The organism is Acidobacteriota bacterium (assembly GCA_016196035.1).
Classification (GTDB): Bacteria; Acidobacteriota; Blastocatellia; order RBC074; family RBC074; genus JACPYM01.
On sequence record JACPYM010000053.1, the window covers coordinates 1 to 57,671 of the forward strand.

The 57,671-nt window shown below is 58.1% G+C and carries 42 protein-coding genes; 22 read left to right on the forward strand and 20 right to left on the reverse strand.

Going from position 1 to position 57,671, the window contains the following annotated elements:
- Window positions 1-190 precede the first annotated feature (190 nt).
- Window positions 191-970: a hypothetical protein gene (locus HY011_15675; protein ID MBI3424371.1), complete on the forward strand. Its 780-nt coding sequence runs from the start codon at window positions 191-193 to the stop codon at window positions 968-970.
- A gap of 70 nt (window positions 971-1,040) precedes the next feature.
- On the opposite strand, the gene HY011_15680 is transcribed toward HY011_15675, so the two are convergent.
- From HY011_15680 to HY011_15715, 8 genes are all read right to left on the reverse strand, one after another.
- The gene (locus tag HY011_15680; GenBank protein MBI3424372.1) at window positions 1,041-2,153 is read right to left on the reverse strand and encodes a DUF4062 domain-containing protein; all 1,113 of its coding nucleotides are present in this window, start codon (window positions 2,151-2,153) and stop codon (window positions 1,041-1,043) included.
- Between the two features lie 170 nt (window positions 2,154-2,323).
- The gene (gene groL, locus HY011_15685) at window positions 2,324-3,949 is read right to left on the reverse strand and encodes a chaperonin GroEL (protein ID MBI3424373.1); all 1,626 of its coding nucleotides are present in this window, start codon (window positions 3,947-3,949) and stop codon (window positions 2,324-2,326) included.
- A gap of 39 nt (window positions 3,950-3,988) precedes the next feature.
- On the reverse strand, window positions 3,989-4,303 hold the full coding sequence (gene groES / locus HY011_15690; GenBank protein ID MBI3424374.1) for a co-chaperone GroES: 315 nt from the start codon (window positions 4,301-4,303) through the stop codon (window positions 3,989-3,991).
- A gap of 235 nt (window positions 4,304-4,538) precedes the next feature.
- The gene (locus tag HY011_15695; GenBank protein ID MBI3424375.1) at window positions 4,539-4,820 is read right to left on the reverse strand and encodes a helix-turn-helix domain-containing protein; all 282 of its coding nucleotides are present in this window, start codon (window positions 4,818-4,820) and stop codon (window positions 4,539-4,541) included.
- 148 nt (window positions 4,821-4,968) lie between these two features.
- Complete coding sequence (locus HY011_15700; GenBank protein MBI3424376.1) at window positions 4,969-5,862, reverse strand: phosphoribosylaminoimidazolesuccinocarboxamide synthase; 894 nt, start codon at window positions 5,860-5,862, stop codon at window positions 4,969-4,971.
- Window positions 5,863-6,115: 253 nt separating this feature from the next.
- A complete protein-coding gene (locus HY011_15705) occupies window positions 6,116-6,469 on the reverse strand; it encodes a hypothetical protein (protein ID MBI3424377.1) in 354 nt (117 codons plus the stop codon).
- A gap of 36 nt (window positions 6,470-6,505) precedes the next feature.
- On the reverse strand, window positions 6,506-7,618 hold the full coding sequence (mqnC, locus tag HY011_15710; protein MBI3424378.1) for a dehypoxanthine futalosine cyclase: 1,113 nt from the start codon (window positions 7,616-7,618) through the stop codon (window positions 6,506-6,508).
- Window positions 7,619-8,015: 397 nt separating this feature from the next.
- Complete coding sequence (locus HY011_15715) at window positions 8,016-11,525, reverse strand: TonB-dependent receptor (protein ID MBI3424379.1); 3,510 nt, start codon at window positions 11,523-11,525, stop codon at window positions 8,016-8,018.
- A gap of 24 nt (window positions 11,526-11,549) precedes the next feature.
- Here HY011_15715 and HY011_15720 point away from each other — a divergent pair, with 24 nt between their 5' ends.
- From HY011_15720 to HY011_15740, 5 genes are all read left to right on the forward strand, one after another.
- Complete coding sequence (locus HY011_15720) at window positions 11,550-11,735, forward strand: hypothetical protein (protein MBI3424380.1); 186 nt, start codon at window positions 11,550-11,552, stop codon at window positions 11,733-11,735.
- Window positions 11,736-11,859: 124 nt separating this feature from the next.
- Complete coding sequence (locus HY011_15725) at window positions 11,860-12,354, forward strand: hypothetical protein (protein ID MBI3424381.1); 495 nt, start codon at window positions 11,860-11,862, stop codon at window positions 12,352-12,354.
- Between the two features lie 13 nt (window positions 12,355-12,367).
- Complete coding sequence (locus HY011_15730; GenBank protein MBI3424382.1) at window positions 12,368-12,826, forward strand: cytochrome c; 459 nt, start codon at window positions 12,368-12,370, stop codon at window positions 12,824-12,826.
- Between the two features lie 217 nt (window positions 12,827-13,043).
- Window positions 13,044-15,008 carry a thiamine pyrophosphate-binding protein gene (locus HY011_15735; protein MBI3424383.1) on the forward strand — a complete coding sequence of 655 codons (1,965 nt, stop codon included), beginning with the start codon at window positions 13,044-13,046 and terminating at the stop codon, window positions 15,006-15,008.
- A 364-nt stretch (window positions 15,009-15,372) separates the two neighbouring features.
- Window positions 15,373-16,686 (forward strand): aminopeptidase P N-terminal domain-containing protein, encoded by a 1,314-nt coding sequence (locus tag HY011_15740; GenBank protein MBI3424384.1) that lies wholly within the window; start codon window positions 15,373-15,375, stop codon window positions 16,684-16,686.
- A 135-nt stretch (window positions 16,687-16,821) separates the two neighbouring features.
- On the opposite strand, the gene HY011_15745 is transcribed toward HY011_15740, so the two are convergent.
- The gene (locus tag HY011_15745) at window positions 16,822-17,244 is read right to left on the reverse strand and encodes a DUF5367 family protein (GenBank protein ID MBI3424385.1); all 423 of its coding nucleotides are present in this window, start codon (window positions 17,242-17,244) and stop codon (window positions 16,822-16,824) included.
- A 174-nt stretch (window positions 17,245-17,418) separates the two neighbouring features.
- Between HY011_15745 and HY011_15750 the strand changes: the two genes are divergently transcribed.
- Entirely contained in the window at window positions 17,419-18,246 is an 828-nt protein-coding gene (locus tag HY011_15750) for a helix-turn-helix transcriptional regulator (GenBank protein MBI3424386.1), read from the forward strand.
- A 99-nt stretch (window positions 18,247-18,345) separates the two neighbouring features.
- Here HY011_15750 and HY011_15755 read toward each other — a convergent pair whose 3' ends face one another.
- On the reverse strand, window positions 18,346-19,410 hold the full coding sequence (locus HY011_15755; protein MBI3424387.1) for a fatty acid desaturase: 1,065 nt from the start codon (window positions 19,408-19,410) through the stop codon (window positions 18,346-18,348).
- A gap of 568 nt (window positions 19,411-19,978) precedes the next feature.
- On the opposite strand from HY011_15755, the gene HY011_15760 reads away from it, so the two are divergent.
- The 3 genes from HY011_15760 (at window position 19,979) to HY011_15770 (ending at window position 27,570) form a co-directional block, all read left to right on the forward strand.
- Window positions 19,979-20,974 (forward strand): SDR family NAD(P)-dependent oxidoreductase, encoded by a 996-nt coding sequence (locus HY011_15760; GenBank protein ID MBI3424388.1) that lies wholly within the window; start codon window positions 19,979-19,981, stop codon window positions 20,972-20,974.
- A 345-nt stretch (window positions 20,975-21,319) separates the two neighbouring features.
- Window positions 21,320-23,323, forward strand: coding sequence for an SUMF1/EgtB/PvdO family nonheme iron enzyme (locus HY011_15765; GenBank protein ID MBI3424389.1), 2,004 nt, complete (start codon window positions 21,320-21,322; stop codon window positions 23,321-23,323).
- A gap of 227 nt (window positions 23,324-23,550) precedes the next feature.
- Window positions 23,551-27,570 (forward strand): carboxypeptidase regulatory-like domain-containing protein, encoded by a 4,020-nt coding sequence (locus tag HY011_15770; protein MBI3424390.1) that lies wholly within the window; start codon window positions 23,551-23,553, stop codon window positions 27,568-27,570.
- 277 nt (window positions 27,571-27,847) lie between these two features.
- On the opposite strand, the gene HY011_15775 is transcribed toward HY011_15770, so the two are convergent.
- Window positions 27,848-28,870 carry a radical SAM protein gene (locus tag HY011_15775; GenBank protein ID MBI3424391.1) on the reverse strand — a complete coding sequence of 341 codons (1,023 nt, stop codon included), beginning with the start codon at window positions 28,868-28,870 and terminating at the stop codon, window positions 27,848-27,850.
- A 124-nt stretch (window positions 28,871-28,994) separates the two neighbouring features.
- On the opposite strand from HY011_15775, the gene HY011_15780 reads away from it, so the two are divergent.
- The 3 genes from HY011_15780 (at window position 28,995) to HY011_15790 (ending at window position 34,716) form a co-directional block, all read left to right on the forward strand.
- The gene (locus tag HY011_15780) at window positions 28,995-31,472 is read left to right on the forward strand and encodes a family 10 glycosylhydrolase (protein ID MBI3424392.1); all 2,478 of its coding nucleotides are present in this window, start codon (window positions 28,995-28,997) and stop codon (window positions 31,470-31,472) included.
- 218 nt (window positions 31,473-31,690) lie between these two features.
- A complete protein-coding gene (locus HY011_15785; GenBank protein MBI3424393.1) occupies window positions 31,691-33,445 on the forward strand; it encodes an N-acetylmuramoyl-L-alanine amidase in 1,755 nt (584 codons plus the stop codon).
- 5 nt (window positions 33,446-33,450) lie between these two features.
- Window positions 33,451-34,716, forward strand: coding sequence for an MFS transporter (locus HY011_15790; protein ID MBI3424394.1), 1,266 nt, complete (start codon window positions 33,451-33,453; stop codon window positions 34,714-34,716).
- A 34-nt stretch (window positions 34,717-34,750) separates the two neighbouring features.
- Here HY011_15790 and HY011_15795 read toward each other — a convergent pair whose 3' ends face one another.
- A complete protein-coding gene (locus HY011_15795) occupies window positions 34,751-35,320 on the reverse strand; it encodes a tetratricopeptide repeat protein (protein MBI3424395.1) in 570 nt (189 codons plus the stop codon).
- A gap of 25 nt (window positions 35,321-35,345) precedes the next feature.
- Between HY011_15795 and HY011_15800 the strand changes: the two genes are divergently transcribed.
- Window positions 35,346-35,819 carry a hypothetical protein gene (locus tag HY011_15800; protein MBI3424396.1) on the forward strand — a complete coding sequence of 158 codons (474 nt, stop codon included), beginning with the start codon at window positions 35,346-35,348 and terminating at the stop codon, window positions 35,817-35,819.
- Window positions 35,820-36,205: 386 nt separating this feature from the next.
- Here the strand turns inward: HY011_15800 and HY011_15805 are convergent, their stop codons facing one another.
- From HY011_15805 to ruvA, 5 genes are all read right to left on the reverse strand, one after another.
- Window positions 36,206-36,640, reverse strand: a complete 435-nt coding sequence (locus HY011_15805; GenBank protein MBI3424397.1) for a GNAT family N-acetyltransferase — start codon at window positions 36,638-36,640, stop codon at window positions 36,206-36,208.
- A 124-nt stretch (window positions 36,641-36,764) separates the two neighbouring features.
- Window positions 36,765-37,817 carry a tRNA preQ1(34) S-adenosylmethionine ribosyltransferase-isomerase QueA gene (queA, locus tag HY011_15810; protein MBI3424398.1) on the reverse strand — a complete coding sequence of 351 codons (1,053 nt, stop codon included), beginning with the start codon at window positions 37,815-37,817 and terminating at the stop codon, window positions 36,765-36,767.
- Window positions 37,818-37,822: 5 nt separating this feature from the next.
- Window positions 37,823-38,140, reverse strand: coding sequence for a hypothetical protein (locus HY011_15815; GenBank protein ID MBI3424399.1), 318 nt, complete (start codon window positions 38,138-38,140; stop codon window positions 37,823-37,825).
- Window positions 38,141-38,161: 21 nt separating this feature from the next.
- Window positions 38,162-39,223, reverse strand: coding sequence for a Holliday junction branch migration DNA helicase RuvB (gene ruvB / locus HY011_15820; GenBank protein MBI3424400.1), 1,062 nt, complete (start codon window positions 39,221-39,223; stop codon window positions 38,162-38,164).
- A 142-nt stretch (window positions 39,224-39,365) separates the two neighbouring features.
- Entirely contained in the window at window positions 39,366-39,974 is a 609-nt protein-coding gene (gene ruvA / locus HY011_15825; protein MBI3424401.1) for a Holliday junction branch migration protein RuvA, read from the reverse strand.
- A gap of 253 nt (window positions 39,975-40,227) precedes the next feature.
- On the opposite strand from ruvA, the gene HY011_15830 reads away from it, so the two are divergent.
- The 8 genes from HY011_15830 to pgsA all read left to right on the forward strand — a co-directional run bounded on the left by HY011_15830 (window position 40,228) and on the right by pgsA (window position 45,692).
- On the forward strand, window positions 40,228-40,929 hold the full coding sequence (locus HY011_15830) for a redox-sensing transcriptional repressor Rex (protein ID MBI3424402.1): 702 nt from the start codon (window positions 40,228-40,230) through the stop codon (window positions 40,927-40,929).
- Between the two features lie 14 nt (window positions 40,930-40,943).
- Complete coding sequence (locus HY011_15835) at window positions 40,944-41,750, forward strand: class II aldolase/adducin family protein (GenBank protein ID MBI3424403.1); 807 nt, start codon at window positions 40,944-40,946, stop codon at window positions 41,748-41,750.
- Between the two features lies 1 nt (window position 41,751).
- Window positions 41,752-42,039: an ethanolamine utilization microcompartment protein EutM gene (gene eutM, locus HY011_15840; protein ID MBI3424404.1), complete on the forward strand. Its 288-nt coding sequence runs from the start codon at window positions 41,752-41,754 to the stop codon at window positions 42,037-42,039.
- 104 nt (window positions 42,040-42,143) lie between these two features.
- On the forward strand, window positions 42,144-42,413 hold the full coding sequence (locus HY011_15845; protein ID MBI3424405.1) for a EutN/CcmL family microcompartment protein: 270 nt from the start codon (window positions 42,144-42,146) through the stop codon (window positions 42,411-42,413).
- A gap of 5 nt (window positions 42,414-42,418) precedes the next feature.
- Complete coding sequence (locus HY011_15850; GenBank protein ID MBI3424406.1) at window positions 42,419-42,721, forward strand: nucleotidyltransferase domain-containing protein; 303 nt, start codon at window positions 42,419-42,421, stop codon at window positions 42,719-42,721.
- Window positions 42,714-43,190 (forward strand): hypothetical protein, encoded by a 477-nt coding sequence (locus HY011_15855; protein ID MBI3424407.1) that lies wholly within the window; start codon window positions 42,714-42,716, stop codon window positions 43,188-43,190. The genes HY011_15850 and HY011_15855 overlap by 8 nt, the downstream gene beginning before the upstream one ends.
- Before the next feature lie 9 nt (window positions 43,191-43,199).
- On the forward strand, window positions 43,200-44,915 hold the full coding sequence (locus HY011_15860; protein ID MBI3424408.1) for an NAD+ synthase: 1,716 nt from the start codon (window positions 43,200-43,202) through the stop codon (window positions 44,913-44,915).
- 72 nt (window positions 44,916-44,987) lie between these two features.
- Window positions 44,988-45,692 (forward strand): CDP-diacylglycerol--glycerol-3-phosphate 3-phosphatidyltransferase, encoded by a 705-nt coding sequence (pgsA, locus tag HY011_15865; GenBank protein ID MBI3424409.1) that lies wholly within the window; start codon window positions 44,988-44,990, stop codon window positions 45,690-45,692.
- A 533-nt stretch (window positions 45,693-46,225) separates the two neighbouring features.
- Here pgsA and HY011_15870 read toward each other — a convergent pair.
- From HY011_15870 to HY011_15880, 3 genes are all read right to left on the reverse strand, one after another.
- Window positions 46,226-51,562: an HYR domain-containing protein gene (locus tag HY011_15870; protein MBI3424410.1), complete on the reverse strand. Its 5,337-nt coding sequence runs from the start codon at window positions 51,560-51,562 to the stop codon at window positions 46,226-46,228.
- Between the two features lie 485 nt (window positions 51,563-52,047).
- On the reverse strand, window positions 52,048-53,013 hold the full coding sequence (locus HY011_15875; GenBank protein MBI3424411.1) for a GDP-mannose 4,6-dehydratase: 966 nt from the start codon (window positions 53,011-53,013) through the stop codon (window positions 52,048-52,050).
- 166 nt (window positions 53,014-53,179) lie between these two features.
- Window positions 53,180-57,436: a DUF11 domain-containing protein gene (locus HY011_15880; protein MBI3424412.1), complete on the reverse strand. Its 4,257-nt coding sequence runs from the start codon at window positions 57,434-57,436 to the stop codon at window positions 53,180-53,182.
- Between the last annotated feature and the right edge of the window lie 235 nt (window positions 57,437-57,671).

Below are 57,671 nucleotides of genomic sequence, written 5' to 3' on the forward strand. Positions count from 1 at the left end.
CGCATTCTCAACAATCAATTGCTGAACCAGTTCGAGCAGTTGCTCATAACTCAATCGTGAAGGAGTGAGATTGGGATTCATTGCGGCAGGCAATCTAAATTCAATAGTTGATTTTGGCAAGAGAGGCCGCTAATCAACTACCAATATAGTATAGGACGAAACAAACTTCACTGCTCACAAGAGGTTAGCCATGAACAATTGGCTTAGGCTTGTAATGGCTGTCAGCGTATTAGCGCTTAGCAGTGCTGGCGTAGCCCCGCAGACTCACTATGTTAGGAAGTCATTGGTTTTATTACCATTGCCGGTTTCGAGCGATCACATGCTGAAAGGCGGCATCGCTCATAGCGATTTTGGCAAACAGAAGCCATTGGATTTTTTTCAGTTGCTGACTACCAGCGATCTCGTACTGATTGGCACGATCACCCAAACTGATGTTTTTGGGCGCAGGCTATCTAAAGAAGAGTTGCGGAACTTAAAGGATTTGGGCAGCACGCTCGGTGGCAGGATAAATCATCTAAAAATAGAGTCCGTCATTTGCGCCAGTTCTGATTTTAAGGAAGGGATACCAAGACCAGCAATGACGGGAAAGGTTCTTCAGATTTTCCAAAAGCGCGACCAGATGTTTACAGAGGGGCTGTACTTGGAAAATAAAAAGTATTTGGTTTGCGTAAAAAGACTGCCTAACCAAGAAGAGTTATATAAAGAATATACAGTAGTGAGTGGGAACATCTATTATGGGACATTTGATGGTAATAAGTTTGATTTGGCGGACAAACTTGAAAGCAAGCCGTTACAGTCTATCTTGCCTGTCTTACAGCAATTAAGCGATGCTCTAGCACAGGCTACAGTAAAGAAAAAAATAGACCAGCTAAATAAGCTAGCTAATGCGACCAACGATGCGAACCTCAAAGTCAGCTTAGTCAAGATCATTGAGCTAATCAAAGCCAATGCCCGGCCCAGAACTAACTAACTAACTGAATCAACAGTGTGCTTCGATTCAAAAAAAAAAGGGCGCTGACGTTGCGACGTCCGCGCTCTTTTCAGTTAGTTTCAGAAGACCGCGTGATAGAAGCCGTCAGGGCGCGGCCCTGTTGCAAGGCGTCCCACAGCGCGGCTTGCAACGCGGCGGGCGGCGCTGCGACATCGCCAAAGGGCACGGCCAGAAAGTTGCGCAGCTTCAGGTTCTTGTCTTTGGCAAAGGCGTCGGCGAAATCGGCTACGCGAAAGAAGACGGGCAGGCGCGTCTCGCCATACGCGCGGCCTTCCTTGTCGGCGACCTGCGGTTGATTGGTTTTATAGGCTTGCGCGAATTGCAGCGCCAGAAAGCGCAGCAGCGTCGTCTTGCCCGCGCCCGGATCGCCCAGCACGACGATGCGCGCGTGTTCGCGCACGGCATCGTAAAGCTCGGCTTCCTCTTTGCGCGGTTGATCGTCGAGCCGTTCCAACCCGCGCCGTCCGCCCGGCCCTTGCCAGATGTCTTCGAGATCATCGTCAAAGGGCGCGCGGCGCAACCGTTCGCGCCCGCGCAACTCGCGCTCGGCCTTGAGCGAAACGTAAACCTCATCCAACCGCAACGAAACCTGCCGCACGGTTTGCATCACGCCGCGCGGGTACAGGTCGGTGTTGCGTTCGATCAGGTGATTGAGATAGGCGGCGATGGCTTGCGCTTTCTGTTCGCGCTCGTGTTGCTTTTGCCAATTGGGGATAGCTTGGCTGATGAGGGCGGCGAGTTGTTCCGCTGTCGTGAAGCTGCCCCAGATTCGTTCGGTGGAGACGCGCTGGCGGAATTGCTGCGCCTTTTGTTTGTCGGCATCCATCAGCTTGTCAGACAGGCTGCGCGGAATGGCAAATTCATCAGAAGCGGCAAACACCAAACGCGGCTTGTTGCGCGCGACAGCCTGCTCATATTCAAGCTCGGTGTAAGACTTGTCTTCATTCGGCGGACAGCTTCCATACGTCGCGCCAAGCAGCAGCACAAACACTTCGCATTCGGCCACGAGGTCTGGGCAATACGTTTCCGCCGCTGCATCACGCGCGCCGAAGTTTTCCATCGCGATGCAGTGATAGCCATCCAGGCTATTGATCGCCTTTTCTGCGCGCTGGCGAAAAGCGCCGAGGTCTTTGGATGTCGAACTCAAGAAGACTTTGATCATTGCCACGCTCCTGGCCGGGAAGTTTGATGACGCCGGGCTTTCAAAATGTCAGGCGGCAATGGTACGGGCAGCACTGCCAGAGTCAACCAAATGGCGACGCAGGCGGCATGAAAAAAGGGCGCTGACGTTTGCGCGTCAGCGCCCTTTTATTTCGATTCAGCCGGTACGGTTTAGAAGCCGTCCATGCCGCCGCCCGGAGGCATCGCCGGCATCGCCTTCGAGGCTTCCGGAATCTCCGAGATCAGTGCCTCGGTCGTGAGCATGAGGCCCGCGATGGACGCGGCGTTTTGCAACGCCGTGCGCGAAACCTTCGCCGGATCAATGACGCCTGCTTTGACCAGGTCTTCATAGACTTCGGTCGCCGCGTTGAAGCCCACGTTCTCTTTCTCGTTCTTGACACGTTCGACGATCACTGCGCCTTCTTTGCCGGCGTTCTCGGCGATCTTGCGCAACGGCTCTTCGAGCGCGCGACGCACGATGTTGACGCCGATCTGCTCGTCTTCGTCGTCAAGCTTGAAGCCTTCCAACGCCTTGGCCGCACGCACGAGGATGACGCCGCCACCTGGGACGATGCCTTCTTCGACAGCCGCGCGGGTGGCGTGCATGGCGTCTTCGACACGAGCTTTCTTCTCTTTCAACTCGGTCTCGGTCGCTGCGCCGACTTTGATCACTGCCACGCCGCCGACCAGTTTGGCGAGGCGCTCTTGCAGTTTCTCGCGGTCGTAATCGCTGGTCGTCTCTTCAACCTGACGGCGAATGGTGGCGACGCGGCCCTGTATGTCCGCGTTCTTGCCGGAGCCTTCGACGATGGTGGTGTTGTCTTTGTCCACCGTGATCTTCTTGGCTTTGCCCAGGTCTTCGAGCTTGATGTTTTCGAGCTTGATGCCGAGGTCTTCGCTGATCATGCGGCCACCGGTCAGGATGGCGATGTCTTCGAGCATGGCTTTACGGCGGTCGCCGAAGCCCGGCGCTTTGACCGCAGCCACTTGCAACGTGCCGCGCAGCTTGTTGACGACCAGCGTCGCCAAAGCTTCGCCTTCAACGTCTTCGGCGATGATCAGCAATTGCTTGCCCGCACGCGCCACCTGCTCCAACAGCGGAAGCAGATCTTTCATCGAACTGATCTTCTTTTCGTTGAGCAGGATGAAAGCGTTTTCAAGGTTGCATTCCATACGCTCAGCATCAGTCACGAAGTAGGGTGACAGATAGCCGCGATCGAATTGCATACCTTCGACCACTTCCAACGAAGTTTCGAGCGATTTGGACTCTTCGACGGTGATGACGCCGTCTTTGCCGACCTTCTTCATCGCTTCGGCGATGATGCCACCAATGGTGTCGTCGCCGTTGGCCGAAATCGTGCCGACTTGCGCGATGGCATCGCCCTTAACGGGCTTGGCCGAAGCGCGAATCACTTCGACGGCACGCTCGACAGCCTTGTCAATGCCGCGCTTGAGCGCCATTGGGTTCGCGCCGGCGGCCACGGTCTTGACGCCTTCTTTGAAAATTGCCCGTGCCAACACGGTCGCGGTCGTGGTGCCGTCACCGGCCACGTCGCTGGTCTTGCTGGCGACTTCGCGCACCATCTGTGCGCCCATGTTTTCAAGCGGCTCTTTCAGTTCAATCTCTTTGGCCACCGTGACACCGTCTTTGGTGATAGTGGGCGAGCCGAATTTCTTATCAATGACCACGTTGCGGCCTTTCGGGCCGAGGGTGATCGCCACTGCGTCGGCGAGTTGATTGACGCCACGCAAAATCGCCTGGCGCGAATCTTCGCCGTGAATAACCTGCTTAGCCATAATTACGAATTCCTCCGTTAAATGCTGGTTGTCAATTGCCTACTTCTTGGCACTCTTGGCTGCGCCTTCGATCACGCCAAGCACGTCGTCTTCGCGCAAAATCAGGTACTCTTCGCCATCGAGTTTGACCTCGGTGCCTGAGTATTTGCCAAACAGAACCTTGTCGCCGACCTTGATGTCCATCGCGACACGCTCGCCATTGTTCAGGATTTTGCCGTTGCCGACCGCAATCACTTCACCTTCCTGCGGCTTCTCCTTCGCGGTGTCGGGGATGTATAGCCCGCCACGCATCTGTTCTTGATCTTCCACACGGCGCGCAATGATGCGATCATTAAGTGGACGAATTGTTGCCATTGGATTGACTCCTTTCGAGATGTTTAGGTTTAGGTTGATGTTCGATTTACTGACTGCTCAAACCAGGAGAGATAAACTTGAGTATTGTCCACTCAAACAAGCTCCACTGCTTGCTATCAGACTAATCACGATTAGCACTCACGGTTTGAGAGTGCCGAGTATATGGACGAGGCAATGCCCTGTCAACGGGGTTTTTTAGCAGCTTCTGACCAGCGGTGAAGAAAAGTGGCAGGTTTTATCTCAACACAATTTGGACGCGCGCTTTGTGACGAGGGGCAATTTGGCGGCGTTTGCCATTGCCATTCTTTTTCGCGCCTTTCCCTTGTTCGTAATCCTGTAGGCGTTTGGTTAGGGTATTGCGATGTATTTGAAGCTCCTCGGCGGCTTTGGAGAGATTATTGCCGTGCTGGCTGACCACACGCAGGATGAACTGTTTTTCAAACTCCTTAACAGCTTCTTCAAACAAAATACCACCAGCAATCATCTTTTCGACAAGGGCTTCGAGTTCCGATTTCATTTGGGCGACCTCACAACGATATGAATATAGGCGGTCACTCCAGCTTGAGCCAAACTCAGGGGGCAGCGAGGTAGGCGGCGTCAGCTAAAAGTGTTCAGTCCTGTGCTTTGGGACAATGAATATAAAGCTACGATTTCTCTCTGGTCAGCTACGAGCCTATTAAATCGCTACCAGTCAGCAGGCGATAGGCTTCTAAGTATTTATTGCTGGTAGCTTGCACGACCTCATTCGGCAATGCGGGAGCCGGGGGGCGCTTGTCCCAGTCCAGCGTTTCCAAATAATCGCGCACATATTGTTTATCGAATGAAGGCTGTGCTTGGCCAGCCTCGTATTGATCCAGCGGCCAAAAGCGCGACGAATCGGGCGTCAGCACTTCATCCACCAAAACGATGGCGCCGTCACGTAAACCAAATTCAAATTTCGTATCACAAATGATGATGCCGCGCGTTTCGGCATACGCCGCAGCCGCGCAATAAAGCTGCAAACTGAGGCGTTCGAGTTGGGCCGTTAAGTCCGCACCAACGGCGGCGGCCATCTCGGCGACCGACACATTGATGTCGTGGCCGGATTCCGCCTTGGTCGCGGGCGTAAAAATCGCCGCCGGCAATTTCGCCGCTTCGGTCAGCCTGGCCGGCAATAAGTGACCACAGACCGCTCCCGTTTGCTGATACTCTTTCCAGCCCGACCCGGCCAGATAACCACGCACCACGCATTCAAACGGCACGACTTCGGCTTTGCGCACCAGCATCGCGCGCTTGTCCAGATATGTTTTGCGGGCCTCAGACAAACGCGTTTGCAATTCTGCTGGGTAATCTTCAACGCGCGCGGCAACCAGATGATTCGTCACCAAGTCGGCAAAGCGTGCAAACCAGAAACGCGAGAGTTGCGTCAGCACTGCGCCTTTGTGTGGAATCACATTCGGCATGACGCAATCAAACGCCGAAATGCGATCTGACGCGACCAGCAACAAATGCTCGTCATCCACCGCATACAAGTCACGCACCTTGCCCGAACGCAGGAACTTTAACTCAGTAATGGGCACGGCAGACTCAGGTGCGGACACGCAGACTCCCCTACAGAAACAAGGCCAACACGCGCCGAAGCTTTGTTTCAAATTGGTCGCTCGAAACTTTTAAGTTGAACTATTTGCCCTTAAGAAGGCGGGGATTATTCGGCTTCACCGGCAGGTTGTCAAGCTACTTTCAAGGCAAGCGCACAAGGTGCAAAAGAGCCTGCAAAAGTACGCCTTGTGAGGAGCCAATCCAGGTAAAGCGGCGAGCAGACATCAATTGATTTCACCTTTTCACAAAGCGGCCCAAGCCCCGCACGATAGCTTGAAACAGATAGTCCTTGGCCTGCTGATCTTCCGGCAATTCCTCAAACGGTACGATGCACGGGTGCTCTTTACTCGCTGGGTTTTTGACAGGCCCATATTTCCACCCTGTCATCTCTTTTTCGCGCAACCATTCTTCGTGTGTGTGGCTGGCCGAGGCATGCGGATTAGCCAGATGAAATTTGACGCCATTGAAGGTGCTTTCCCGTTGCCACTCCGGCGCGTCCTTCCATTCCGGTTGCGAGTCATCACCCGTAGCAACGCAAAGCGCCCGATTGGCTTCGTGACAGATGAGCGCAATTTGTTCGATGGTCATAAGTTCTAAAATCCTTTCCAACGTGGGTGCCCAGGCTCACAGTCGCTTGTAATCGGCCTTGCGTTTCACCGGCGTGAAGCCTTCTTCCCGAATCACGTTGACCAGCATGTCCTCGGTCGCTTTGTGATTCGCGCCCGCTTTTGAAATCACGTTCTCCTCGATCATGGTCGAGCCAATGTCGTTCGCGCCGAAATGCAAGCCGCGCCGTCCATCGGCCAAACCGACCGTCAGCCACGATACCTGCACGTTCGGAATGTTGTGCAGATACAGTCTGCCCAGCGCCAGCCAGCGCAAATACTCTTCGGCGGGCAGCCGGTCGGGAATGATTTTGCCAATGGGTGTGTTGTCGGGCTGGAACGTCCAGGGGATGAACGAGACGAAGCCGGTTTTGCCCGCGTCCAGCGAGCGTTGCTGCAACTGAAAGAGCTTTTCCAAATGCTGGATGCGCTGTTCGAGGGTTTCGCCGTAGCCGATCATCATCGTCGCCGTCGTCGCCAGATCGGCCTGATGCGCGGCTTCCATCGCGTCCAGCCATTCCTGCGCGTTGCATTCGGTGCGACGTTTGCGGCGAATTGCATCTACCAGAATTTCGCCGCCGCCGCCGGGAATGCTGTCCAGCCCAGCTTCTTTCAATTCGGCAATCACCTCGGCGTAACTCATCCCAAACGTCTTTGCCATCCCATAAATCTCGGTCGGCGAAAAGCAGTGCAGGTGGATGCCATAGCGCGTCTTTAATTCGCGCAGCAGGTTCTTGTACCAGTCGAGTGAAAGGTCGGGATTCAAGCCGCCCTGCATCAACACGCCGCTGCCGCCGATTTCGATCATCTCTTCGACCTTCTCGTACATCTCTTCGTAACTCAGCACGTAGCCTTCCTTGTCGCCGGGCTTGCGGTAAAACGCGCAGAAGTTGCAGACCGAGAAACAGACATTCGAATAGTTGATGTTGCGATCTACGACGTAAGTCACCACGTTGTCAGGGTGATATTGGCGGCGCAAAGCATCGGCCAGCCGGCGCAACTCTTCGGTCGCGGCTTCGTTGATGACACGCAGCCATTCGTCTTGGGCCAGTGCTTCGCGGCGCGCAATGCGGTCGAGCAAACCGGTCAACGGCTGAGTTTCAGTTGCAGTAATCGTTGCAGTCGTAGTCATAGCGTTCATCTCAAAAATAGAAATACAGAATATGCTTTAAGTGACGAGCGGATGAAATTTCCTGCGCATCATAACGTGCACTTTTAGGCAGAGCAATTTGGCGAATAGGCTCACGCCAATGCCCACACGCAGATCATCAACCCAATTGAATATTGATTTAGATCGGATTTCATTTGCTTCGTTGGTAGGGCGTGCGGTGCTGGTACGGTACCGCGCGCGTCAGCAAGCGGCGCGTCAAGTAAGGCGGATTGGTACAACAGCGGCGGCCCGCTTGCTGACGCGCGCGGTACCGTACTGCTGCGCGGCTTTTGCTCCACACCGAAGCGAGGAAAGATGGCGGCTGGCGGGTGGAAGCCTTGTTTGAAGCCTTCGCCCGCCAGCCGCGCTACACCAATGCTCAAAAGATGAGACGGCCAGCGAGTTGCAAGATGCGCGGCGCGGCGGTGCCCAGCACTTGCCCAAAGGTCGGACTGTTGATGTTGGTGTCGGGGTTGCTGAACTCGGCCTTGTTGAACAGATTGAAGGCCTCGAAGCGGAGTTCCAACTTGAGGTGCTCGCCCACGAGCGGCGTCATTTTGGCGACAGCCAAGTCCAGATTGCTGCGGCCCGACCCGCGTAAGAAGTTACGCGGCAAGCTGCCATACGTCCGCAACGCCGCGTTGGTGACGGCCTGGTCAATGGTGGGGAAGCCAAACGCTTTGAGCGCGGCGGAACACACATTGCTGCTGTTCGGGTCATTCACGCAATTGGTCAGATTCGCCGGATTGAAATAATAGTTGGCATTCGTGCCGCCGAGTGTTTGCGCTGTGTGCGGGTCATAAAGCGTGACGCGCCCATTCGCCACGTTGGCGCGCACCAGCGACGCATCGCCCGCGCCCGAAACACCGGGCGAGGTGCGGCGCGTGTTGAAGCCCGCAAATACATCCAGCGGGAAGCCCGTGCGGTACGAGTAAATCGGGTACAGGCTCCAGCCCTTTGTGAGTTGTTTTGGCAACGCCGGCACCCAAAGCTGGAACGGCAAATCCCAGCCGCCGCTGAACACGAAGCGCTGGCGCGTGTCGAAATCCGAAGCCGCGCGGAATTGGCTGGCGCGATAGGCCGGCACCTGGCCGTTGCGATTGCGGAAGCCGGAGGCCGTGTCTATCGAATGCGCCAGCGTGTACGACAGTTGAAAATACGACGTGCCGAAAAACTTCGTGTCCGAGACGCGCTTCTGCAAGCTGAATTGACCGCTGTTGTAATTGGCCGAACCCAGGTTGCGGAATTCGAGCAGATAGCTGAACGAGCTATCAGTCTCGCCCGTTTGCGAATTGAACAACCGGTGCGTCGTGCCCAACAGGAACGGATTGGCATCGGCCAGCGCCGTCAGTTTGTGCGACGAACTGCCGACATAACTGGCCTCGAAAACCAGGTCTTTGGCGAGTTCGCGTTGCACGCTCAGGTTGTATTGATAGGTGTAAGGCGTGCGCAGATGCGGGTCTACGAAAAACACACCGCCGCCGCCAAAGGGCACGAAGCCGTTGTCGGCAAAGTTGATATTCTTGGCGGGCGGGCGCGAGGGGAACGGATTGTTGATGCCCGTCGCCACATATGGCGCGGAATAATAATTCGTCGGCCCATTGCTCAGCGGATCAAAGAATAAATCCGAGAAGCCGAAGAAGGGCGCCTGCCCGTTGAATTGCAGGTTGTCTTCGCCTTTCAGAATGTCATAGAAAACGCCGAAGCCGCCGCGCACGCTGGTCTTGCCGCTGCCCAAAAACTTCGGCGACCAGGCGAAGCCGAAACGCGGGGCGAAATTGTTTTTGTCGGGATAATTCGCGCCGAACGGCGCTTGCGGATCGCCGGGGAACAACAGGCCACGCGGCGCATTCGGGAAGACCGTCGAACGTTGGCCGCGATTGAGCGAGAAGGCCCGGCCCCGCGTGTCAAACTTCGGCGTGTCGTATTCGTAACGCAGCCCCAGTGTCAGCGTCAGGTTTGAACGCACATGCCATTCGTCCTGCCCGAAAAAGTGATAGGACTTCGAGCGTATGTCCGAAGGCGCTTCGCCGAATTGCAAATACTCATCGGGCGCGCCCAACAAGAAATCGGCGAAGTCGTTGCCCGTGCCAACGCCCGTGTCCGGGCCGTAAAAGAAGAAGTTGCCGTTGACATAAAAGTCATACACGGTGTTGTTCTGATAGGGCGAATAGTACGCGCCGAATTTGAGATTGTGCCGCCCGCGCGTCCACGAGAACGTGTCGGTATAAGCGAAGGTGTTGTTAATCAGCTTGGTCGGGCCGTTGGGCGAAAAGCCGATGCTCAAGCCGCTGGCGAAATCCAGGCGCGGCGGCCCGGTCGGATTGTCGGGCGTGACGCCGACACCCAGCGCGGCGGCGGTGGGCTTGACCGAATTCGGGATCGCCTGGTTGCGGTTGGCGCGCTGCGCGGTGACGCGGAATTCATTGAGCATTTCGGGCGACACGATGATCGTGTAGGAGAGGTTCGCAAACGATTGCGTGTCCTTAAACGTGTCGCCATAACCCGCCACATTCGCGCCGCCGAAGGGCCGCAACGCAGGCGCGTTGGAACGGCCCAGCGTGATGGCCAGGCGGTCGGACTTGCGCACATTGAAATCGAACTTGAGCGCCAGCTCATCCGAATTATTGCGCGCGCTGCCCTGCGAAATCAGTTCGCCGTTCGCGGCCGTGGGAATCAACGCGGCCTTGATGTAATTCTGGGCCACGGCATTGATGCGCGTGGGATCAATGATGCCGCGCGCCGCCAGTGTGGCGTTGGGTTGAAAGTACGGATTGCTTTTCAGAAACGCCGCAACGGCGGCATCCGGTTGCCCGTCGGCGCTCTTTGAAAAATCGCCGCTCAATTCGGCGGGCGTAAAGGTTCTGACCTTGCTGGTCGTGACGGTTTGCACCTGGCGTCCGCCCTGATAGCTGACAAAGAAAAAGGCGCGGTCTTTGCCGCTGTAAACCGGCGCGCCGCCCTCGCCGAAACGCGGCAGATAGAGCGGGCCGCCAAAGGTGCCGCCGAATTGATTGCGTTTCAAAATTTCACGCGGCAGTCCGTTGAGCTTGTTGAAAAAAGTATTGGCGTTGAACTTATCGTTGCGCACGTATTCAAAGGCCGAACCGTGCCATTGGTTCGAGCCGGATTTGGTGACAACACTGATCACGCCGCCGCCGTTGCGCCCGTATTCCGCCGTGTAATTGCTGGTCAAAATGCGGAACTCGGCCACGCTGTCGGGGTTCGGATTGAACACCACGCGATTGCTGAGCAGGTTGTTGTTGATGCCGCCATCCAGCAAATAGGTCACCGAATCAGAGCGCCCGCCCGCGATGTTGATCGCGCCGCTGGCGAACGAACCCGATGAGCCGCCGCCGCCGTCATCGGGGTTGGCCTCCATGACACCCGGTTGCAGCTTGGCGAGATCGAGCACGTTGCGCCCATTGAGCGGCAGGTTGATGATCGGACGGCTGGTGACCGATTGGCCCAACGTGGGATTGGCGGTTTCGATGGCCGCGCCCTGTGAACTCACTTCGACGACTTCGCTTTGCTGGCCGATGGCGAGCTTCACGTCCAGCCGCAGCGTCTGGTTGATTTGCAGCACATTGTCTGCGGCCACGTATTTGCGAAAGCCGGATTGTTCCGCCGTGACCTGATAATTGCCAATCGGCAAGGCCAGTACTTGAAAGAAACCCTCGCTGTTCGTCGTGGTTTGGCGCAGCACTTTGGTTGCCTGGCTCGTCACCGTGATGCGCGCCCCGACCACCACAGCGCCGCCCGGATCGGTGACGACGCCGACGATCTGGCCAGTGGCTTGTTGCGCCAGCGCGGGCGTTGGATAGGTTTGATAAAACAGACAACCAAGCAGGCAAAGCAGGCCTGCGCGAACTGAAACCTTGTGCAACATGGGAAAACCTCCTGGTTGAGCTTCATGTCAACCTTAGTCAAGCGCCGAACGGCAGCGCTTGGGAATGCCATAGTCATTGCCAGACATGGCTCATTTATTTATCAGTCGGGTAAAGCGGTCAGATTTGCGGTGAACGGCGTTGCCATCCCTGCAACACACAATTCACCGGGCCAATATACAGAAGTAGCTGTCTGGCTGGAAGTCATTTGAGACGAAAAAGCCCTGCTGACTGCGCTTGTGTTTTTTGCCCAAGCTAACTTGGCAAAATGGCCCGCCTCGCGTTTATACTTACCTTCCGGTAAGTAGCGGCTCCGGACAAACTGAAAGCAAACAGATGGCTCTCGCAAGCAACGCACGCATTCAACTCGTGGCTGAGACGCTCGAAAATTACGCCCAGCGCGGCGTCTTTCGCGGCTTCAGCCGGGGGCCTGTTCGTAACGGAAAGGCGGCGTTCAAAATGATCTGGCATCGCGAGCAGACTTTCGAGTTGATCTTCGATGCGCAGAAAAACACGCTGCGCTTTCCGCTCGTGCTGCCCAACATATCCGCCAATTCGGCAATGTATCAGGAACTGAAGCTGTTCATCGCCACACAACACGCGGAGGAACTGCCGGAGCATCGGCGTATTGACCGCACGCGGGCGCAAATTCAACCCAGCAACCGGGGCCGTAAGGTGGCGCTGGCCGCACAGATTGTGGATGGCGATGACGCCTACGCCACGCGCAAACTCATTCATCTGGTGCACGAAATCTTTCTGACCTTTTTATTTGATGGCAAATACTTCGACTATCTGGTCGAGACCTTTGAACTCGACCCTGACAAAATGTGAAAGGAGTAACCGCATGCCGCGACGCGCAGTCATGCTCATCATCACGGGGTTGGCGCTGGTCTTCGTATCCGGCGCTGCCCCAAATTCCGCTTCATCCCGTCAAAGCGACAAAGAGAAGCTAACCACAGAAGAGGCCAAGCTGCTCAAAAGCCCGGTGCCGTTTACCAAAAGCTCGATTGGCCGGGGCCGCACGCTCTTTGCCAACGAGTGCACGGCCTGTCACGGCCCGGACGGCCAAGCCCAAGTGGATGTCGTCGCCGATGCCACCAATCTGACCGATCCGGCGCTGTGGAAGAGCGGCGTCGCTGAAGGCGAAATCTTCCGCAGCATCCGCGACGGCGCGGGACTGACGATGCCGCCGTACAAAACGCTGATCCGCAAAGAAGAAGACATGTGGCATCTCGTCAATTTCATCCGCAGCCTGTGGCCCGAACCGCAACGGCCCAAGCTGCAAGCTGAGAAAGCAAATTGATTACTTGGCGAAGCCTTTGGAGTGCAGCGGCTCGACGCCGCTTTGGTATACCCTCGGCAGTAGACGCAAGGGAGGCCCGTGTTGCCGTGGCGTCTGTTTCTTTTATTGTTCGACACGCTGGAGGGAATACCAAAGCGGCGTCGAGCCGCCGCACTCCAAAGGCTTCGCCCGACCCATAACACCAATCCATCATCACCGCTCAGAGAGGAACTGCACCATGAAAAAAAGGACGACCGACATCAGCAATAACGTAGACAGCACCCGCCGGAAGTTTCTCTTGAACACGGCTCCGGCTGTGGGCGCGGCCCTGGCTGCCGCCGGCGCGGAGACGAAAATCTTTGCGGGTTCGGACGCCGAGATTCCTTCGATTCGCATTCCGAAAGAAATCCCGGCCTCGCTCAACGAAGCGCCCAAGCCCGGCTCGTTTGAAGGCCAGGGCATGACCGGCGCTGAGGTTTTCGCCAAGCTCTGCAAGGAAGAAGACCTCGCGGCCATGTTTTGCTGCCCCGGCAATTACACCGTCATCAACGCCATCGCGGCGGCGGGCGTGCCCGCGTATGGCGGACGCACCGAAGGCGCGATGTGCGCGGCTGCTGATGGTTTCTCGCGCGTGACTGGCGAAGCCACTGCCTGTTCCGGCACCGAAGGCCCCGGCTTCACGCACATGATCATGAACATCGCCGCCGCCGCCGCCGCACGCACGCCGTTGCTCGTACTCGCCAGCAACATGCAAATCGCCGGCGACGACCGCGAGGCTTTCATTCAAACCGCCTACCAGCAACCGACCACGACCGGGATGAAAAAGTTCGGCAAGCGCCTGATCGCGCCCGACCGCGTGTGGGAATACGGCGCGTATGCCTTTCGCAACATGAAATCGGGCGTGCCCGGCCCGGTGCATCTGGATTTCCCCGGCGAAGTCGCGCGCGCGCGTTTCACCGATCCGGCCAAGCTGAAGGATTACTACACCAAAGAGAAATACCGCTGCGAATCGCATCCGCATCCCGCGCCCAAAGAAGTCGCCAAAGCCGTCGAGCTGATCACCAAGGCCGAGCGCCCCATCCTGATCGCGGGCCACGGCGTCTTTCACGGCAAGGCTTGGGACGTGTTGAAACAGGTCGTTGAGAAACACGAGATGGCCGTCGTCACGTCCGGCCCTTCGCGTGGCCACTTCCCTGACGATCATCGCCTGTCGGCTGCCGTTTCGCCCGATGCTTTGATGAGCGCCGATCTGGCGATTTTCATCGGCCAATACTGCATGCCCAGCCCCGGCGAATACCGCTTCAATCCCGACATCAAAACCATCCGCGTGCATCCCGTGCCCGAAGACCTGGGCCGCAACTGGCCGCTTGATCTGGGCATCGTCGCCGACGAGAAAATCTTTCTCGAAGCCCTCGCCAACAATTTGCCGAACAAGAAACGCGACGCCTGGACGGCGGAGCTGGCCGCCGCACGCAAGAAATACGACGACCTGATTCACGGGCAATACGACCTGGGGTTGAAATACAGCCGCGACACCAATCACCTGCATCCGGCGGTGATCGGCAAGGAAGTCCACGACTTTTTGTACAAGGGCGACATTGATCCGAAGCAAACCGTGACGGGCCTGGGCGGCTGGACGATTGGGAATTACACCGGACGCTGGTTGCGCGCCAACCGGCCCGGTCAGGGCATTGTCTGCGCCTATCAGTACGGCGCGATTGGCCCCGACTTGGCGATGGTCATCGGCGCAGGCGCGGCGGTGCAACGCGGCGTCGGCCCGCAAGCGCCCTACAAAGGCGCGCCGGTGCTCTGCGTCACGAGCGACGCGGGCATTGCGTATAGCATGTTCGAGTTGGAAACGGCGGCGAAGTACAAGATTCCCGTCATCAATCTGGTTTACAACAACAACTCGTGGGGCATGTGGCCGAACGCCGTGACTTCGGCGCGTTCGATGCACATGTACGTCTTCCAGGAAAACCTGCGCTACGACAAGATGGCCGAAGGCCTGGGCGCGCGCGGCGAATACGTGCGCACGCCCGAAGAGTTGCGCGAAGCGTTGAAGCGCAGCTATCAGGCGGCGGCGAAAGACGGCCTCTCCACACTCATCAATTGCCAGGCGTTGAAAGAATTCACTTCGGCCAAGGATTATCCGCCGGGCAACGCGATGAATGCGGAACCGGGTTGCGGCGCGTTTGCGCATTGAAATGGCAGTACCGTCTCAGCCCGCGAACGCGGGCGTCAGCATAAAGCCCAGGGCGTCAGCCCTGGGTAGCAATCGTGTAACGTCGCAGGCCCGTGAAACGGGTGACAGACCAGTATCTGCCGCCCGCTTCACGGGCCTGTGATCTACTCAAATCACCGACCCAGGGTTCCGCGCGAAACGTGCTACACCCTGGGCTATATTCCGGCCACCCGCTTCGCGGGTTCAATTCGGAAGGCGTTTTCTTTCAAATCTATTTTTCAACCGTTCTGCAACAATCCTTGCTTGCCGCGTTGACGCCGCTCCATTTCCTCTTCAAACTTGCCCCGCATTCATTTTCACTTTTCCAAGGAGAATCCAAACCAACATGAAGCCCGCCCGTTTAACTGAATTCATGAGCAAGATGACGCCCAACAGCGTCGCCGTCTTTGCCAGCGCCCACGAAATTCGCCGCAATCAGGACACCGATTTCGAGTTCCGCCAGGACACGGATTTTTACTACCTCACGCGCCTCAACGAACCCGATTGCGTCGCCGTGCTGGCGCCAAACCATCCACAACACCAATACATTCTTTTCGTTCGCCCGCGCGTGAAAGAAGAGGAAATCTGGACAGGGCTGCGCGCCGGCGTCGAAGGCGCGATCAAAATGCACGGGGCCGATGCCGCGTATGACATCGCGCGACTGCCCGAAATCTTGCCGCAGTATTTGAACGACGCCGACACGCTGTATTACCGGCTGGGCCAGAATCAGCGGTTTGATTTGAAGTTGGTGGGGATGATCAAACGGCTGCGCGAGCGCGTGCGTTACGGCGATTACGGGCCGACCACGATCATTGATCCGGTCACCATCGTTCACGAGATGCGGCTGCGCAAAAACGCAGCGGACATCGCCGACCTGCGCCGCGCCGCCGCCATCAGCGCCGCCGGCCACGTCGCCGCGCTGAAACATTGCCAGCCCGGCATGTTTGAATACGAACTCGAAGCGCTGGTCGAATACGTCTTCCGCAAAAGCGGCGCGGCGGGCGTGGGCTATCCATCCATCGTCGGGTCGGGCTTCAACACGACGATCTTGCACTACAACACCAACAACGAGCAGATCAAAGACGGCGACATGGTGCTGATTGACGCGGGCGCCGAATACAATCTCTTCACCGGCGACATCACGCGCAGCTTCCCCGCCAACGGCAAATTCACCACGGCCCAGCGCGCGATTTACGAAGCCGTGCTCGCCGCCAACAAAGCCGTCATCGCCATGATCAAACCCGGCGTGCGCTTCACCGACTTGCACGACAAGGCCGTCGAAGTCGTCACCGATGAATTGATGGCCTTGGGGCTGCTGACCGGTGACCGCCAGGACATCATCGCCAACAAAGGCTACTTCAAGTTTTTCATGCATCGCACCGGCCACTGGCTGGGCATGGATGTGCACGATGTGGCTCGGTACAAAACCGCCGACGGTTGGCGCGTGCTCGAACCCGGCATGGTCTTCACGGTCGAACCCGGCATCTACATTGCCGAGGGCGCAGAAGGCGTCCCGGCGGAGTATTGCAACATCGGCGTGCGCATCGAAGACGATGTGGTCGTGACCGAAAACGGTTGCGAAGTGCTAACGACGGGCGTGCCGAAAGAAGTGAGCGAGATTGAAGCGTTGATGAAAGAGTCGGTGACGGTGGCGGTCTAAACAAAGCCTGGGTACGCAGCGCTTCCAGCGTGCAGTCGTGGCAAGGGACAGACAAATGCTGAAAGAAAAACCTCCGGCCTGCTTCTGTCCTTTGCCAAGCCTGCACGCTGGAAGCGCTGCGTACCCAGTAAAAAGCTATTCGTCCTGCCCGCCCCAAAGCGCGGGCAGCAAAAACAGCGCATAACTAAACAGCAACCACGCGCCCCAAGCGCCCGCGCCTGTCGCGTTCACATTCGGAAAGAACTGCGCAAAGAAATAGGTCGTCAGCACGTCCAGCAACATGCCTGGCACGGCGACGGCCAAGGCCACGGCTGCCCGTTGGGGCACGGGCACACGCCGCCACTGAAAGATCGCGCGCGCCAGCAAGGGCATCGCGATCAGCATGGCCGTGAAGTTGAACGCCATCCACGCCGCGCTATCGTGATGGAAAAAGTATTGCCCGGCCACGCGCATCGCCAATGTCGCGCCCAACCAAACCACGACGCCGATGACCAAAAACGGGGTGAGCGTGAAGCTCTGTGTCTGCTTGCCAAAAGCCAACCGTTCTGCTGATTCCATAAAAAGCCTCCTTGGGTAAATGTTGACTACCGTTGGCATTCCGCCTGAACTGCAAGCGGAGTCTGCGCCGAAGTCGGGCAACGTCGCAATTACCTGATAGGTAATGGAGCCGCCGCAACGCTGGTGTTATGCTGGGCGCGCTTTGGCTGAAACTGAGTCAGAAGGAAACCGCCGATGGCCGTCAAACAACCCAATCTTTGCGGCGAGTTGCTGCGCAACTGGCGTGAGTTGCGCCGCCTAAGCCAGTTGGAACTCGCACTCGAAGCCAACGTCTCGGCGCGCCATGTCAGCTTTATCGAAACCGGCCGCGCCCGGCCCAGTCGCGCGATGGTGCTGCGGCTGGCGAATGTGCTGGATGTGCCCTTGCGCGAACAGAATACGTTGCTGCACGCCGCCGGTTTTGCGCCCGCGTACCGCGAAACCAGCTTGGCCGATCCGCAAATGGCGCAGGTGCGGCAGGCGCTGGAATTGATCTTGAAACAACAGGAGCCGTTTGCGGCGCTGGTGTTTGATCGCCAGTGGGACTTGGTGATGGCGAATGCGGCGTATGCGCGAATGATTCAGCATTTCTCGCCCGAACTCGGGGCGCACATCGCGCCTTATGCCGTGCTCGCGCCGCCGCGCTTAAATCTGATGCGCATGCTTTTTGCAGCCAACGGCTGGCGTCCGTTGATCGCCAATTGGGAAGCCGTCGCCAAAGCCGCCCTGACGCGCTGGCGGCGCGAAATGCAGTTGGCGGGCGAGACAGAGGGCCGTCATTTGTTGCAGGAGATTTTGAGCTACCCGGGCGTGCCCGCGCGTTGGCGTGAACCGGATGTTGAAAGCGCGCAGGATTTGCTGATCCCGGTCGAGCTTCGCGCAGGCGAGCTTATGCTGAAGTTTTTCACGACGCTCACCACACTCGGCAGCCCGCAGGACATCACCTTGCAGGAATTGCATATCGAAGCGTTTCACCCGGTGGATGAGGCAACGGCGCAAATCGTGCGCGCGCTGGCAGGTTAAAAGGCAAACAGGATGAAGAGGCGTTGCGGCTTTGGCAGCGACTGCCAGGTACGCAAAAGCTTCTTCATCCTGTTGTTGTTTCCAGCTTGTTCGGCTGCTTCAGTCGCCCGAAACAAATTCCGGTGTCACTTCCGCCGCAGGAACTTCGATTGCGCGCGGCGCTTTCAAATAACTCCAACCGACCAGCCGCTGCGAATCTTCATCCCACAATTTCAACGAAGCGCATTTCAGACTCTGCCAGAATGTCAGTGTGGGCGATTGCTGAAAGAGCGGATTCTCTTCGTGACAGGCTTGCAGCTTGTAATTCGGAATCTTCGGGCTGAGATGATGAATGTGATGGAAGCCGATGTTGCCCGAAAACCATTGCAGCAGGCGTGGCAGCTTATAGAACGAACTGCCCTGCAACGCCGCCGTCGCATAATCCCAATCCTTGCCCCGCTGCCAATAGGTTTGCTCGTACTGGTGCTGCACATAAAATAGCCAGACGCCCCACGCGCCCGTGGCGATTTGCACCGGCGCCCACAACAGCAAAAAGGTCTGCCATCCCAGGCTATAGATCGCCGCGCCCCAAATCGAAAAGAGCGCCACGTTGGTCAACCAGAGGTTGTTGCGTTCGCGTGTGCCCGAATGTTTGCCGGTAAAACGCTGCCACCAGAGAAAGATGTAATGCGGCCCGATGCCGAAGGTGACCAGCGGATTGCGATAAAGCCGGTAGCGCAGGCGTTCAAATTTCGAGAGCGCCAGATATTCGTTGACCGTCAGCGTGTTGACATCGCCCACGCCGCGCCGGTTTAGATCGCCCGACGAAGCGTGATGAATCGCGTGCTCGCGCGTCCATTGATGATAGGGCGTATTGGTCAGAATGCCGCAGAGCGTGCCGACGAAGTGATTGGCGCGCGGCGCTTTGAAAAACGAACCGTGCCCGCAATCGTGCATGATGATAAAGACGCGCGTCATAAACCCGGTCGTGAGCGGCACCAATGCCAGCGTCAGCCAGTACGAAATCGCCAGGCTGCGATACATCAAGTACCACATCACGAAGAAGGGTACGAGCGTGTTGACGATTTGGAAAACGCTACGCCACACCTCTGGTGTTTGATACGGCGCAACCAATTGACGCCAAGCAGAGATTTGTTGTGGGGCTTTCGGTTGATGTTTGGACATACGTATCCTTTCCGGTGGCGAACACCGTTGCATGAAAGTTCAGACCGCCGACCTGCGAAGCCAAATGCCTGAAACCGGATGTATAAAGCGGGATGCGGTTCAGATGGGATGTAAATAACTTCTATCCAAGTGTGAGCGGGTGTGAGCGGGTGCAAAAGGATATTGCCACAGAACTGTGTGGTGAATTGTAACAGTTCCGTAATATCAAGCGATCAGTTGGAATTCGGTAAATTAGTTTGATTAAAACAGTTGCGGCATAGCCTCAGAAACACGCCTGCCGTCGCCGAAACGTTTCTGCATTGTTACCTCTTCAAGACGGCCCTGTTTCGAGCCGTTGGACAGTAGCTGGACTATGTTGAACCTCCGTTGTCAGCGTAACCCACAGACTTCCGCCAGTCCTGCACTGGTGCCGACACGCAAATTTATAAACGTGTCCTGACATCCGCCCTGCCACGCATCCTGACTGGCTTTGCTTTGTAATGATTCCCGCCAAGGCTGCACTTCACTGCGGCGAGGTGCGCGAGGACGCGGCAGATTTTTCACCGACTCAACTCAACTCAACAACAATATGAATGGCGAATGGCGCGAACGTGTCTGTTTGGTAACCGGGGGCGCGGGCTTCATCGGCGCGCATCTGTGCGAGCAGTTGCTGGCGCTGGGGGCGCGCGTCGTCGTGCTGGATCGCCATCGGCCCCGCCGGTCTTATTTCATCATGCAGGGCCTGAACGACCGCGTGGATTTCGTGTTCGGCGACGTGCGCGAATTGCAGGCCGTGCGCTGGGTGCTGGAACAACACGCGGTGGACACGATCTTTCATCTGGCGGCGCAGCCGCTGATTCCGCTGGGCAATGTCATTCCCCTTGAGACGCTCAGCGTCAACGCCCTGGGAACCTATACCGTGCTCGAAGCAGCGCGGCAGACGGCTGGGATCGAAGCTTTCGTTTACGCCTCCAGCGGCGCTTATTACGGCGACAGTTTGAACGATGCCGCGTTGGTTGAAGAGCAGTCTCCCACAGCAGCCGCGAATGTCTATGCGCCTTCGATCATCGCGGCAGATACGGCGGTGCGCGCTTATGCCAGGACGTTCAAATTGCCGACGCTGGCCTGCCGCTTTTTGAATGTGTATGGCGCGGGCGATTTGAATTTCAGCCGTCTGGTGCCGCGCGCCGTGCGCAATTTGATGCTGGAGAGTCCCTATCACTTTGGCGCGCGCGACGATGGACGCAGCAAACTGGAATTCGTCAATGTGCGTGATCTCGCGCGCGGTTTGGTGCGGGCGGCAGAGGTGCTGCATACGCGCCCCTGCACACGTGGCGAGGCCATCAATCTGGGCAGTGGCTATCCGGTTTCGTTGCAGACGCTCACGCGGCTGCTTAGCCGCAGTTACGATGGCCAGGAACGCGAACCGTGCTTTTGCGGCGAGCCAGCCGCGCAACCCTTGATCCGTTATTTGGACATACGCAAAGCCGAGCGGCTGTTAGCCTGGCGGCCAGAGATCGAATTGCAGGAAGGTCTGATGGAAACGCTGGCCTGGTATCGGCGCTTCTGGCCGCAGCTTCGCTAAAGTCGAACCACGCCAGATTGGTCTACGCGCCGACCCCTGAGCGCGCCAGGAGCGGGCGTTTAGCGTTCAAGCTTTGGCTTGTCCGGGCGCTGTGCGCCCGCAAACAAGCCAAAGCTTGAACGCTAAACGCCCGCCCGCCAGTGCGGCTTTTTCTGTTTGTGTTCCAAACCCGGTTGTTCCGCTTTAGCTGCCCGCAAATCCTTGCCATCCGCACATTAACGCAAGTACAATCCGCCCCTGATTGAAACATACAATGCATATTCACAGAGTAAGCCAAAGCGTAGATGTGATGTTCGGCAGGCTGCCTTTTCGATGGGCAAATAAGCAGCGCAGGAGTTTCTCCGCATGATCGGAACCGTCGCGGGTAATTTCAAAATCCTGGAAGAAATCGGTGAAGGCGGCATGGGCAAGGTCTATCGTGGCGTAGACACGATGCTCGACCGTGAGGTGGCGATTAAGGTCTTGCGCCCCGAACTGGTCAGCCAAACGCATCTGGTGGATCGCTTCCGGTCTGAAGCCATGACGCTGGCCAAGCTGAATCATCCCAACATCGCCATGCTCTATGCCTTCTTTCAGCAAGAGCAGCACTTTTACATGGTGATGGAATTCGTGCGCGGCGAGACGTTGGACAAACGCATTCGCCGCACCGGCTTGCTGGCCTACGATCAGGCATTAAAGGTTTTCCTCTACACGCTGGAAGCCATCGGCTATGCGCATTCGATGAACATCGTGCACCGCGACATCAAGCCCAACAACGTCATGATCACCGAGGCCGAAGAGGTCAAGGTCATGGACTTCGGCATCGCGCGCGTGGTCGGCAGCGAACGCATGACGCGCGAGGGTTCGATGATCGGCACGCCCGAATACATGGCCCCTGAGCAGATTCGCGGCCAGGACGTAGACCCGCGCACCGACATTTACGCGCTGGGCATTCTGCTCTATGAAATGCTGACCGGGCGGCTGCCCTTCATGAATCAAAACCAGTTTGAACTGATGCGCGCGCACATCGAATTCCCGCCGCCGCCGCCGCGCAAATACGCGCCGCATCTGCCCGAAAGCATGGAAACGATCATGTTGCAGGCATTGTCGAAGAAGAAAGAAGACCGCTTTGCGTCGGCCTACGAATTCCGCGATGCCATTCTGGCTTCGCCCGACCTGCCGACCGGCGCGTTGATGGGCCGCGCGACGCGCAGCGGTTCCGCGCCGATTACGCCAGCGCATTTCGGGCGGGTGAGCCAGGCGCAACAGGCGCTGCCGACCAGCCCGCAACAACGGCCCGCGCCGACTGACCGGCAAACAATGGATGTACGGCAATTCGAAGCGCAGCAACGCGCCGGTGGTCAGCAGCAACGCCCGGCCCAGGTGCCGCAACGTCAGCAGGCTGGCCCGGCTGCCCAGGCCCGCAGTGCGGATGCCAATGCCACCCAGGTTGTCAGCGCACCACTCCCATCCGCCAAAGCTGCCACCGCAAAGAAAGGCTTGCCACTTCCATTAATGATTGGCGCGGGGGTGGCGCTGGTGCTGGTCGTTGCAGTGTTACTTTGGTTTTTGAATCACGGAAAACAAACGTCCAATCCAAACGATCCGAATAAGGGCGGCACGACCGCCACCGGAAAAACGTTCAAGCCGGACTTGGTCACGCTGTCTGGCGGGTCGTACCGCATGGGCCGTCTGGACGAACCGAAAGCGGATGGCGAAGAAGATTTGGCTTGGGGTTACGCGCAATGGCCGGCCAACACCGTCACCGTGCTGCCGTTTGCGCTTGACCGCACCGAAGTCAGCAGCGAGGAATACGCGCAATTCGTCAAAGAAACCAATCACCCCGCACCCGAAGACTGGAACGGCAATGAACCGTTCACCGGCAAAGAACAATGGCCGGTGCGCTATGTTTCTTACGAAGAGGCCGAGGCCTTTGCCGCCTGGCGTTCCAAACGCGACAGCACACGCTATCGTTTGCCGACCGAAGAGGAATGGGAATTTGCCGCGCGCAATGGCGGAGATGCCGCGACCACCGTTTTCCCCTGGGGCAATCAATGGACGCCGGATTTGGCGAACATCAAATTCACCGAGCCGAAGATCGTCTCGGCCTACCCGCAAGGCGGTACCAAGCAGGGCGTGCTGAATATGATCGGCAATGTGGGCGAGTGGACTTCGACCCCGGCAGCCTATTACGCGGGCAACAACAAATTGGAATTGGACGCCGCCGCGCAAACCGCCAAAGTGGTGCGCGGTGGTTCGTACATCAGTCAACCCGATGGCCCGAAACCGATTCGCGTCACCGTGCGCGGCTTTCTCGATGCAAAGAAGAAAGACCCGACCATTGGCTTCCGGCTGGTGCGGAGCCAGTGAACCAACCGCTGCAACCGTGCAGCGCGCGCCTTCCAATTCGGTGTTGGTGCAGGCGCTAAAGTAAACAAGCTCGATTCAACTTCCCCAAAACTATCGGCTCTCGCCATGCATCCCTGACTGTTACCAAAAGAAATCCCGCCGCTTGCGCCCCGAGGCCACGGCGGTTGATCATTTTCCATTTTCACCACGGAGAAGACCCCGCAGAGGGAGATTCAGGAGAAACCGCAATGACAATAATACCCACGCTTCTGCAACGAAACTTGAAACTGTTGCTCGCAGTGACCCTTTCGTTGTTGATGATGCTGACCCCCTTGGCATCCGTTTCTGCCGCGACTTCGACCACCGCGACGAATCCGGGCCAGGACCCCGTGACCGGGGCCTTTGAAGGCACGGTCAGCAGCAGCCAGGGCGGCGCGGCCATCGCGGGCGCGGTCGTCCAATTCGTCAACACCGTGACCGAAGTCCCCGTCGCCAAACGCTCTGACACCCAGGGCCGTTTTTATCAGGGCCTCTTGCAACCGGGCGTCTATCGCATCCGCGTCAGCGCGACGGGTTTCAAAACCAAAGTCATCGAACAACGCCTGCTCGCGACGCGCGGCAACACGGTGGTGCCGCTGCCGGTCACGCTTGACCCTGACGTCGTCGCGGCGCAGCCGACGCAACCGAATCAACCCAACCAACCGGCACAACCGCCGCCGCCAGTTACGCCAGCGCCACCGACACCCGTGGTCAGCCTGCCGGAATCCGCCGAATTGAATGTCACCGACGGACGCCGGGGCGGCGCGTATACCGATGCCGAAATCGCCACGCTGCCGTTGGGCGATACGACCTTCACGCGCACCTTCGATAGCTTTGCGCTGTTGATTCCGGGTTTGGCGCTGCCGCCGCAAACGGGCCGTGTCGCGGGGCCGGGCGTGGGCGCGGGCGTAGGCTCAGCGGGCCAGTTCTCGGCCAACGGCCTGCGTTCGCGCGCCAACAACTTCCTGGTGGACGGTTCGGACAACAATGACGAAGACATCGGCGTGCGCCGCCAGGGCTTCTTTATGCTGGCGCCGCAACCGGTCGAGTCCATCAAAGAGTATCAAGTCATCAGCAACCTCGCGCCCGCGCAATTCGGACGCAACATCGGCGCGCAGGTCAACGCCATCAGCAAATCGGGCGGCTATGAAACGCACGGCGCGGTGTTCGGCTTGCTGAATACCAGCGCCCTGAACGCGCGCGACTATTTCGACACGACCAGCAGCGGGCAACCGACGCCGTTGCAGGGTTTGAATTTCAGCAATGGCGGCGCGGGTGTGCTGCGCAACGTTTTCATTTGTCCGCCCAGCGGCACGAATTGCGCACAGAAATTTGTGCGCAACCCGGCGGCGGGCCAGGACTCGCTGACCTTCGGACAAGCGGGCCTCGTACTCGGCGGCCCCTTGCTGCCGCGACCGAAGACCGATGCAACCGGCGCAACAGTTGGCTCAACCAAAAATGCGTTTTACTTCCTTTCGCTCGAAGGCTCGCTGCTGAACGCGAACAAAGAACAAAGCTTTGCGGTGCCAACCGTCGAAGAGCGCGGTTTTGCCCGCAGCGGCGGCACCGGTTTGGATGATGGCACGTCATTTGGCTTCCCCACCAGCAATCAAGGCGACGCGGTGTTTAGCTTGTATCCGTTCCCGAACAACAACGGTGGCGTGTATGGCCGCAACACCTACACGCAGATTTTGCCGGCCAGCGCGCAAGGCTACATTGCTTCGTTCAAAATGGATCACAGCCGCAAAATCTGGGGCCGCGATCAGTCGTTCACGGGCCGTTACAACCGCACGCACGATTGGCGCAACATCCCGGCCACGGGTGATGCACTCTTCGCCACGCTGCGTCCGAAAGTCGGCACGCAAAACTTCTCGTTTTTCTGGAACAGCGAACTCACGCACGAAGGTGCGACGACACCCTTCTTCAATCAATTCCGCGCCTCGTATGGCCGCACGCGGTTGAACTTTGAAGAAGAGCGCGATGTAGATCATCTGGCGCCCAGCGCCATCCTGCCCAACACGCCTTTCACGCTCAACGCGCCCTATCTGGCGAATTTCACCGTCCCCACCGATCAGCGCATCGAATATCTGCTCTATCCCAATCGCACCACCGAATTGGGCTTGCTGAGCACGCCTGGTTGCAATCCGAACAGCAATGCCACGCCCGTTTTCGGGCAGATTTGCAGCGGCGCGCTCGGCCCGATCGGACAAATCCTGATGCCGGGCTTCAGTCCGTTGGGCGTGGATGTTTATAACTTCCCACAGCGCCGTGTGAACAACACCTTCCAACTCGCCGACATCCTTTCGTTCCGCAAGGGCGAACACAGCGCGGCGCTCGGCGCTGACATTCGGCGTTCGCAGCTCAACAGCGATTTGCAACGCAATGCGCTGCCACAACTCGTGTTTGGCGGCGCGCCGGTTCTCAATTTCACCACGGCGCGCGGCTTTTTCCTGGACGGTTTTTTCCGTCCGGACAGTCTGGCGGCTTCACAAGCGGCCAGCGGTTTCTTCCAGTCGCTGGCGACGATTGACACGTCGGTGATCGGCTTGCGCAGCACACAATACAATTTCTTCATTCAGGACGAGTGGCGCGTGAAACCGAACTTCTCGCTGAGCGTCGGCATGCGTTACGAATACAACACCGTGCCGAACGAAGTGAACAGCATCATCGAGAAAACGTTCAACAGCACGAAGCTTGATCTGCCGAGCGTCGCCGGCCTGAAACAATTTCTGGCCGGGCGCGGGGACATCTACGATTCCGACCGGAACAATTTCGGGCCGCGCGCCGGTTTTGCTTACGGCAAGAATTGGGGCCTGAATAAACAGATGGTAATTCGCGGCGGCTATGGTTTGTTTTACGATCAAATCATCGGCGCAGTCACCAGCCAATCGCGCAATGTTTTTCCGAACTACCTGACGGTCAATACGGGCGGCGGGCTGCCGGGCGCCAAGATTCCCGGCACCAACGTCTCGTTTACTGACTTTCAACTCTTCAACCCGGCGCTGTCGTTGCCCGGCGCCAATTTCAGCAACGGACTCTGTTTGCAAGTCGTGCAAAACGGTTGCGCGCCGGGCCGTTTCTTTCCGTATGTCGTGCTGGGCACGCCGAACCGGTTGAATCCGAATCTGCCGTTGGACAACGTGGTCAGCGTTTATAACCGCGAGTTCCCCGGCGGTTTCGGCTTCACGTTGCCGTCGCGCGCGCTGAAAACACCCTTGGCGCATCATTACTCGCTCACGCTGGAACAACAATTGGCGCGCAACCTGACCGCCTCTGTCGGCTACGTCGGCACGCAGGGCCGCAATCTGTTGCGGCTGACGACGCCGAACCTGGGGCCGAATTTGAACATGATTTCGTCGTCAGCTTTCTATCAGATCAACCCGGACACAGGTTCGCCCATCATCAGCGGCATTGTGTTGGCGCCCGGCGTCAACATTGACAAAAATTTGAATTTCGTCGGCGGGCGTCCCATTCCCAACGCGGGCACGATCTATCTGTATCAAACGACCGCGCGCTCGCGCTACGATTCGTTGCAAGCACAACTGCGCGGTACGCTGCGCAATCAGTTCAACTTCCAGATTGGCTACGTCTGGTCACACGCATTGGATGACGCCTCGGACGTGTTCGATCTGGCGGGCGCACCGGCCTTGCCGCAAAACAGCCTGCGTCCGTCGGAATACGCTTCGGCAAACTTCGACACGCGGCATCGCCTGACCTACAACTTCCTCTGGACGCTGCCGGCGCTGGCGAATGCCCATGCCGTCAAGCGGGCAGTGCTAGGCGGGTTCGAGATTGCGGGCACGGGCCAGTATCAAACCGGCCAGCCCTTCACCGTCAACAGCATCAACGACATCAATCTCGACGGCAATTACACCGACCGCTTGCATTCGACGCGCGGCCTGGTCGTCAACGATGACCGGCGCGTGCGTCTGAGCTTTGCCAACAACGCCACCTTCAGCGAATTCTGGGGCACGATTGGCACGGACGGCGTCGTGGGCCGCAACACCTTCCGCGCCAGCAACTATCTGCTGCTCGATCTGGCCTTGGTCAAAAACTTCGCCTTCACCGAACGGCAGCGCCTGCTCTTCCGTGTGGACGCCTTCAATTTCACCGACCGCGCCAACTTCGCCATTCCGGTGCGCAATCTGGAAGCGGCGTCCTTCGGCTCGGCAGTGGACACCGTGACGCCAGGACGGCGCGTGCAGTTTGCGTTGAAGTATTTGTTCTAAACCAGGCACCCAAGCAAACTTGGCTATGACAAAAAGCCGCAGGCAGCAACCATCGAACGATGGTTGCTGCCTGCGGCTTTGTTTTTGATTCACGCTCACGACCTAGATCGGATTGCAGAGCGGTGTACGGGAAAAGGCGCGCTCCCGGTCAGTACCGCGCGCGTCAGCAAGCGGAGACTCTGGCTATACCATAAGCCGCCAGCGTTGGCGCAGCGCTTGCTCACGCGCGCGGTACTGACCCCACCGCGCCGCCCCGTACATTCAATTGCAAACTGATCTAATCGAACAAACTTTGCTGCGTTGTCGGTCGCTTGAAGGTGTTTGGGTACTCCTTTTTCACATAGCGTTCTTCGTTAAAGCCCAACCGCCGCGCGTGCACTTCAAACGATTTCTTGACCATCTCCCAATACGGCCCTTCGCCGCGCATGCGTTCGTGGAAGGCGGTTTTGTTGAGCACGCCGCCTTTGACCTCGCGCAACCGGTTGACGATTTTCTGCGCCTTGAGCGGCAGCCGTTCTTGCAGCGTTTCCAGAAAATACGGCTCGACATTACCCGGCAGGCGCAGCAGATTGATGAAGGCGCGCCGTGCGCCGCATTCACGCGCGCGTTCGAGCAGCGCCGGGATTTCGTGTTCGTTACAGCCCGGCACGATGGGCGCGAGGCTCAGGCCGACTTCGATGCCCGCGTCGGCCAAGTCTTTCATCGCGGCAAAGCGCGCCTCGGGAAAGGGCGCGCCAGGTTCCAGCGCGCGGCAAACTTCGTGATCTAAAAACGGGATGGTAAAGAAGACATCGGCGTGCGCCTGCATCGCCAGTTCAGCAATCAACTCTTTGTCACGGCGAATCAGCGCCGACTTGGTGATGATGCTGACCGGATTGCGGAATTCCAGGCAGACTTCCAGACACTTGCGCGTGAGTTGGTAATTGGCTTCGAGCGGGATGTAAGGGTCGGAGGTGAACGAGAAAACCAGCACCTCGCCTTTCCAGCTTTTCTTCATCAGTTCTTTACGCAAGAGTTCAGGCGCATGGACTTTGGCGACGATCTTGCGCTCGAAATCAGTGCCTGCGCCCCAGCCCAGAAATTCGTGGCGCGTGCGCGAGAAGCAGTAATTGCAGGCGTGCGTACAGCCGCGATAGCAGTTGATCGAATAGGTAAACGGAATGTCGGGACTGTTGTTGCTGGTGATGATCGTGCGCGTGGCGGTCTCTTCAAAGACTTCCAGCTTGGCTTCGGGCGGCTCGCCGTCCCATTCATTGTAGGTGTTCAGAAAAGGATTGGGCGGATTGTTGACGTAACGCATAACTGCCTTTCTTTGTGCCGTCCGGAACGCCAACCGCGCATAAAGTACCTAGCGCAGCTTCGTGGACGATGTTCATCGGGGTGCGGTAAACTCCCCCGCCGTCAACCAATCCAGGCAGACAAATATGAAAGCAATCCTTTCGGTCAGTTCAGTCAGTCTCTTTTTGTTGCTGCTTTCGGCACGCATCTTAGCACAAGCCGGACTTCAGCCCAGCGCCACGCAAAGCGGCCAATATCGCGGCTTCTGGATAGACACGTTCAACACAACCCTCAACAACCATAACGAAGTGCTGGCGATCATTGCCGATACCAAACGCGCCCATTGCAACGCGCTGTTCGTGCAAGTGCGCCGCCGGGGTGATTCCTGGTACCGCAATTCGCTCGAACCGCTGGCCGACCGCACACCAATCGAAGCAGGCTTCGATCCGCTGGCCGACCTGATCGCCGAAGCGCACGCCAACAACATCGAAGTGCACGCCTTCGTCATCGTCGGCGCGTTGTGGAATGGCAATCCAACCGCGAATCCACCGCGTCCACCTGAAAGCCCGCAACACGCTTTCAACCGGCACGGCTTCAATCAAGCGACGGGCAAACTTTACGAGGGCCGCGACAATTGGCTGACGCGCACCTTGCTGGCGGATGACGGGACGAACGTTTCATTCAACGGCCACCGCATCGGCAATGATTTCTGGCTTGATCTGGGGCATCCCGACGCCGCGCAATACACCTTCGACGTGCTGCTGCATTTGGTGCGCAATTACGATCTGGATGGCTTGCATCTGGATCGCATTCGTTACCCGGAAGTGACGGCGACGCAGAGTGGCGGCGCGAGCATTGGCTACAACGCCGTGAATGTGGCGCGCTTCCAAACGCGCTACGGCTTGGCTGAAGGCTCGACGCCCGCGCTGACGGATGCGCGCTGGCAACAGTGGCGGCGCGATCAGGTGACGAATCTGGTGCGGCGTGTGTACCTCAATGCCATTGCGCTCAAACCACGGTTGAAAATTTCGGGCGCGCTGATCGCTTTTGGCGGCGGGCCGACGACTGAATCAGCTTGGCAATCCGCCGAAGCGTACTGGCGCGTCTTTCAGGATTGGCGCGCGTGGACGGAAGAAGGCATCCTCGATCTGGCGATTCCGATGAATTACAAACGCGAGCACGTGATGTCGCAGGTGCCGCTCTTCAGTTCCTGGTATGAATGGACAAAGGATCACGCCTACGACCGCGCCGTACTGCACGGCTTGGGCAGTTATCTGAATTCGCTGGAAGGCACGCTGCATCAAATCCGCGCGAGCCTTGTCCCTTCGCGCCAAGGCAATCCGGCGATGAGCGGCGTCGTGTTTTTCTCATTCGCCAACACGAATGACGCCGTCGCGGCAAATCCCTTTACCGGCGGGCGCGATACGCCGCGCCGTGCGTTTGCCGAATTCGCTGCCGCGCTCACCACCGGCAAGTCAGTGGACGGCACGCAAAGTTACGAAGTGCCCGACCCCAGCATTCAGCCTGTCTTTCCGCAATCCGTGCCGGTGCCCGTGCTGCCGTGGAAAGCCGCGCCGCAACTCGGTCACGTAATGGGTTTGGTCAAAAACAACAAAGGCGCGGTGTCTGACACCGCCGAAGTCCTGCTCACGCGCCTCACCGCTGACATTCCGCCCACAGGCCGCGCGAACATCCGCACCACCACCGACGGTAATGGCTTTTATGGCGGCGTAGACCTTGCGCCGGGCCGTTATCGTGTGACCGTCACGCCCGTCGGCGAGCCGCCATACACCCCCGATGCGCCGGTGCGCGTGGTCGCGGGCAAGGTCACAAACTTTGACATTCTCTTGGAGCGCGGCGGCACGGTGCCCTATGGCGCAGCTTCGGTTTCCGCCGCCAGTTTCAGTGGCCCCACGCTCGCGCCCGAAACCATCGTCGCGGCCTTTGGCAACGGACTCGCAACCAGTACGGCAGCGGCTACGGGCCTGCCGTTGCCCACGACACTGGCAACGACGACGGTCAAGCTCAAAGACAGCGCGGGTGTCGAACGCGCCGCGCCGCTGTTTTTCGTCTCGCCGCAACAAATCAATTATTTGATTCCGGCGGAAACGGCGGCGGGCCTGGCTTCCGTTTCAATTGAGGTGTTGCGCGATGGTTTCCTGTTTTCTGTTTTGGGGAATCCACTCAACATCGTGCGCGCCGCGCCGGGATTGTTCACGGCCAACGCCAATGGCAGCGGCGCGCCGGCGGCGGTCGTCTTGCGCTTCAAAGCCGATGGCACACAAAGCACTGAATCCGTCGCGCAGCTCGATACCGCGCAAAACCGCTTCGTGCCGCAGCCTATTGAAGTCGGCGTGGAAGGCGACCGTGTATTCCTGATTCTCTTTGGCACCGGCGTGCGCGGCGCGGGGCCGGCTGAAACGGTGACGGCACAAGTGAACGGCTTGCCGCTGGACGTGTTGTTTAGCGGCGCGCTCAGCGGGTTTGCCGGGCTGGATCAAATCAACCTGCGCCTTTCGCGCGAAGTCTTGCAGGCGTTGGCGGGACGTGGCGAAACAGAGTTGTTGCTCTTCGCCGACAACCGTTTGGCGAATACAGTGCAATTGGTGGTGAAGGGGCAATGACCTGGGTACGCACGCTTCCCAACGTGCAGTCTCGGCGTCAGACGCTTCCCTTCCGGCAGGAATTGGTCTCGCGCCGAGACTGCACGCGGGGAGCGTGCGTACCCAGGCGCTAACGCGATTCGATAACTGAACTTACCTCTCTCAATCCGATGAGCAAAAACACGTTGCCAACAATTCTTTTATGCCTCCTCTTGATTGCGGCTGGTGGGCTGCAAGCGATGGCACAAACCACTGCACCAACGGTGCGACACCTGGAAATCAAACTTGAGCTTGACCGCGCGCAACCCAATGTGACAACCAGCGGCAAAGAGCGACTGATCACGCTCGCCGTGCCGCTTGAACAGGCCGCGCCATTCCTCGCGGTCGGCTTCGTCTGGCCGCAAGCCGCCGGGCAAACGCGCTTGAAACTGCGCAGTTCAGCGGATGGCGTAACGTGGAGCGAATGGTTGAAGCTGGCGCACGATGCCGATGCGACGAATGAAAATGGCGAGCAGGCAAGCAGCCTGGCGTTGTTACCAGCACAGACACGCTTCATTCAATGTCACAGCGAAAGCGACAAAGCGCCCATCCGCAGCTTGCGCGTCCTCTTCATTAGCCCCGGCGCAACGCCGCGCGGGATGCGGGAACAGATTCAAAGCAAAATTCAAACCAACGTCATGAGCCAGCAACCTTCGACCAAATATCCCAAACCGCCCGTCGTTACGCGCACCGAATGGGGCTGCCCCGACGGCCAGATCACGACGCACGGCACATTGAGTTACACCACCGTCACGCATCTGATCGTGCATCACACGGCGACCGGCAACACGGTGGCGAATAGCGACTGGCCCGCCGTAATGCGCAGCATCTGGAATTTCCACATCTTCTCGAATGGCTGGGCGGATATTGGCTATAACTATTTAGTTGACCCCAACGGCGTGATTTACGAAGGCCGCGCGGGCGGGGACAACGTGCTGGGCGCGCATTTCAGCGGCGTCAATGCCGGGACGCTGGGCGTTTCGATGATCGGCACCTTCACCGATGTCACGCCCAGCGAACAGGCGCTCAACAGCCTGCGCCGCCTCCTGGCCTGGAAAGCCGATCAGCGCGGGATTGATCCGACCAGCAAGTCGCGCCATGCGGCTTCGGGACTGGAACTCAACAATATCTCCGGCCACCGCGATGGGCCAGGCTCGACCGAATGTCCGGGCGATGCGTTGTATCCGCTGCTGCCCAGTTTGCGCGAAAGCGTGAAAGCTTTACTGACAAGCAGCGCTGCCGCGACCGTTTCCGCCGCCAGCTTCAGCGCCGACGCGCTCGCCGGCGAAGCCATCGTCGCCAGCTTCGGCAACGAATTGGCGACTGCGACGCAAGCGGCGGCGACGACACCGTTGCCGTTGAATTTGGCAGGCACGACCGTTGTCGTCCGTGACAGCGCCAATGTCGAACGCCCAGCGCCGCTGTTTTTTGTCTCACCGGGACAGGTCAATTTTCAAATCCCGGCCGGCACGAAAACAGGCCCGGCTGCTGTGTTGATCGGCAATCCCGCCGGACGCATCGCCAGCGGCACGATCACGGTTGAACCGGTCGCGCCCGCGCTCTTTGCCGCCAACAGCAACGGACGCGAGGTACCCGCCGCCGTAGTGTTGCGAGTCAAAGCTGATGGCGCACAAAGCTATGAACCCGTCGCCGTGTTCGATCAAACGCAAAACAAATTCGTGGCCACACCGATTGACGTGAGCAATCCAAATGAACAGGTTTTCCTGATCGCGTTTGGCAGCGGCTTCCGCAACCGCACTGCGCTGGCGGCGGTCGCGGCCCAAGTCGGCGGTGAACTCGCGCCCGTACTCTTTGCCGGGGCGGTCGAAGGCTTGGTCGGATTGGATCAATTGAACGTCCGCCTGCCGGGTAAGTTGGTTGGGCGCGGCGAGGTTGATTTCTTGTTGCAGGTGGATGGAAAAACCGCCGACACACTTCAGATTCGGATCAAGTAATTCGCATGAACTCATTACAAGCTGAGACCGCGCCGCGCCCAGCGCTTTGGCCCGCGCGCGTGCCGATTTACTACGGTTGGGTGACGCTCTTGGTCGCCGCGCTCGCGATGGTCGGCACGTTGCCGGGCCGCACGCAAGGCTTGGGGCTGATTACCGAACCGCTCATGCGCGACTTGGGGATTGACCGCGTGCAGTGGGCGCAGATCAATCTCTGGGCCACGCTGATCGGTTCGCTGTTTTGCGTGGGCATAGGCCGTCTGATTGACCGGCTGGGCAGCCGCGTCGTGCTGACTACGGTGACGCTGTTGTTGGGCGCGGTCGTTGTGCTGTTGAGCGCGGCCCAAAGCGTCTGGCTGGTAGCGGTGTTGATCACGTTGACACGCGGCTTTGGGCAAAGTGCGCTTTCGGTCATCAGCCTGACCATCGTCGGCCAATGGTTTGTCAAAAAGCTGAACCTGGCGATGGGACTTTATTCGGTGCTGCTGAGCATCGGATTTATGGTCGCCTTCCCGCTGACGGGCACGGCGGTTTTGCACAGCGGCTGGCGCGCGGCTTGGGCTGGCCTGGGGATGGCGCTCTTGCTGGGGCTTGCGCCGTTGAGTTGGGCGCTGATGCGGCAAACGCCCGAAGCGTGCGGGATTGCGTTGGACGGAGAGAAGCAAACGGCCCCAACAGCCGCAGATTTGACCGGCTACACCTTGCGCCAAGCTTTGCTGACGCCCGCTTTCTGGGTCTTTGCCTTAAGCAGTTCGGTGTACGGGCTGCTGGCTTCGGGCATCGCACTATTCAACGAATCCATTCTGGCCGAGCGCGGGTTTGACGCCGCCACTTATTACCGCACGCTGGTCATTACGGCGTTGACCGCGCTGGCGGGCAACTTTCTGGGTGGCTGGCTCAGTCAGCGTTGGACGATGAATCGGCTGATGGCAGGCGCAATGGCTTTGTTGGCCGGCGCGTTGCTGGCCTTGCCGCAGGTGCGCACGCAAGGGCAAGTCGCCGCCTGGGCGGTGGTCATGGGCGCGGCGGGTGGCGTCGTCATCGTCATCTTTTTTTCATTCTGGAGCCGCACTTTCGGACGTGCCCATCTGGGGAAAATTCAAGGCGCGGCGCAAGCGCTGACGGTACTGGCCTCCGCCCTCGGCCCGTTGTTGCTGGCAGCCTGTGTGACCCGCACGGGTTCTTATGCAACGGTGTTTTATGTGCTGGCCTTGGTGGTGGGAGGGTTGGGAATTAGCGCCTGGATAGTACCGGTACCGCCGGAATCCAGCTAAAGGCATCAATGGATGAGGCCTTTTTCCGCCAGTCTTAGCGGCGCGCTTCGAGCAGGTCAAAGGGCGAGGTCAGGCCCAGCAATTCCTGAAAGTGCCGGTTCTCACGCAAGCCGGAAAAATCTGCGTCGTCAAAGGCCTGTGAACGAAACCGCGGTTGAATTTGAATCGAACGGCGCAGGTAATCAAGCGCCTGTTCGTGCGAACCCGTTTGAGCGTAGGTCGCCGCTAAGGAATAGAGAAAATGCGGTTCGTTAGGGTTTAACCGCAAAGCCTTTTCAAAGAAATTGCGGGCCTGAGCAAAATCGCCCACGTTCAGGGCGTACACCCCACGGTCGTACAATTCATCGGCGGAAACGTTGCGCACCGGCACAACGGGTGCGGCAGTCAATTTCTGATGACAGACCTGCAAATACATCTGTGACCGGCTCAGGATTTCGACCTCTTGCGGAAATTTCTGTAACAACGTTTCAAACAGTTCTTTGGCCTCTTCAAACTGGCGCCGATTAAAGACCTTGACGGCCTGCTCAAACGCCCGTAACGCAGCCGGGGCCGCAGGTTTGCGGACTTCCGGTTTGGGCGCAGGTGGTGGTGGTGGTGGCGGCAAAATCTGCCGTAGCGTTGGCCTGGGTTTGTTGATAACGACCTGCGGCTTAACCAGCGGCTTTTCGCTTGGTTTAGCGGCCAAAGCCTGCGGTTTCAGGTCTTTCCGACGCGGCGGAGGCAATGGCTCGGCCCGGAAAGTTGCGGCGTTGCCAGACTTCGTGCTGGGTTTATCAGCTTTGCTTGACTTGGTATTTGCAGGAACCGGCTTCGTCGCAGGCGCGGACGCCCCCTTTTTGCTTTCAACGATCTTTTTCGCAATTGTTTTGGTGGGCTTCCTGACTGGCGCTGACGCGGCCTTTTTCGTCACGCCCTTTGAAGCCGTTGCCGGCCTGGTCAGCGGTTTGGCAGGCAAGCTCTTGCCAGGCTTTGCTTTAGCCGCTTTTGGCAAATTAGCTTTGGCGGGTATCGGAGCCGCCTTTGCTACTTTCGCCTTGGTTTTGACTTTGTTTTTGGGTTTGGCCTTTTTTGTGCTTGCTGCCATATTCAGTTCTTCCCGTTAACCGAATGGAAACCCTTAACAGCTTTGGGGTAATCCGCACGAACACAACCCGTTTTACGCCCCAATGCAACGCCATATGCATTGTAAGTGGCAGATTTATAACAGATTAGCGTTCCCAGTGTCAATTCACGCCTTTTTGGCAGCAGGTGAGACGGATGCTCAGGCAACCGGGCGAGGCGGGCATCTCGCCTCTCAATCTGTTGATTTTCAATGGCTTAAATAAGAAGCGCGGCAAATCAAAATTGCCGTTCCAGGTGCAAGTTCCACACGCAACCCCGCAATCATCAGAAATTGCTTCGCAAAACTTCAGGCGTCGCATCGGTTAATTTTAGGCTGGCTTCGCAACTTTCCACATCGGCGTGGGTCTTAACCCCACAGGTTCCACTCTTAGGCATAAAGCGCTTTGACCATCAAATAGCCGTCATCGCCATTTGAATAATAACGATTCATCCGCTGTACCACGACATAACCCAAATGTTCGTACAGTTGTTGCGCCGCCAGATTGTCAACGCGTACCTCCAGTCGAACGGTAATGATCCCGCGGGCGAGAAAGGTGCGTTCGACTTCGTGCATCAGCATACGGGCCAAACCGCGGCGGCGATGTTCGGGCGCTACCCCGATGGTGGTCAGATGGCCGCTGCCGTCTTCTTCGACTACGGCCAAAGCGAAGGCTCCCATTTCACCATCGTCCGCGCGTATTTGCCGCGCGATGGTGTGCGGATTGGACAGTAAAAAGCGGAACGTATCCCGCTCATAAGCTTCCCCATTCAAAAAACAGCGCAAATCAAGTTGCCACACCTCATTCAGGTCAGCCAGCGTCATGGGACGCAACGCACCTTTGAACGGCAGTCTATAGATGGGGTGGTACTGGAAAACCTGCATAAACCAGTGATCAGTGGTCAGTGGTCAGTGGTCATCTCTTCAACTAGCCACTGACCACTGATTACTAAACAATCAACATACAATCACCATAACTATAAAACCGGTAACGCTCTGCCACGGCGTGGCGGTACGCGCGCAAGACCAATTCACGGCCCGCCAATGCTGAAACGAGCAAAAGCAGCGAAGATTGCGGCAAATGAAAATTTGTCAGCAAGGCGTCCACGCTTTTGAATTGATGCCCCGGATAGATAAAAAGTTCCGTTGCGCGTTGTTCGGCGCGCAACATGCCAGCGGCATTGGCGGCGCTTTCGAGCGCGCGCGTCGCGGTGGTGCCGACAGCCAGCACGCGCTGGCCAGCGGCTTTTGCCGTATTGATCGTTTGCGCCGCATCTGCGCTGATTTCGTAATGCTCAGCCTCGATGCGATGCTCTTCGACCCGTTCGACCCGCACGGGTTGAAAGGTCGCATAGCCAACGTGATGGGTAATCTCAACGATCTGCACGCCGCGCGCTTTCAATTCATCCAGCACGCGCGGCGTGAAATGCAACCCCGCCGTCGGCGCGGCAATCGCCCCGCGCTGTTTGGCAAAGACCGTTTGATAACGCGGCTCATCCAGCCGTTCGGCAGTGTCGCGTTTGATGTAAGGCGGCAGCGGCGTATTGCCGATTGCATCCACCACCTGATTGAAATCGCCGTCGCAGGTGAAGCGGATGTGGCGCTTGCCGTCTTCCAACAGGCCGGTCACTTCGCCGCGTAACCGCCCCTCGCCGAATTCCACTTGCGCGCCCACTTTTAAGGCCCGGCCCGGACGTGCGATGACTTCCCATTCGTTGGTGGCGGCGTCGAGCAACCGTGACAACAAGGCTTCGACCTGGGCTCCACGTTCGCCCATCGGCAACACGCGCTGCCCGCGCAACCGCGCCGGAAAGACGCGCGTGTTGTTGAGCACGACGACATCGCCCGCGTTGAGCAGCGTCGGCAATTCGGCAAAGGCGCTGTCGCGGAAGCTTTGCGCCGCGCGCTGAACGATGAGCATGCGCGAACGGTCACGTTGCGCCAGCGGTTCTTGCGCGATCAATTCATCGGGCAGGTCAAAATTGAATTCAGAGATGAGCATCCTATTTACTGTCGTTTGGGGCGCTCCTTTAGGTCGAAGATAACCACCATGCCGCCTCGTGGCCCCTCCTCAATAACGAACTTGCTTTTTGCTCTATCGAATATCCCAAGCGCCAATATCTGCTGGAAGTCGCGTTTAACTTGCGCCTCATCATATTTCTCGCCCGGCGTGGTTTTGATGTGTTTGCGTAGTTCTTCTGCTGTGATTGAACGATAACCTCTGAGTTCAACGTCTTCCACCAATATGCTTTGCGCTTGTGCCACCGCAAACAGACACAGGGCAAGCGGTAACGCATAAATAAGCCATTTTGTATTTCGCATCATTGCCTCCGTTTTGAAGCTACCTCATTGAAACAGCCCCTGCTGGTCGCGCTCGCTCTTCGGTTGCCAGCCGATACCGAAATGGTTGTAAGCCGCCGGCGTCGCCATGCGCCCGCGCGGCGTGCGATTGAGGAAGCCGATTTGAATCAGGTACGGCTCATAAATCTCTTCAATCGCATCTTTCTCTTCGTTAATCGCCGCCGAGATGGTGCCGACGCCGACCGGGCCGCCGTTGAATTTTTCGATAATCGTCAGCAACAGCTTGCGATCAATTTCGTCCAGGCCGTAGCGATCCACTTCCATCCGATTCAGCGCGTCGGTGGCGATTTCCGCCGTGATGCGCCCGTCGCCTTCGACTTCGGCAAAGTCGCGCACGCGGCGCAACAGACGATTGGCGATGCGCGGCGTCCCGCGCGAACGTTGCGCGAGGGCCTGCGCGCCTGCTTCTTCCAGTTGCGCGTTCAAGATTGCCGCCGAACGCTCGACGATGATTTGCAGGTCTTCGACCGGATAAAAATCGAGATGGAAGTTGATGCCGAAACGCCCGCGCAACGGCCCCGAAAGCATCCCTGGCCGCGTCGTTGCGCCCACCAGCGTGAAGCGCGGCAAATCCAGCTTGACCGAACGCGCCGACGGCCCCTGCCCGATGATGATGTCCAACTCGAAATCCTCCATCGCCGGATAGAGAATCTCTTCGATAGCCGGATGCAGGCGGTGAATCTCGTCAATAAACAGCACATCGCCTTCGCCGATATTCATCAGCAGCGCCGCCAGATCACCGGCTTTTTCGATCACCGGCCCGGCGGTCACTTTCATCTGCGCGCCCATCTCGCGCGCGCAAATCGCCGCCAATGTCGTTTTACCCAAACCCGGCGGGCCGTTGAGCAGCACGTGATCGAGCGCCTCGCCACGGGCGCGGGCGGCTTTGATGAAGATGTTCAGGTTGTCTTTGACTTTTTTCTGGCCGATGTATTCGCGCAGGAATTGGGGGCGCAGCGAGAGTTCGATTTGCTGTTCGTCATCCATTGAATTGCTGCCGACCAATCTGGCCGCCGCTTGCTCAGGCGTTTGTTTCTTGCTTGCCATAAAAAATCCGTTTGTCCCTGGGTACGCAGCGCTTCCAGCGTGCGGGCGTGGCGTCAGATTGACTGACGCTGAAAGAGAACCCTTCGGCATTCATCGGCCTGATGCCACGCCCGCACGCTGGAAGCGCTGCGTACCCAGATAATCAGCGCGCCAATGCACGCAACGCCAATTTCAACGCCGTCTCAAAGCTCGCGTCCGCATTCTCTTTGAACACATTTCCCACCGCTTTTTCCGCCGCCGCTTTCTGATACCCCAAATTCACCAGCGCCGAAACGATGTCGTCGCTGAGCGCATTGGCCACCGCCATGTAATCCGACTGCACCGGTTCGGCCTGCGCCGCCACGCTCAGTTTCGCCACCTTATCGCGCAACTCGACGACCAGGCGTTCGGCGGTTTTCTTGCCGACACCGGGGATGTTGGTGAGCCGCGCCAGATTGTTATCACGCACCGCGCGGATCAGATCATCAGCGTTCATTCCCGACAGCAGGGTGATCGCCAATTTGGGGCCGACGCCGCTGACGCTGGTCAGCAGCAGGAACAACTGTTTCTCGCGGTCGGTGCGAAAGCCAAAGAGTTGCAAGGCGTCTTCGCGCACATAGGTGTATGCGCGCAGCGAGACATCCGCGCCGATTTCGCCCAAGTCATAAAAGGTCGAGAGCGGGACGGTCAGTTCGTAACCGACGCCGCCCACGTCAACGATGACGGAGTTAGGTTGTTTTTGGATTAGTTTGCCTGCGATGTGTGCGATCAACGGTGGCTCCTTATGAGTTGGCAGTTGGCAATTGGCTGTTGGCAGTTTCACCGAACCTTGAAGTGCTGTCTGCCAACCGCCAACTGCCAACTGGTCTTGCAGTTTACGTAGCGCGGCTAAAGCCTGTCAATTTGCCCTCCAAAACGCTGCGTTGACAGTTTTGCAGAGGCTGCGCTATCGTGACTTCTCGATTGCTAAAGGCTTTTCCCCGTGTGTTTTTTGCACTTTCATCGCATTGACCAGCGCGCTAGAAATGAAGACAGAGAAGATTTCGGAACTCACCACCAATCGCCTCTCGGTGTATTTGCGCTGCTTGAATGAATTGGAAACGGCGGGCATTGCGACCATCTCGTCGCAAGCGCTGGCCAAACAATTCAATTTGAATTCGGCGCAGATTCGCAAAGACCTGGCGTACTTTGGCGAGTTCGGAGTACGCGGCGTAGGTTATTTTGTCAAAGAGTTGCGCCGTCACCTGCTGGAAATTCTCGGTTTGAATGAGAAGCGCCGCATCGCCCTCGTGGGCGCAGGCAATCTGGGCTTGGCGCTGGCCAATTATCAAGGCTTCAAGCGCGACACCTTTTGCATCGTTGCGCTCTTTGACGATGATCCGCAAAAAGTGGGCACGCAAACACCCAGCGACTTGCCGATTCATTCGACCGAGCAATTGGCTGGGATCATCGAACGCGAAGAAATTGACATTGTGATCATTGCCGTCCCCGCGCCAGCCGCGCAGCAGGTTCTAGACCGCGTCACGGCAGCAGGCATCAAGGCTGTGCTCAACTTCGCACCCGTCGTGTTGAATCCGAAAGCGGGCGTAAAGGTCAAAAACGTGGATTTATCGGTGTCGCTGGAAAGCCTTTCTTATTTCCTGGCGCACCCCAGCAATGAAGCGATAACGGTCAATCACCTCGATCTATTTCGGGTTGAACCGCTGGAAAGCGGAAAGTCGGCCTAACGCACATTGAACTCATGATTGACGAGCAGAAAGTTAAAGAACACATCGTCGAGATTGCCACGCGCTGTTACGACCGCGGCTTGCTGGTCGCGGGCGACGGCAACATCAGTGTGCGCGTCGGCGAAAACCGGCTGATTGCCACGCCCTCTGGCGTCAGCAAGGGCTGGATGAAACCGGAGATGATGTGCGTAGTGGATTTGGCAGGCAACTCACTTGAAACATCGGAATACCAAGTCTCGTCTGAGTGGCCGATGCACCGCATTATTTATGAGCAGCGCCCGGACATTCACGCTGTCTGCCACGCCCATCCGCCACACGCCACCGGCTTCGCCGTCGCGGGTCTGTCACTCAGCAAAGCAATCTTGTCTGAGGTCGTCTTGACGCTGGGTTGCGTGCCGCTGGCGACTTATGGCACGCCTTCGACGCGCGAATTGACCGATGCAATTGAGCCGTATCTGGAATTCCACGATGCGTTGTTGATGGCGAATCACGGCGCGGTGGCCTATGCCACGACGCTGGAGCAGGCGTTCAACAAACTCGAAACGCTGGAACACACCTGCAAGATCAGCTTCATTGCGCGCACGCTGGGCAACGAGAACGTCATCCCTGACCGCGCGATTCCGAAGCTGTTTGAAATCCGCGAACGCAATGGCGCGCTGCCCTTTGAGGCGCGCACGGGACAAGCTTGCGGAATAGGAACTAGCGCGGCTGTCAGCCAGGGAGAGGGCGAAACGGTCACCTTGACGCGCACGGAGTTAATCGAATTGCTAACCGCTTCAGCACAACTGCTGCAACGGCAATCTGAAAGGAGCACTTATTAAAATGGAAGCACTCGGAATGATCGAGACCAAAGGCTTGGTCGCCATGATCGAAGCCTCTGACGCGATGGTCAAAGCGGCCAACGTCACACTGGTCGGCTACGAAAAGATCGGCGGCGGCTTCGTCACCGCCATCGTGCGCGGCGATGTCGCCGCCGTCAAAGCCGCCACCGACGCCGGCACCGCTGCGGCCCGTCGCGTCGGCGAACTGGTCAGCGTCCACGTCATCCCGCGCCCGCATTCGTCCGTAGACGAAGCCCTGCCGGTCGCCATCGCCTCACGCAAGAAATAGTTCTAAGTTCTGGGTTCTAAGTTCTGGGTTCTACGTTCCCGATTCTAGCGCCAACTAACGTAGAACCCAGAACTTAGAACTTAGAACTCAGAACCTGGAGTTCTATGATTATTGGACGCATCATCGGCACCGTCGTCGCCACACGCAAAGATGCGCGGCTGGAAGGCAAGAAACTCCTGCTCGTGCGTCCATTGACGCTGACGGGCGAGGATGAGAACAGCTATCTGGTCGCCATTGACACGGTTGGCGCGGGCTTCCGCGAAAAGGTGCTGGTCGTATCGGGCAGCAGCGCGCGGTTGGCGGATGGATTAAAAGATAGGCCGGTGGATGCGGCGATTGTGGGGATTATTGATACGGTGGAAGTGACGGATTGAAGTACATGGAAGTAACGTTACCACTCGCGGCAAAACCATTTGAACAAGACATTCAGCACGCTGTCGAAATCTTGAAAAGCGGCGGTTGCAGCGAAGTCTTCCTGTTCGGCTCACTGGCGGAAGGCCGCGCCCACGAACATTCCGACATTGACTTAGCGGTGCGGGGTTGTCCGACCGGCGAGTTCTTCCCTCTGTTTGGTGAGCTGATGTTTGAGTTGCACCACTCCGTTGACCTGATAGACCTCGACGCGCCTGACCCCTTTGCGCAATTCCTCTTGCAGCATGGAGTGCTGAAACGTGTTGGATGAGCAAGTTGCCGCACAAATCCGTTTTGAATTAACTCAGCTTGAACGCCTACTAGCGTCCTATCAAGATCTGCTGGCGCGCTTCGCACAAACGTCTGCGAGCGAACCGACGTTGATTGAAACCACGGCTCTGGCTTCGGTTTTACACTCCTTCTACACCGGTCTGGAAAACATTTTTCGACTGGTCGCCAAACGCATAGATCAGCAACCGCTCAGCGGCGAACGCTGGCATCAGGGCTTGCTGGATCAGATGTCGCAAGCGACTGACAAGCGCGCGGCGCTCCTCACGGCGGAAACCGGCAAGCGGCTGCGCGAGTATCTGGCCTTTCGTCATCTCTATCGCCATTCGTATTCCAACTTCCTCGATTGGCGGCGCTTAGCGTTGCTTGCCGTCCCTTTGCCTGAGTTGACACAAACTATTCAAACAGAAGTTGAAGCCTGGTTGCGAAATGCGGCGCCAAGCAAGCACTGAGACTTTGATATGAGCACCATCCGTCTCGCACTCGCCCAAATCAATCCCACTGTCGGCGCTTTCACCGCCAACACCGCCCACATCATCGCGCACATCGAACGCGCCCGCGCCGCCGGAGCCGACATCGTGGCCTTCCCAGAGTTGTGCATTCCCGGCTATCCGCCCGAAGACTTGCTGCTCAAGCCACAATTCAGCGCGGCCAATTTGCGCGCGCTGGATGAAGTCATCGCGGCTTCGCACGGCATCGTCACGATTGCAGGTTTCGTAGACAAGACCGCTGACATACACAACGCCGCCGCCATCATTTGCGATGGCGCACTCAAGGGCGTGTATCACAAACAGTATCTGCCCAATTACGCCGTCTTCGATGAGTTTCGTTATTTCGACGCGGGGCAAAGTGCGCCGGTCTTCAAGCTGGGCGACGTAACCATCGGTGTGAATATCTGCGAGGACATTTGGTATCCGGGCGGGCCGACGCAAGAGCAGGCGCTGGCCGGGGCGCAATTGATCATCAATATCTCGGCTTCGCCCTATCACGCGGGCAAGGGGCACGCGCGCGAACGGATGATGGCGACGCGGGCCGAAGACAATGCCGTCGCGCTGGCTTACGTCAATCTGGTCGGCGGGCAGGACGAGTTGGTCTTTGACGGGCAAAGCCTGGTGCTAGACGAACGCGGCGAATTGCTGGCGCGCGGCAAAACGTTTGAAGAGGACTTCATCATCGTTGACCTGAATGCCGAGCGCGTCTTTAACGAACGATTGCACGATCCGCGACGGCGGCAGGAGCGGTTGCTCAGTCCGCCCATTGAACAGATCGTTTTGCGCGAGACAGTCGTCACCGCAAAAACGGATAAGGCCAAACCTGTGTTGGCCGAACCGCTCGAAAAGGTCGCCGAGGTTTACCGGGCGCTGGTGTTGGGCACGCGCGATTACGTGCGCAAGAACGGTTTCAAATCCGCCGTCATCGGTTTGTCGGGCGGCGTGGATTCAGCGCTGGTTGCCTGCGTAGCGGTAGACGCGCTGGGCGCAGAGAATGTGACCTGCGTGTTCATGCCAACGCGTTATTCCTCCAGCGAGAGCGGGCGCGATGCCGAATTGCTCGCCAAAAATCTGAGTTGCCATTATCACGTTGTCGCGATTGAAGAGACCTTCAAACAGTATCTGGAAATGCTCGCGCCCGTCTTTGCCGGGACGCCGCTGGGTGTGGCCGAAGAGAACATTCAGGCGCGCATTCGCGGCAACATTCTGATGGCGCTGTCGAACAAGTTCGGCGCGCTGGTGCTTTCGACCGGCAACAAGAGCGAGATGAGCGTCGGCTATTGCACGCTGTATGGCGATATGTGCGGGGGCTTCGCGGTCATCAAAGACGTGCCGAAGACGCTAGTGTATGACATTTGCCGCTGGCTGAATCGCAACAGCGAAGTGATCCCTGATTACATCATCACGCGCCCGCCCTCCGCCGAGTTGCGCGAAGACCAGAAGGACACCGATTCCCTGCCCCCTTACGACGTGCTCGACGCGATTCTGGAACGTTATGTCGAACAGGACTTGAGTCTGGACGCCATCATCGCCGACGGCTTCGACGCCGAACTCGTGCGCCGGATTGCACGCATGGTGGACATCAACGAATACAAACGCCGCCAAGCCGCCCCCGGCGTGCGCATCACCACGCGCGCTTTCGGACGCGACCGCCGGATGCCGCTGACCAATCAATTCAGGGGATAGTTGATAGTTGATAGTTGATAGTTGATAGTTTGGCTAGATAGGCAACTATCAACTGTCAACTATCACTTGCTTATGAACCTGCCCAATCTGCTCACACTCCTGCGCATCTTCCTCGTGCCGATTTTGGTCGTCGTGCTGCTGACGCGCTTTTCGGAAGATTACGTCGGCTTGCCGCAGCACATCGCGGGGCTGGCGTTGTTTTTGACGGCGGCGATTACCGATGCGCTGGATGGTTGGCTGGCGCGGCGGCGCGGGCAGGTATCAAAGCTCGGCACGCTGCTCGATCCGATTGCAGACAAGCTGTTGATCTCTTCGGCCTTTATTTCGCTGGTTGAAAACCGGCTCGCGCCGGCCTGGGCGGTGGTGATTATTTTGGGCCGCGAATTCGCCGTGACGGGCTTGCGTTCGGTCGCGGCGACCGAAGGCTTTGTTATTCCGGCGTCGCGCGCGGGCAAGATCAAAATGTTTTCGCAAGTCGTGACGGTGTCGCTGCTGATTTTTTCTTCGGTCAATGGCGGGCCGCCGACGCAAACGCTGGCCTTCCCGGTGCTGCAATTTTGGGAGGTGCCAGAGATGCACACCGCGCTCGCACATTTGCGCGGCGCGGGCGCGTTCACGTTGCGCGACTTTCAGATGATGATGTACGGGCTAGGACGCGGGTTGTTGTGGCTGGTGGTGATTTCGTCGTGCTGGTCAATGTTCGGGTACTTCAAACATTTCTATTTCAGCGCCCGCGAACGCTACAACCTTACGGCCAAAGCCGAAAAAGCAAACTAGGCTGCCACACCGTTGATCACCAAATAACTCCGGCAACCCGCCATAGCGCAGCCTGTCTCTGTGTGCAGTGTGTAAGATCGAAGTAAATCAATCACCGCCGTGCGCCCTTTGCCGTTTTCCATCTGTCCACTTGCTGTGGTTCCGCCCGGCGGCAGTTGTCGGGCGCGTCTGTGAGATTACTAGATCAGTTTGCAATTGAATGTACGGGCGGCGCGCTCCGGGGCAGTACCGCGCGTCAGCAAGCGGAGACTCAGGGTGTGCCGTATTGCGCCAGCGTTGACCCACCGCTTGCTGACGCGCGCGGTACTGCCCCGGAGCGCGCTTTTTCTCGTACACCGCTCTGCAATCCGAGCTAAAGGGCAACGTTCAGCTTGAAACACCGAGGGCAATCAACGTTGCGCAAGTGTTGAAGTATCACGAAGGTCAACCGCAGGTTTTGTATTTTTGAAAGATGTGGCTACTTAAAAAATGCGAGCGCTGCGCAACGTTACTGTCACGCATCGCTCGCCCTGTTTCGGCCCAACGACAGGTGGTCAGGGCTGTTGTACGGTAAACGCGCTGGCCAGCGTGGCGGAACCACCGCCCGGATTGGTGACCGTGATGGAACGCGCCCCCAACAAGGCGTTACTGGTGATGACCAGTCGGGCAACCAATTGCGTGCTTGAAACAAACGTCGTCGTCACCGTGATGCCGCCCTTGTTGATCGTCACGTATGACGTATTGTTAAAGCCTCTGCCGTTCACCGTCATGGTCACGGTTCTGCCCTGTTTGCCGACATTGGGCGAGACGCTGGTGATGTCCATATCAGGCGGCGTCGCCGACACCACGACCTCCTGCACCACCTCGCCGGAAGCCGGGAAAGCGGCGTTATCGGTTACGACCAGTTTGATTTGGTGCGTGCCCAGCGGCAAGGTGACGGTCGCCTGCACGCCACTGGCGATCTCAGTCGTTCCTCTGAACCACTTGTAAGCCAGTTGATCTCCGTCGGGATCGGTCGAGTCGGAACCATCCAACAGGACAGGCGCGTCGGTGCCGTTGCCAGCAAAGATTTGCGCGGGCAAGTTCTTGATCCGTGCTACCGGCGCGCGATTGCCTTGGGTGACGGCCTGCACCGTGATGTTTTGCACGGCGGTCGAAGCGCTCGCGCCTTTGTTGTCAGTGACGAAGAGCCGGATGGCGTGTTGCCCCGGCGCCAGTTGCGCCGTCACGGTTTGTCCAGCCGCAATCTGCGTCGCGCCATCAAACCAGGCGTAAGTGATGGGGTCACCGTCCGGATCGGACGAACCCGTGCCATTCAACGCGACTGCCGCCGTCGGCGAGCCATTGGGCGCAAAGTAGGTCGCCGATAACGTATTCATCACAGCCACTGGCGGGTTGTTATTCGGGTCGGTAATGGTAATGGTGAATTCCGGCGTCTGGCCCGTCGCGCCTTTGCTGTCGGTGGCCTGCACACGCACGGTATAGACACCGGCGTTGCTCCCCGCCGGATTGATGAAGAGCGTCGCCGTGCGCGCCGCCGCGTTGGCATTGGTGACCGTCACAAAGGATAACGCAGGCACCAGCGTGAACGTCACCGTATCGTTGTCGGCATCCGTCGCAGACAAGGCGACGTTGAGTTGTTGCGATTTACTGAGTGTCGCACTAGCGACATTGTCAGGCACGGGCGGACGATTCGTCGCCCCGGCGGGAATCAAACGCCGCACGCGCAGATTGCCGGTGTCGCAGAAGAACAAAACGCCCGTTGAAGCGTTGCGCGCCAATGCGGTCGGCGTATTGAGCAGCGCGCTGATGGCCGGGCCATCGTCGCCGCTGTTGCCCGGATTGCCCGTGCCCGCGATGGTGCTGATCTTGCCATCGGTGCCGACGCGGCGAATGCGTTCGCCATCCGTTTCGGTAATGAAGACCGTGCCCGCGCCATCCACCACGACATCGGTTGGCGCATTCAACCCCGCCGCCGTGGCCGCCGCGCCATCGCCGCCCGAGGTGGCCGTGCCCACACCGGCGAAGTTGGCAATGACATTTCCGCTCACGCGGCGCACACGATTGTTGCCGCGATCCACGACAAAGACTGCCGCGCCATCCGTGGTCACCGCGACGCCGGTCGGCGTATTGAGCTTGGCGGCTGCCGGTGCGCCACTGTCGCCGCTGTTGCCGGGTTGACCGTTGCCCGCGAAGGTCGTCGCGTTACCGCCGCTCACGCGCACGAGGCGGTGATTGTTGGTGTCGGCAATATAAACGAGGCCCGCACCATCCACGGCGACTGCGCCGGGATAGTTGAGTTGCGTGCTGGTGGCCGCTCCGTCGGCGTTCATGCCGGCGAGACCGGTGCCCGCAAAGGTGGTGATCGTGTTCGTCGCCAGATCAATGCGGCGGATGCGGTGATTGCCGGTGTCGGCGACATACAGGATGTTGCGTGTCGTGTCTACGGCCAAGCCAGTTGGGCCGTTAAAACGGGCTTGCGCGGCTACCCCGTTGTCGCCGGCAAAGCCTTTGACGCCGGTACCCGCGAACAGACTGATGTTGCCTGAGATATTGACGCGGCGGATGGCGTGGGCTTCATGGTCGGCGATATAAACATTGCCGGTCGCATCCACGGCGACGCCGCGCGGTTCGCGCAGCAACCCCGTCGCCGCGCTGCCGCCGTCGCCCGTGCTGCCATAGCTGCCATTCCCGGCCAGCGCGGAGATGTTGTAATTGGTGGCGTTCGGATCACCGCCGCCCGTGCCCGAACAATTCGTCCCCGTGCAAGTGATCGTGACCTTGAACGTCGCCGTGCGCGTATTGCCCGCGATGTCGCTGGTCGTCAGCGTCACGGTCGTCACGCCCGTCGGGAACGTCGTGCCGGAGGGCGGCGCCGCCGTGACCGGGCGCACACCCGAAACCAAATCGGTCGCCGTCGGCAGCGTGAACGTAATCACTTTGCCGTTGCCCGATGTAATCGTGTCGGTGATGTCCGCCGGTTGGCTGGCAAAGCTGGGCGGTGTGGTATCAACGACGGCTAAGGGTTTGGCCGTGGTGGTGGCGGAATTGGTAGCCGAATCGGTCGCGGTAAAAAGCAGCGAATGCTGACCCAGCGCCAGCGTCGGGCTGATGGAAAGCGCCGTCCCGATGGTCGCGGCGGGCAGATTGGGCCGCGCGTCCGTCCAAACAAAAGTCATCGTGTCGCCGTCGGGATCGGTGGCCGTCGCCGTCAATTGCACCAGCGCGCCATTCGGGCCAGTGGCTTCGACGGTGGCGGGAATGTTGCCCGAATCCACGACGGGTTTGCCGTTGACGTTGTTGACGGTGATTTTGACGGTCTTGCTATTGCTCCCTGGCGGTGTGCCGTTGTCCGTCACGGTGAAGGTCACATTGAAATCAACCTTCGCGTTCGGCTGATTCGGCACGACATCGAAACCGGGCGTCCAACTGAACGCGCCGGTGGTGGCATTCAATTCAGCATTCGCTGGTAACACGGGTGAACTGGTCATACTGTATGTCAGCGTCTGACCCGCATTGCTGTCACTGGCAGAAACCGTGAATTGCAGCGCGCTGCCTTCATTGACAGTCTTGTCGCCGGGGCTGGTCAGCACTGGATCAACGTTGGGCGGCGAACTGGTTTTGCGAATGCGATTGTTGCCCGTATCGGCAAGCAGCAATTGCACGGGGCTGCTGTTGGGAATCACCGTCAAGCCCAGCGGCAACCCCAGCGCCGCCCCGATGGCCGGGCCGCCATCGCCGCTGAACCCGATGTCGCCATTGCCCGCCACCGTGTCAATGATGCGCGTATCGGCGTCCACACGGCGGATGCGATTATTGCCACGATCCACAATGTAGAGATTCCCTGTGGAATCCACCGTTACAGCCGAGGGCGAATTGAGCCGCGCAAAATCGGCCAAACCGCCATCGCCTTCAAACCCGGGGCGCGGAATGATCTGGATTACGCCCGCGCTTTTCGGCACGGTGCTGGAAATTTGCCAGATGTCATTGATGCGTTCGCAACGGCGAATGCGATGGTTGTTGGTGTCTGCGATATACAGCAGATTCCCATAAACCGCGACGCCGGTCGGACGATTCAGGCGCGCATTGATCGCCAACCCGCCATCTCCGCCAAAACCCGAGGTATTGGCTTTGCCCGCGATAAAATTTTGCTGCGTCCCGCCGCCATTTTGCCCGATCACGACGTGTTGGCCCGGATCGGCGATGTACATATTGTTCAAACTGTCCACCGCGATGCCGGTCGGCTGCGTCAGGGAACCAATGATGCTGACAGCGGCATTACCCACCACGCCAGCTACTGTTGTGATCTTCCCGGTATTGCGCGTCCATTTGCGGATGCGCCGGTTCCCTGTATCGGCGATCAGTAAATCGCCGGCCAGATCAATTGCAATGGCTGACGGAGAGCGCAAGGTCGCCAGTTTGGCGTCGCCAGTATCACCGTTCACGCCTGTCGGATCAGCCGAAGCCATGCCGGGCAAACCCGCAATGGTTTCGATCTTGCCGTCAGCGGCATTGACCCGGCGAATGACATGGTTATTGGTGTCGGCGATATACCAGTTGCCTTGCGCATCCACCACGATGCCGCCCGGCCCATCCAATTTCGCCAGATTGGCCGCCGCGCCATCGCCACTGAAGCCGCCCGAACCATCGCTGACGATGGAACTGAGCGTCGTGCCAACGAACCGGCGCAACCGGCGATTTCCCGTATCCACAAAAACCAGTCCATTGGCTGCGCTGAGAAAGACAATGCAACTCGGCGCATTGATTGATAACGCCGTCGCCGGACTGCCGTCGCCGCTAAAGCCTTGTTGCCCATTCCCTGCGGCGTTCGTGACCAATCCATCCAGGTCCACCACCTTGATACGATTATTGCCGCTATCGGTAATGTAGAGTTTGCCCAGATTGTCGAGTGCTATGCCCAAAGGGGTATTGAGTGAAACGCTGAGCCGCGGGGTGTTATCGCCGCTCGCCCCAGGAGTGCCAGTACCAACGTAGGTCTCAATCACACGCACGTTCTGCCCATTTTTGGTAATCCGGCGAATCTTATGATTGCCGGCATCCGCGATATAAACCGTATCGCCGCTGACCACGACATCGCGCGGATTGCTCAAAGTCGCCTGTGCTGCCGGACCGCCATCACCGTCGGCGCCTGAAAAACCATTGCCAGCAATGCCGATAATCGCAGAATTGGGGCTGAGGGCCGATAAGCTTTCAACCGTCATGATGCGGTTACTGCCTGAATCGGCGATATACAGCGTGTCACCGGTCAGAAACAAACCGCGCGGCTCGCTCAAGACCGGCCCTGACACCAAGCCATCACTCGCGCCGACCGAGCCATTGCCAACCACCGTGCTGATCAGGCCCGTTGCGGTATCCAATTTGCGGATGCGGTGATTGCCTGTGTCAGAGATAAACAGATTGCCGGACTGATCTACGATCAAGTCATACGGCTCTTTCATGGTGGCATTCGTGGCAAGGCCACCATCGCCATTGGCGTCAACGGCAGAAGTCGAGGCAATCCCCAACCGGCCGGCCACGATCGTCGCGCTGTTGTCGGCTGTATTAAAGCGGCGCACCACGTGATTGCCGCTATCGGCGACATAAAAAAACGTTCCCACCGCCGCTACGCCGCGCGCATTGCGTAACTCGGCGATCAAGCCTGTACCGCCGCTGCTGCCTACAACAGTATTGATATTGAAAAACGAAGCTTGTGCCTGTGCGCTGCGCCAGACGGCGACCCCCAATAGGCTCAGCAACATCCCGAAACACAGCAGCCAAACCAGCGCCCGCTGGTTGTTGATCCGGCCAGCCAAGGCGCGGCGCTGACGCCAAAGTTGAGAAAAGCGATGTGTGTGTGTGTGCAAGGGAGCGGTTCGCGGAGAGTTCTTCATACGTGACTCCAAGAGGAAGTGCTTCGATGCGGCGAAAGCAAGTAAGCGCGCGCGGCGTGCGGCAAATGTCTGAGTTCAGCCTGGGCCAATTTGGCTTGGCGTCAACCGGGGAAACCGCGCACAGCCGTGTCAAACCTCGTGATGATGCCGGGGCGGCAATTGGGATGTCTCTCAAGGGGTCGTTTGAAGAGACGGAAAGAGAAAGGAATTAGGGGGGCAACGTGGCAGCTTGCTCGAAAAGCCGCTCAACCCGGGGCCGGATCAGGTTTCAATCAAAGACAGATTGAACGCCACGTCTGCGCTTTGCACCAGTAAAGCTGCTGCCGAATATCAATAAGTGACTGACGATCACGTGAGGAGCTTTGCTGATGCGGAGCGAATTCTATGTGCCGAATGCACTACGGTCAAACAATTTCTCATTAATACTGATCCGGAGCGGCAACGCGGGAGGGCCTGATTTTGTTACTGCTGGCTTTTGGAACTGCTTAAAACTTTGCGCCGCGTTCGAACCATTCGGCGAAGCGTCTGATGCCAACCGCGAAGGGAGTGGTTGGCTGATAATTTAATAGTTGTCGGGCCTTGCTCACATCGGCGTGCGTGCGCGGCACATCGCCGGGTTGGGGCGGCTGGTAATCCAGCGTGGCCTTTTGTCCCAAGGCTTCTTCCAACCCCTCGATCATTTGTTTGACCGTGACGGTCTGTGAGGCGCCGAGATTGATCACCTCGAAGGGCGTGGCGTCATATTCCGCCGCCGCCGCAATGCCATTGAGAATATCGTCAATATAGGTGAAGTCACGCTCGGCGCTGCCATCACCAAAGACCGGCACGGGCTGCCCGCTGGCGATCAAACGCGCGAATTTATGAATCGCCAGATCGGGCCGCTGGCGCGGGCCATACACCGTAAAAAAGCGCAGGCAGGTAATGTTCATCCCATACAGATGGCTGTACGTGTGCGCCAGCAACTCGCCACTGGCTTTGGTCGCGGCATAAGGTGAAATCGGCAGCAGCGGCGCGTCTTCGCGAAACGGGGCGACGGCCTTGGCGCCGTAGACTGAGCTAGATGAGCCGAAAACGAATTTTTTGATGTCGTTGCGCTGAGCGAGTTCCAGCAGATTGAGCGTGCCCGTCACATTGACTTCGTGATAGCCGCGCGGATCGGCCAGCGAGGGGCGCACGCCCGCTTTGGCTGCCAGATGGATGATCGTATCGAAGACTTCGTCGGCAAAGACCTGTTTCAGCTCGTTGTAATTGCGGATGTCGGTTTCGATCAGGCGGTAGTTACGCTGGCGCAAATGGTCGGCGATATTGGCGCGCTTGACGCTGGTGCTATAAAAATCGTCAAAATTATCAAGCACCACCAAGCGCGCCGGATTCAACGCCAGCAACCGGTCAACCAGATTACTCCCAATGAACCCGGCCCCGCCCGTAATCAAAAAACGTCTTCTCACCATAGTTTTGGTTTTATATCACATCACCTAGCAAAGACAAGTAAGGCCCATCCGCCCTCCGCTCGTGCAATGTGCTGGTAGCTGAAACAAACAGCCTGTGGCTAGTCAGCAACGAAGAAGAGCAAGGACGAATGAGCCTTCAATTGTAGCCGGTGGCCCCGGCCGCACTTTAGCGCAGCCGCAGCGTCGGATCGCCCAACAGCACGTAGCTGTTACGCACATCCTTATCGCCTGCGGCCAAACGCGCCGCCGTCAACGCCTCGCCCAGCGTTTTGCCTTCGCTAAACAGGCTTTGATACAGCGCCAGATTGAACGCGTATTGCGGCCCTGGCGTATTCAGCGCGCTGGAGGAAACCACGGCAAACGCCCCACCCGGCGCGTTCAGCAGCACCGCTTCGCCCAAACTGGTTTGGCTGGGATCGGGGAAATAGCCGTTCAGACAAGTGGTCATCACGAACAAGCTGGGGGCGGCGTTCGTGAGCGACGCGGCGTCCTGCACGCGCAACAAACCATCGCCCGTCCAAACCTGCGTCGAGCCGTGCCCGCCCCAGTTCACCACCAAAGGTTGGTTCAGGTTGATCGTATTCAGGATTTGTGCGCGCACCTGATCGGGAGCGCCGTCGTTGCGGTTGACGAAGTATTTCGTCATCAGCGGCAGCAATGACGCGGCATATTCCTGGCTTTGCGTTTGGTAATTCACGCCGTCCACAGTGCGATCTGATACTAACAAAGCCGGGCGCGGGTTGGCCGCGTTCGGTTTGAAAGTCAGGATTTTTGCGACCAGCGCATCAGCCTGGGCAGCGGTGCGCACGGGCAGGCGGCCCAGCGCCAGTTCAGGCAGGCCATCGTCATCGCCATCCGCCAGCCAGTTGTCGAGCGCGGTTTCAAAATACGTAGTTGCGCCCAATTTGGTCGGCACGAAATCAGCGTTCCCCAACCCCAGATAATCGCGCGGATCGGTCGTCGCATCGCCTACCAGCAAGACAAACGCCGGTTTTACCGCCCAGGTCGTGCGCGCCATCGTCAACAGGTCTTTGAGCGCTTGCGGCGCTTTCGCGCCAAAGCAGAATTCATCATAGGCGTCTTCCACATCCACCACCGCCACGCGCAGACCTTGCTGGCGCCGCGCCTCGGCCAGCCGGTTCGCCGCCGTCCAGAAATCGCGATGTGTGATGAGCACCAGATCGGCGCTGTTTTTTGTGGCACGCCAATCCGAGAGGGAGTTGAGTTTGACACTGGCCACGCGCTCAAATTGCTGATCCGCCAGCGCCAAATAACGCGCCCCGGCATCGCTTTGCAAGGTGAACCCATAAGCATTCGCCATCGCCTGCATTTTGACGCTCAGTTCGCGCACGGGTTCGTCGTTAGCCCCCAATTCGAGCACACGCACGGTCGGCGTGCTGAATCCCCCGACGAATGCTATCTGGCCCGCGCCCAAGCTAAAGCTCAGCACATTGCCATCAGCCATATAGCTACGCTGATAGCTAAGCCGCACGCTTTCAACGAGGCTGATGTCAGCGCTGCCCGCCGTGGCCACCAACCGGATTTCATTCTCGCCGTCGAGCAACAGGCTGGCCGGCACGTTCAGGGTGGTCACGAAACGCGTCTTGCCGGCAAAAGTAATTGTTCCGTTGGCGCGCCCATTGATTTCGACGTTGATCGTATGCGCCTGCTCGGTTACGCCCTGCAACACGAGTTCGAGCGTGCTGGTCGCGGCGGTGCGATCAACAAAGCGCGTCGTCAATTTCTGCGTTGCGCCGTTTGGGCTGATCACAGGGCCGAACCAATTCTCGGCATCGCCATTGAGCAAGCCCGAAAAATAGATCAACCGCTCTTTCCGCTCAACCGTCGAGCGGAAACTGAGCGCGTTGGGCCTTTGCGCTGTTTGTCCCGGACGAGTGTCCAGGCGCAGCCCTTGGGTCTGACCGGCCTTCAGCCAGTAAATGCGCGTGTCGGTGGCCGGCGAATCAAGCCCGCGCCCATAAAATTCTAGGGAATCGAAACTATTCCCCTTGCCGACGACACGGACAGGGACTTCGACGCCATCGGCGAAAAGTTGCAGCAGCGCGGCATTGACGTTCGTGCCAAAACCCGCCGCCGCCAATTGTGCGGCCGTCACGCGATACCAACCTGTTTTACGAACCGCCAGCTTGGCAGCTACTTCATTCGGCAAGGTCCAGGCTGGCTGTCTCACTTGCGCCAGCAGCAACGACGCAGGCGCCTCCGTCTCCAAACCTTCCACCCGCAGCCCCTCAGTGGCGGAACTCGCCCACTCGTGTTGCAGATTCTGATTGGCGGCTTCGTTCAGATCAGGCAGCATCTGCACCTGCCGGCCCGTCATTGAGCGCGCGTTCGGCTTGCCGCCCTCCGCACTGCTGGTGGCATAGATCGGGCCGCGCCAGGTGCTCACGCCGTTCAAGTCCACTTCTTCCAGCCAATAGCTGGCGCCCACTGCACTCTGGCTATCAACCCACGAATAACTATTGCCTGCCGTCAGCACCGTGCGCCCGCCCGCCAGCAACGCTGACCCGGCCACGAGGGCGGCATTGAGCTTGACGCGCCGACCACGCTCTTCGCGATAAACGTTGAAGCCCAGATTGTCAGCTTCGTAACCGGTGCGCCATTCCAGCGTCGCGCCCCTGGCATTGCCGGTGGCCGTCAATGAGATCAAATTGACAGCCGTTGGCTGCCCGGGTTGCAAATCATTCTCGTCGAACGCCGAGTTGTTACCAGGAGTTGGATCAGTCGTCCCCGTCGGCGCCGTGATCGTGGCGGTATTCTTGAGTGTCAGAACCTGAGACGGGGTGAAGCCCGCTACGGTCACCGCCACTGTGAAGGTCAGCTTGCCGTTTACAGGCAGGTCAACACTAATCCCACCGCCCTGTAAATTCGCGACCGTCACGCCGGAACTGGGGCAGACAGCGCCACCAGAGCTGCCGGTACAACTAACCCCCGTGACCAACAGGTAATTTACGGACGGGTCCTTCAGCAACGCCCCTGTCACTGCCGAGGGCCCGGCGTTGGTGATCATCAAGGCGTAATTTGTCGTTTCCAGCCGCTGAACAATCGTCTTGCTGTCATCTTTGGTGATCGTGAGGTCAGCTTGCGGCACCGGGGTAGTAACCGTGTTCGTGTTGGAAGCAAGGATATTACTACCGCTGTAGGTGGCAAAGTTGCTGACGCTTGTGAAGGTAGGCGGCGGGGTATTGACCGTCACCTTAAAAACCACCGTCGCCGTAGCTCCCTGTGCAATAGTTCCGGCAGCCTGTCCCGTGCTATGAACTTCTAACGCCGGAGAGGTTGCCGTGTAGGGCATCACCCCTCCGGCAAGGTCAGCGACAGCCACGCCATTCAATTTCGTGCTGTTCGCAACATAGGTCGTGTTGGCCGGGATGGCATCCGTTAATTTCATTCCGGTGGCTGCTGCGCTCCCGGCCACCCCGCTATTGTTCAGGGTGATGGTATAAGTCAACTCCGTCCCTGGCGTCACCGCCCCGGTTGGCGTAACCGACTTGCTCGAAGTAAGAAAGACCGTGCCGTTCGAAGTGGTGTCCGGGTCAGTGTGTTTGATTTGTGTTCCGCTGCTGACCCAAACGACAGGCGCGGCGGGCGGCGCGGCAATCGGCGTGGGCGGACAGAAAGTATAAGTAATCGTGTATGGCTTATCCGGGGAAGCCAAGCCGGAAAGATAGAGTGTGTTATTCGTGACCGTACCGTTCAGATTGATTGACGCACTGGTGAGCTGAAACCCGTCAGCATTAAACGAGGGGTTCGCGGCTGGAGTAAAGGCCATAATTGAGCCATTGCCAGAGCCAATCGTGCCCGTCGCGCCAGTCTCTGTCATCACATAGCAGGCACCTGCCGAGATAACCACTGCATCTGGTTTGTTGGCATTCGCCTTGATGGTTTCCTCAATTGTGTAATTGAACGAATTCGGCCCACAGACGAGTGTGCCGCTGCTGGTCGGATTGCCTTCAAACAGATTCAGGGTCAGGGACTGTGCCGTACTCGTTGCGGCAGTGGTATGCACATAAAAGTAAACCGTGGTCATGACGCCCGCACCCAACGGGCCAACGTGATAAAGCCCATCCTCATTGGTCGAGAGCGTAACATTGCAGGATGTGCAGGGCGTGAGCCTGACCCAAAGATCGCTGATCGCTGAGGGAGCGGTAATTTTGTAAGCGACATACTCATCAGTCACATTCGCAACACCCAAATCGCGATAAAGAATCGGCGAAGAGGCAGTTGTAATTGTTCCGGCTGCGCAAGCAGCAAAAACCGATGCAGGCATAATACTGGTTGCAGCGGCTGCCGCCCCAGTACCGCGTTGTGCGCCATGCAGGAAGGTGGCCAGCGCGAAAAACAACACGGCCAGCAAGGCCAATAAACGGAAGTTTGAGGTCAGGGTGAGTTTGGGATGCTTCATATAATTCTCCAAAGAACTTAAACCGGACGTTTCACTTTCAAGCTGGGGCTGGGTGCCGATGCCTGAAAGTTCGTCGTCGCCACGGCCATGTTCAAAGTTAAGGGCAACTCCTAAGAAATCGCCGACTCACGCAAGCGCGCACCGCGAGGGGCAATGCTTGTTGTTCAGCAATCACATAAAACGGGCCGCAACTCAGACAGCCCAAGCGGGATTAATCTGGGCCGTCAATGCGGTT

What these genes read in the sequence shown, in the direction of transcription:
- HY011_15675 (MBI3424371.1), top strand. Translation starts at nt 191, where the DNA reads ATGAACAATTGGCTTAGGCTTGTAATGGCTGTCAGCGTATTAGCGCTT.
- HY011_15680 (MBI3424372.1), bottom strand. Translation starts at nt 2,153, where the DNA reads ATGATCAAAGTCTTCTTGAGTTCGACATCCAAAGACCTCGGCGCTTTT.
- groL (MBI3424373.1), bottom strand. Translation starts at nt 3,949, where the DNA reads ATGGCTAAGCAGGTTATTCACGGCGAAGATTCGCGCCAGGCGATTTTG.
- groES (MBI3424374.1), bottom strand. Translation starts at nt 4,303, where the DNA reads ATGGCAACAATTCGTCCACTTAATGATCGCATCATTGCGCGCCGTGTG.
- HY011_15695 (MBI3424375.1), bottom strand. Translation starts at nt 4,820, where the DNA reads ATGAAATCGGAACTCGAAGCCCTTGTCGAAAAGATGATTGCTGGTGGT.
- HY011_15705 (MBI3424377.1), bottom strand. Translation starts at nt 6,469, where the DNA reads ATGACCATCGAACAAATTGCGCTCATCTGTCACGAAGCCAATCGGGCG.
- mqnC (MBI3424378.1), bottom strand. Translation starts at nt 7,618, where the DNA reads ATGACTACGACTGCAACGATTACTGCAACTGAAACTCAGCCGTTGACC.
- HY011_15715 (MBI3424379.1), bottom strand. Translation starts at nt 11,525, where the DNA reads ATGTTGCACAAGGTTTCAGTTCGCGCAGGCCTGCTTTGCCTGCTTGGT.
- HY011_15720 (MBI3424380.1), top strand. Translation starts at nt 11,550, where the DNA reads ATGTCAACCTTAGTCAAGCGCCGAACGGCAGCGCTTGGGAATGCCATA.
- HY011_15725 (MBI3424381.1), top strand. Translation starts at nt 11,860, where the DNA reads ATGGCTCTCGCAAGCAACGCACGCATTCAACTCGTGGCTGAGACGCTC.
- HY011_15730 (MBI3424382.1), top strand. Translation starts at nt 12,368, where the DNA reads ATGCCGCGACGCGCAGTCATGCTCATCATCACGGGGTTGGCGCTGGTC.
- HY011_15735 (MBI3424383.1), top strand. Translation starts at nt 13,044, where the DNA reads ATGAAAAAAAGGACGACCGACATCAGCAATAACGTAGACAGCACCCGC.
- HY011_15740 (MBI3424384.1), top strand. Translation starts at nt 15,373, where the DNA reads ATGAAGCCCGCCCGTTTAACTGAATTCATGAGCAAGATGACGCCCAAC.
- HY011_15745 (MBI3424385.1), bottom strand. Translation starts at nt 17,244, where the DNA reads ATGGAATCAGCAGAACGGTTGGCTTTTGGCAAGCAGACACAGAGCTTC.
- HY011_15750 (MBI3424386.1), top strand. Translation starts at nt 17,419, where the DNA reads ATGGCCGTCAAACAACCCAATCTTTGCGGCGAGTTGCTGCGCAACTGG.
- HY011_15755 (MBI3424387.1), bottom strand. Translation starts at nt 19,410, where the DNA reads ATGTCCAAACATCAACCGAAAGCCCCACAACAAATCTCTGCTTGGCGT.
- HY011_15760 (MBI3424388.1), top strand. Translation starts at nt 19,979, where the DNA reads ATGAATGGCGAATGGCGCGAACGTGTCTGTTTGGTAACCGGGGGCGCG.
- HY011_15765 (MBI3424389.1), top strand. Translation starts at nt 21,320, where the DNA reads ATGATCGGAACCGTCGCGGGTAATTTCAAAATCCTGGAAGAAATCGGT.
- HY011_15770 (MBI3424390.1), top strand. Translation starts at nt 23,551, where the DNA reads ATGACAATAATACCCACGCTTCTGCAACGAAACTTGAAACTGTTGCTC.
- HY011_15775 (MBI3424391.1), bottom strand. Translation starts at nt 28,870, where the DNA reads ATGCGTTACGTCAACAATCCGCCCAATCCTTTTCTGAACACCTACAAT.
- HY011_15780 (MBI3424392.1), top strand. Translation starts at nt 28,995, where the DNA reads ATGAAAGCAATCCTTTCGGTCAGTTCAGTCAGTCTCTTTTTGTTGCTG.
- HY011_15785 (MBI3424393.1), top strand. Translation starts at nt 31,691, where the DNA reads ATGGCACAAACCACTGCACCAACGGTGCGACACCTGGAAATCAAACTT.
- HY011_15790 (MBI3424394.1), top strand. Translation starts at nt 33,451, where the DNA reads ATGAACTCATTACAAGCTGAGACCGCGCCGCGCCCAGCGCTTTGGCCC.
- HY011_15805 (MBI3424397.1), bottom strand. Translation starts at nt 36,640, where the DNA reads ATGACGCTGGCTGACCTGAATGAGGTGTGGCAACTTGATTTGCGCTGT.
- queA (MBI3424398.1), bottom strand. Translation starts at nt 37,817, where the DNA reads ATGCTCATCTCTGAATTCAATTTTGACCTGCCCGATGAATTGATCGCG.
- HY011_15815 (MBI3424399.1), bottom strand. Translation starts at nt 38,140, where the DNA reads ATGATGCGAAATACAAAATGGCTTATTTATGCGTTACCGCTTGCCCTG.
- ruvB (MBI3424400.1), bottom strand. Translation starts at nt 39,223, where the DNA reads ATGGCAAGCAAGAAACAAACGCCTGAGCAAGCGGCGGCCAGATTGGTC.
- HY011_15830 (MBI3424402.1), top strand. Translation starts at nt 40,228, where the DNA reads ATGAAGACAGAGAAGATTTCGGAACTCACCACCAATCGCCTCTCGGTG.
- HY011_15835 (MBI3424403.1), top strand. Translation starts at nt 40,944, where the DNA reads ATGATTGACGAGCAGAAAGTTAAAGAACACATCGTCGAGATTGCCACG.
- eutM (MBI3424404.1), top strand. Translation starts at nt 41,752, where the DNA reads ATGGAAGCACTCGGAATGATCGAGACCAAAGGCTTGGTCGCCATGATC.
- HY011_15845 (MBI3424405.1), top strand. Translation starts at nt 42,144, where the DNA reads ATGATTATTGGACGCATCATCGGCACCGTCGTCGCCACACGCAAAGAT.
- HY011_15850 (MBI3424406.1), top strand. Translation starts at nt 42,419, where the DNA reads ATGGAAGTAACGTTACCACTCGCGGCAAAACCATTTGAACAAGACATT.
- HY011_15860 (MBI3424408.1), top strand. Translation starts at nt 43,200, where the DNA reads ATGAGCACCATCCGTCTCGCACTCGCCCAAATCAATCCCACTGTCGGC.
- pgsA (MBI3424409.1), top strand. Translation starts at nt 44,988, where the DNA reads ATGAACCTGCCCAATCTGCTCACACTCCTGCGCATCTTCCTCGTGCCG.
- HY011_15870 (MBI3424410.1), bottom strand. Translation starts at nt 51,562, where the DNA reads ATGAAGAACTCTCCGCGAACCGCTCCCTTGCACACACACACACATCGC.
- HY011_15875 (MBI3424411.1), bottom strand. Translation starts at nt 53,013, where the DNA reads ATGGTGAGAAGACGTTTTTTGATTACGGGCGGGGCCGGGTTCATTGGG.
- HY011_15880 (MBI3424412.1), bottom strand. Translation starts at nt 57,436, where the DNA reads ATGAAGCATCCCAAACTCACCCTGACCTCAAACTTCCGTTTATTGGCC.